Origin of the sequence: Dechloromonas denitrificans (assembly GCF_001551835.1) — a bacterium.
Lineage (GTDB): Bacteria > Pseudomonadota > Gammaproteobacteria > Burkholderiales > Rhodocyclaceae > Azonexus > Azonexus denitrificans.
The window spans coordinates 170,007-226,804 of record NZ_LODL01000040.1; the positions used below are offsets into that span (position 1 = coordinate 170,007).

The window sequence follows — 56,798 nt, forward strand, 5'->3', positions numbered from 1 at the left end:
CGTTTATGGGAATAGAGGCCGTCATCCAGCAGGTGATGATCCAGGATAAAACCTTCTATCGCGTCCGGGTCGGCCCCTACACCAAGCTCGATGAATTGAACAAAACGCGCGCCGAACTGGCGAAAGCCGGGATTGACGCCCAACTTGCCAAAAACAAGGAGTAACGCATGAAGTTTGCCCGTCGTATTTTCCTCAGCGCGGTGCTAGGCGCTGCCGTGACCGTTTCGATGTCCTCTTTCGCCCAGTCGGCCGGCAAGGATTACACGCCGATAAGCCCGGTCCAACCGACCGAGGATGGCGCGAAGATCGAAGTACTCGAATTCTTCAGCTACGGTTGCCCGCACTGCAGCGACTTCAATCCGATTCTCCACGCCTGGGCCGGCAAGTTGCCGGCTGACGTCGTCGTCAAGAAGGTGCCGGTGACCTTTGGTCGCGCCGCCTGGGGCAATGTCGCCAAGCTCTACTACACGCTGGAAATCACCGGCGATCTCAACCGCCTGGAAGCCGATGTCTTCAAGGCCATCCATCAGGAACGCGCCAACCTGTTCGATGAAAAGGCCCTGACCGAATGGGTCGTCAAGAAAGGCGTCGATCAGAAGAAATTCACCGAAACCTTCAGCTCCTTCGGCGTCATGAGCAAGGTCAAGCGCGCCGACCAGATGGCGCAGGCCTACAAGATCCAGGGCGTGCCGGCCCTGGCCGTCGAAGGCAAGTACCTGGTTGGTGGCAAGGACTTCAACGAAGCGCTGGCCATTACCGACAAGCTGATTGCCAAGGCACGCAGCGAGAAGTCCGGCAAGAAGTAATTGACGCAGAAGGTCTTCATCACGGGCGCCTCGTCGGGTATCGGCGAGGCGCTTGCCGTTTACTACGCCGCGCAGGGCGCAACGCTGGGGCTGGTGGCGCGCCGTCGCGACTTTCTGGACGGGCTGAACCAACGCCTCGGCGGGCGCCACGCCTGCTATGCGCTCGACGTCGCCGATGCGCCGGCCCTGCACGATGCGGCGACCGACTTCATCTTCCGTTTCGGGGCGCCCGACATCATCATCGCCAATGCCGGCGTTTCGGCCGGGACGCTGACCGAGTGCGAGGAGGATCTCGACATCTTCCGGCGGGTGATGGATACCAACGTGTTCGGCATGGCGGCGACTTTCGCGCCGTTCATTCCGGCCATGCGCGTCGCCGGCGGCGAGCGGCGCCTGGTCGGCATCGCCTCGGTCGCTGGCATTCGCGGCCTGCCCGGGGCGGAAGCCTATTCGGCTTCGAAGGCGGCGGCGATCGCCTATCTGGAAAGCCTGCGCCTCGAAATGCGCCCTTACGGCATCAAGGTGGTGACCATTGCCCCCGGCTACATCGAAACGCCGATGACTGCGGTCAACCCCTACAAAATGCCCTTTTTGCTGCCGGTCGACCAAGCGGCCGAACGCTTCGCGGCGGCCATTGCGCGCGGCACCACCTACACCGTCATCCCATGGCCGATGGGCGTCGTCGCCAAGTTGCTGCGCGCGCTGCCCAACTGGCTCTACGACCGCCTGTTCACAAGCGCCCCGCGCAAGCCGCGCGGCTTGTTAAAATAGCCCGATGCTAGACCTCAAGATCAATGGCGAAGTCCGCCAGTTTCCCGCAGCGCTGACCGTGACCGGCCTGATCGACCAGCTCGGTTACACCGGCAAGCGCATCGCCGTCGAACGCAACGGCGAAATCGTCCCGAAAAGCCAGCATGCGACCACGCAGCTCGCCGCCGGCGACCAACTCGAAATCGTCGTCGCCGTCGGCGGCGGCTGAACCGGAGCACACTCCATGCATCAACTGACCATCGCCGGCAAGGCGTACCGTTCCCGCTTGCTGGTCGGCACCGGCAAGTACAAGGATTTCGCCGAAACGCGCGCCGCCATCGACGCCTCGGGCGCCGAGATCGTCACCGTCGCCATCCGTCGCACCAATATCGGCCAGGACGCCAGCCAGCCCAACCTGCTCGACGCCATTCCGCCGTCGCAATTCACCATCCTGCCCAATACCGCCGGCTGCTACACCGCCGACGACGCGGTGCGCACGCTGCGCCTGGCACGCGAACTGCTCGACGGCCATCCGCTGTGCAAGCTGGAAGTGCTCGGCGACCCGACCAATCTCTTCCCGAACATGCCGGAAACCCTGAAGGCCGCCGAAACGCTGGTCAAGGAAGGTTTCCAGGTCATGGTCTACTGCGCCGACGACCCGATCCAGTGCAAGATGCTGGAAGAAATCGGCTGCGTCGCGGTGATGCCGCTCGCTTCGCTGATCGGTTCCGGCATGGGCATCGTCAACCCGTGGAACCTGCGCCTGATCATCGACAACGCCAAGGTGCCGATCATCGTCGACGCCGGCGTTGGCACCGCGTCGGACGCGACCATCGCGATGGAGCTGGGCTGCGACGGCGTGCTGATGAACACCGCCATCGCCCACGCCAAAAATCCCGTACTGATGGCCAGCGCCATGAAAAAGGGCATCGAAGCCGGCCGCGAGGCTTTCCTGGCCGGCCGCATGGCCCGCAAATACTACTCGGCCGACCCGTCGTCGCCGACTTCCGGACTGATCGGCTCATGAGCGATACCCCCCTGATTCAACCGAGCGCCACCGCTGGCGACGGCACCTATACCGAAGGCCGTGAAGGCTACGGTCACATCAAGAGTTTCGTCCGCCGGGCCGGCCGCATGTCGGAAGCGCAGGAGCGCTACTACGCCGACATGATGCCGAAGATCGGCCTGGTCTATGCGCCGCAGCCGGTGGACCTGAACGCCTTCTTTGGTCGCGATAACCCGAAAGTGCTGGAAATCGGCACCGGCATGGGCGAGACGACGGCGAAGATCGCCGCGGCGCATCCCGAGATCGATTACCTCGGCGTCGAAGTGCATGTGCCGGGCGTCGGCGCCTTGTGCAAGCAGATTGCCGAGCGCGAACTGAGCAATCTGCGCATCTGCCAGCACGATGCCGTCGAAGTGGTGCGCGACATGCTGCCGGAAGGCTCGCTTGACGGCGTCCATGTCTTCTTCCCCGATCCTTGGCACAAGGCCCGCCACAACAAGCGCCGGTTGATCCAGCCGCCGTTCGTCGCGCTGCTCGCGTCGCGCCTGAAGCCGGGCGGCTATTTCCACTGCGCTACCGATTGGGAAGAGTATGCCCACCAGATGCTGGAAGTGCTGGCCGGCGATCCGTCGCTGGTCAATAGCGCCGAAGGTTTTGCGCCGCGTCCGGAATACCGGCCGCTGACCAAGTTCGAAAACCGCGGCCTGCGTCTCGGCCACGGCGTCTGGGACGTCATTTTCCGGAAGCGCTGAGCTTCCGGAACATCGGAGTCAGGCCGGCCGCGCCTTGCGGCGCCGGCCGAACAGCCCGAGGCCGCCGAGTGCGGTAGCCAGCAACAGGCCGCTGCCCGGTTCATCAACCGCGTTGGCGGCGAGGCTGGCCGGCAGCTGGGTGGCGACCAGATAGTCCTGGTAGCCGGTGCTGCTGCCAACACCACCCGATTTGCCGCTGGTATAGAAGGTGAAGCTGTAATTGTTGCTGCCGAATTGGCCGTCGATCTGGTTCAGCATGCCGTTCGCCAGCGAGACCAGGTTCTGCGTCGTCTGGTTGGTGGTGCGGACCAGGCCGCTGCCATCCAGCTTCAGGTCGCCGTCGGCAACGATTTCCCAGAGGGCGAGCTGGAAGGCGGCTGCGGCGTTGGCGCCGCCATTGTTGAGCTTCAGGGTGCTGGCGTAGGACTCAGAATACAGCTCGCGGATGTAGTTGGCCTTGGTCGTGCCGAAAATGCCGTCGAGGCTGCTGGTCAGGTAGCTCTGCTTGGTGGTTGGCGACCATTCCCAGGGATCGACGCAGAAGGCGAGGGCGCCGATGGCATTGTCGATGCTGAGGGTTTGCAGGCCGGCCCAGTAGTTGGCGGCGCCGGACTGGATCGGCAGGATCAGGCTGGTGGTCGATTGGCCGTTGGTCAGGCCGCTTTCCATGAGCAGCACCGGGGTGGCGGAAGCCGTGGTGGCGACGAGGCAGGCAACGGCGCTGAGCAGGCTTTTGATCGGCAGTTTTTTCATTGATGCGCTCCCCGAGCAGGTTTGTATTTGTTGGGGCCGAGCATAAGGCCGCGCATAAATATGGCCTGTGAAATGCCTCACGGTCGTCGCCAGTTGGCCGGGCTGTTAAACTCTCGCCCCGACTTGCCCGGGAAAATTCCGCCCGGGTCCGCCGCCGGGCGCCAGCGCCGGGTGGTCAGCAACCTTTTTAAGAGTTCAGAATTATGTGGTTCAAGAATCTTCAGCTTTACCGTCTGCCGACGCCGTGGAACATCGACCTCGCCAAGTTCGAGGAACAACTGGCCCGCGCCCCCTTCGTCAAATGCCCGAGCAACCAGCCGATGTCGCGCGGCTGGGTGTCGCCGCGCCGTGACGGCGCGCTGGTCTTCTCGCTCGGCCGCCAGTGGATGATCGCGCTCAGCGTCGAACAGCGCCTGCTGCCGTCCTCGGTGGTCAATGAAGAGGTCAAGGAACGGGCCGAGGCGATGGAAGCGCAGCAGGGTTACGCGCCGGGCCGCAAGCAGTTGAAGGATCTGCGTGATCGCGTCACCGAGGAACTGATGCCGCGCGCCTTCACCCGCCGCCGCACCACCTACGTCTGGGTCGACCCGCAGAACGGCTGGTTCTGCGTCGATGCCGCCAGCCCGGCCAAGGCCGAGGAAGTGATCGAGCATCTGCGCCAGTGCCTCGACGAGTTCCCGCTGTCCATGGTCCATACCCAGGTTTCGCCGCAGAGCGCGATGGCCGACTGGCTGGCCGGCGGCGACGCCCCGGCCGGTTTCACCATCGACCGCGACTGCGAACTGAAGGCGGTCGGCGAGGAAAAGGCGGCGGTCCGCTACGTCCGTCACCCGCTCGACGGCGAGGAAATTGCCGGCGAGATCAAGGCCCACCTGGCCAGCGGCAAGCTGCCGACCAAGCTGGCGCTGACCTGGGACGACCGGATCTCCTTTGTGCTCGGCGAGAAGATGGAAATCAAGCGTCTCGCCTTCCTCGATCTGTTGAAGGACGAAGCCGAGAAGAGCGCCGAACGGGCCGACGAGCAGTTCGATGCCGATTTCGCGCTGATGACCGGCGAATTTGCCCGCTTCCTGCCGCAACTGATCGAAGCGCTCGGCGGCGAAGTCGTCGACACGCCGTGAAAGCCGGCGACGCCTGCCCCTGCGGCAGCGGCAGGCGTTATGCCGAGTGCTGCGGTCGACTGCATGAAAAGGGCGAAAATGCCCCGACCGCCGAGGCGCTGATGCGTTCGCGCTACAGCGCCTTCGTGCTCGGTTTGGCGGATTATCTGCTGGCGACCTGGCATGCCTCGACCCGGCCGGCCGAACTCGACCTCAGCGACGAGACCGGCACCAAGTGGCTGGGCCTCGATGTCAAACGGCACCAGCAGCAGGACGCGCAGCACGCCATCGTCGAATTCGTCGCCCGTTACCGGGTGGCGGGGCGCGGCCATCGTTTGCACGAAACCAGTCGCTTCGTCCGCGAGGACGGCCGCTGGTTCTATCTCGATGGCGACATCGACCCCGGCAGTTCCGCTGCCTGATTAGCGGGCCACTGGCCCACCTGAAGAAAAGAATTTCTCATGATCATCCTCAAGAACGTCACGCTGCGCCGGGTTTCCAAGGTGCTGCTCGACAAGGCCTCGGTCACCATCAATCCCGGTGAAAAGGTCGGCCTGGTCGGCCGCAACGGGGCCGGCAAGTCCACGCTGTTCGCGCTGCTCAACGGCACCTTGCATGAGGATGGCGGCGACTATTCGATTCCCAAGCAGTGGCGCATGGCGCAGGTGGCGCAGGACATGCCGGAAACGGCGCAGAGCGCCACCGACTTCGTCATCGACGGCGACACGACCTTGCTCGCCGCCCGCAACGAGGTGCATGACGCCGAAGCCAGCGATGACGGCATGCGCATGGCGGAAGCCTACATGGCGCTCAACGACGCCGGCGAGCACGATGCAGAAGCGCGCGCCCAGGCGCTGATCCTCGGTCTCGGCTTCAAGGTCTCGGAACTGCACAACCCGGTCGACAGCTTCTCCGGCGGCTGGCGCATGCGCCTGCAACTGGCGCGCGCCCTGATGTGCCCGTCCGACATCATGCTGCTCGACGAACCGACCAACCACCTCGACCTCGATGCCCTGGTCTGGCTCGAAGCCTGGTTGAAGCGCTACCCGGGCACGCTGATCATGATCAGCCACGACCGCGAATTCCTCGACGCCATCACCGGCGTCACGCTGCACATCGACAACGCCAAGCTGGTCCGCTACGGTGGCAACTACAGCAAGTTCGAAGACATGCGCGCCGAACAGATGCTGCTGCAACAGGCGGCGATGGCCAAGCAGGCCGACAAGATCGCCCACCTGCAGTCCTTCATCAACCGCTTCAAGGCCAAGGCCAGCAAGGCCAAGCAGGCGCAGAGCCGGGTCAAGGCGCTGGAACGGATGGAGAAGATCGCACCGGTGCTGGCCGATGCCGAATTCACTTTCGAGTTTCAGGAGCCGCAGAACCTGCCCAACCCGATGCTGTCGATGGTCGATGTCGCGATCGGCTATCCGCCGCCCGAAGACGCCCCGGCCGGCACGCCGCCGACCGTCATCGTGCGCGGCATCAACCGCTCGGTGCAGGCCGGCCAGCGTATCGGCATCCTCGGCGCCAACGGCCAGGGCAAGTCGACGCTGGTCAAGACCATCGCCCGCGACCTCAAGGCGGTGAGCGGTGAGGTCACCGAAGGCAAGGGGCTGAGCATCGGCTACTTCGCGCAGCAGGAGCTCGACGTGCTGCGGCCGCAGGACACGCCGCTCGAACACATGGTCCGTCTCGCCAAGGAAGCCATTGCCGCCGGGCGCAGCAACGTGCCGGGCCGCGAGCAGGAACTGCGCAATTTCCTCGGTACCTTCAATTTCGGTGGCGAGATGGTCAAGCAGGCGGTCGGCACCATGAGCGGCGGCGAGAAGGCGCGGCTGGTGCTGTGCATGCTGGTCTGGCAACGCCCCAACCTGTTGCTGATGGACGAGCCGACCAACCACCTCGACCTCAACACCCGCGAAGCGCTGGCCGTCGCCCTCAACGAGTTCGAAGGCACCGTGATGCTGGTCAGCCACGACCGCGCCCTGCTGCGTTCGGTCTGCGACGAGTTCTGGCTGGTTTCCAAGGGCGGCGTCGCGCCGTACGACGGCGACCTCGACGACTACCAGCAGTACCTGCTTGACGAAGCGAAGCGGGTTCGCGAAGAGGCGGCAGCGGCCCACAAGCTGGCCCGCTAGGGGAGCGCTGATATATTCAAAAATGTCATTCCCGCGCAGGCGGGAATCCAGAAAGATCAACGAACTGGACCCCCGCCTGCGACCGCAGGAAGTCCCTGTGGGACGCGGGGATGACGAATCTTTCAGCGTCTCCCTATCCGAATGGGCTGCTGGACCAGCCAAAGCGGAACCGATTGCCGGTTCCGTTTTTTTTCGCCTGATTATTGCCCTCTAGACAGCGTCGACCGCAGCATTTCGATGAAAGCCGTGGTTCTGGCCGGCACCAGTCGGCGGCCAGGCATTACCGACCAGATGGTGACACCGGGCAGTTGCCAGTCGGGCAGGATGCGCTTGAGCAGGCCGCGCTCGACCCAGGGGGTGGCAAAACGGTCGGCCAGGCCGACGATGCCCATGCCGTGCGTCGCCAGGTCGCGCTGCAGGCTGGGCGAATTAGCGGCCAGCGGGCCGTGCGGGGTGCCTTCCCAGAGCTCGGCGCCGCGGCTCAGGCGCCAGGGCAGGGCGTCACCGGTGCCGCCGATCATGCCGAGGCCGGCGTGCCGGGGCAGCTCGGCAGGGCTGACCGGTTCGCCATAGCGCTGCAGGTAGGCCGGGCTGGCGTAGAGGCCGTTTTGCAGTTCGCAGAGTTTGCGGGCGACCAGCGTGCTGTCGTCGGGCAGCCGGCTGGCGGCGCGGATGGCGAGATCGAAACGTTCGGCGATCAGGTCCACCCGGCGCGGCGACAGATCGAGTTCGAGGCGCACTTCCGGATAGCTGCTGGCGTATTCGAGCAGCAGCGGCGTCAGGTCCAGTTCGGCAAAATCCGGCAGTAGCGACACGCGCAGCACGCCGCGCGGCATGCCCTGGCGGTGTTGGGCCATGGCCGAGGCGGCTTCGGTTTCCTCGAGCAGGCGCTTGGCATGGTCGAGAATCCGTTCGCCGAATTCGGTAATCGTCAGCCGCCGCGTGCTGCGCGTCAGCAAGCGTTCGCCGAGTTTCGTCTCGAGTTGCGTGATGCGGCGCGACAGCGTCGATTTCGGCAGGCCGGTCCGTTCGGCGGCGCGGGCGAAGCTACCCGTCTCGATGATGTGGGCGAAGAGGATCAGATCGTTGGCATCGAGGCTCATGGCCATCCTTAATGTTCCATATTTGGAACAATGATACCCATTTCGACGGCTTCCGGACCACCGCTACGACCAATAGAATTCACTCCATGGTCTCGGCAACACCGACCCTGAACCCCACCCCGAACTGGAGAAAACGATCATGAAAATTCTGCAAATCAACGCCAGCGCCCGCTCTGCCGGTGCCAACTCGACCCGCCTGGCCGATGCCGTGACGGCCCGCCTGCTCGCCCAAAATCCGAACGCCAGCGTCGAGCTGCGCGATCTGGCCAGCCATCCGCACCCGGTGCTCGACGAACCGGCACTGGGCGCCTTGTTCACGCCGGTCGACCAGCGGACGCCGGAGCAGGCCGCCCGGGTGGCGCTCGACGACGCGCTGATCGCCCAGGTCCAGGCCGTCGATGCCATCGTCCTCGGCGTGCCGATGTACAACTTCGGCGTGCCGGTTCAGTTGAAGACCTGGATCGACGCCATTGCCCGGGCCGGCGTCACCTTCCGCTACACCGCCAACGGTCCGGAAGGCCTGCTCAAGGGCAAGAAGGTCTATGTCGCGCTGGCCCGTGGCGGTCTCTACCGCGACACCCCGGCCGATTCGCAGGTGCCTTACCTGAAGAGCGTGCTCGCCTTCCTCGGCCTGACCGACGTCGAGTTCATCTACGCCGAAGGCCTGGCGATGGGCGCCGATGCGGCGAGCAAGGCCTTTGCCGAAGCGGAGGCACATTTGGGTGCCTTGTTTGCCTAAACAGCCATCAGGGGCGCCGGCTGCCAAAGCCGGCGCCACCTTTCCGCAAACCGATCAGGAGCTGCATCATGACGACACTATCCTTCCGCACCGTTGAACGCCTCGTCCAGGGCATGCCGACTTCCGATGGCGCCGGTGTGCGCCTGACCCGCGTGCTGACTCAGAACCTGCAGCGTCGCCTCGACCCTTTCCTGATGCTCGACGCTTTCCGCAACGAGAATCCGGACGACTACATCGGCGGCTTTCCCGATCACCCGCATCGCGGCTTCGAGACGGTCACCTACATGATCGCCGGCCGCATGCGCCACCACGACAGCGTCGGCAACGAAGGCCTGCTCGGCCCGGGCGGCGCCCAGTGGATGACGACCGGCAGCGGCCTGATCCATTCCGAACTGCCCGAGCAGGAAGAGGGGCTGATGGAAGGTTTCCAGCTCTGGCTCAACCTGCCGGCCAAGAACAAGATGATCGCGCCGAGTTATCGCGACATTCCGCCGGCCGCCATTCCGGAATACCTCGGTGAGGACGGCGTCCGCGTCCGGGTCATTGCCGGGGCCAGTCACGGGGTGGAAGGTGCCGTCCAGCGCCCGGACACCGAGCCGCTCTATCTCGACGTGCACCTGCCGGCCGGCAGCCGCTTCGTGCAGCCGATTGCCGCTGGGCACAACGCCTTCACCTACACCTACCGGGGCAGCGTCAGCATCGGTGGGGTGGCGGTGCCGGATCGCCATATGGCCATTCTCACCAATAACGGCGCACCTGAACTCTGCATCGAAGCGACCGAAGACAGTCGCCTGCTGATCATTGCCGGGCAGCCGCTGAACGAACCGATCGCCCAGATCGGGCCGTTCGTGATGAACACCGGTGAGCAGTTGCATCAGGCAATGCGCGACTACCAGGCCGGCAAGTTCGAGGCAGCGGCGGTTCGCTCGTTGTGAACCAAGGTTCCGGCCGATGGTCGTAATGGGGTAATGCGCTTCAGTTAAGGCAATCCTTTTGGAATTTGTCGTTCCCGCGCAGGCGGGAATCCAGTCGGTGCGCGCCCCCTGGATTCCCGCTTATGCGGGAATGACGCTTAGCTGGACGGTGTTAATCGAAATGGGAAATTCTTCTCTAAACTGCAGCCACCCCTCTTAACAGCCGCGAAAGGCGCCCCCGATGGACATCTCCCAGCTCAGCGAATCCCTGCAGCGCGATGCCGTCTGGGTCGTCTTTCTCAACGTGCTGCTGCAGCAGATCGGCCTGCCGGTGCCGGCGGTGCCGACCCTGCTGCTGGCCGGCAGCCTGGCGGTCAGCTCCGGGCAGTGGGGCCAGGTGCTGGCGGCGGCCATCGTCGCCTCGGTGATCGCCGACTGGATCTGGTATCTGGCCGGGCGGGCCTACGGCTACCGCGTGCTGTCCGGCCTCTGCAAGCTGTCGATCAATCCCGGTTCCTGCGTCAGCCAGACCGAATCCCGCTTTGTTCGCTGGGGCCTCGGTTCGCTGGTCATCGCCAAGTTCATTCCCGGCTTCTCGACGGTGGCGCCGCCGATTGCCGGCTCCTTGCGGATGGCGCTGCCCGGCTTCCTGCTCGCTGCGGCGGCCGGCGCCGCCCTGTGGGCCGGGCTGGCGCTGGGCGCCGGCTGGGTGCTGCGCCAGGAAGTGCAGAGCGCCATTGCCCTGCTTGACCGCCATGCCGGCAATGCGCTGAGCGTGGTCGGCGGCCTGCTCGTCGTCTGGCTGGCCTGGAAACTGTGGCAGAAATACCGCTTCCGCCAGTTCTCGGCTGTGCCACACATCACGCCGGATGAACTGCTGGTGGCGATGGCTGGCGAGCAGCCGCCACTCGTTCTCGATCTGCGCGGCCACAGCATGGTGGCCGAAACCGGGCCGATCGTCGGCGCCACCGTCGCCGAACACGACCGTCTGCTCGATGCCGTCGGCGACTGGCCGCGCAACCGGCCCATCGTCACCCTCTGCGCCTGCCCGGAAGACGCGGGCGCCGTGCAGGCGGCACGCCGCCTGCTCAAGGAAGGCTATCTCTCGGTCCGCCCGCTGAAAGGCGGCTACGAAGCCTGGATAGCTGCGGTCGACCTCAATTCCTGAGCATTTTTGCTCAGGCGAGGCGGTCCGCCTAAATCATCTTCGACCAGACCCCCAGCATCATGCTGAGCGCCATGGCGCTGACCACCAGCAAGACGATCCAGGCCAGGATGCCGGCGCCGATCGCCATGTTGGCGATGTAATGCGCCTTCGCTTTGTCTTCGATGTGGAACAGCGGGCCAACCCCGTGCCGGATTAGCATGATCGAGGCAATCCATGCCACCGCGCCGACCGCGAGAACGAAGCCCAAGCTCGGCACCAGCAGCGACAGCGAGGCCAGCCACAGCGGTGCTGGCGCAATGGCGGCAAGCGCGTAGGCGCTGTCGTAGCCGGGGTCGTGGTCGCGGCTCATCGAAATGCGCTGCAGGAGCATGGCCATGTAGCCGACCATCAGAATCTGCGCGCCATAGAAAACGACGCCCGACACGACGAGCTGCATCGGCGTCAGGGCCGGAACCGAAAGCGGAAAGACGACGCCCGGGTGAACCAGTTCGGCGAAGGCATAGAGCACCGGTGGCAACAGCGCCATCGGCATCACCAGGCTCTTCAAGAACCAGCGCGCCGAGAAATGCGAGCGATCAATATCTTCCCAGCCCGTTTTTTCGGAAACGAGCATGCCGGGAATGTGAGACATCAACATGATCAACCTCCTTGACCCGCCGGAAACGCTGAGATCCACGCCGGAACTACGGCGATGGTCGGGTACAGCAGTTTAGACAGCAGGCGCGGGGCGAGTTCCGGGGGCGGCTGGGCGGGCTATTTGTGTGAACAGACCGAGCCGACGATTGGCTACTCGAAATCACAAACCCGCTGTTTTTTCCTGTTTGCCAATCCAGACAGTTATCGTGCAACGGGGGAACTAAAATTCCAAGCCGAGTCGAATACTTGCCAATTGGCTTTTGTTTCCGAGCAGGAAGCCCCTTGAGGAAAGACAAATTGCATGCCGAACAAACACATTAAAAATGCCATTCGTCTGGATTTCCCCCCGGAGGCTTTGGTGCATACCAACCTTTCCGGCGCGGCGTTTTCCGGTGAATGCTTGTGGGTTGCAGGCGATGAGGCCTGCAGCATCGACCGCCTGTGCCGCCTTGATCCAGCAGGAAGCGAATTGCTCCGCTTCGGCGATGGACTGAGCTTTCCGCTGTCGGAACTGCTGGACTTGCCCGGCGCTGTGGACGAGGAAGCCGACCTCGAAGGCATGGCCGTGGCTGACGGCTACCTTTGGGTAGTGGGCTCGCATGGGCTCAAGCGCAAGAATGCGAAGAGTGATCGGGACAACGCCGAAAACGCCAAGCGGCTGGCCAAGGTGACGCTCGACGGCAACCGCCGCCTGTTGGCCTGCCTGCCAATCGAAATGGATGACGCCGGTAAGCCCTGCCTTGTTCGAGAGACGAAAGATGGTCGCCTGGCACGACGGCTGAAAGGGGATGCCGAATCCAACCTGCTTACCGAGGCGTTGGCGGATGACCCTCATTTCGGGCCGTACATGGCCATACCCGGCAAAGATAATGGCTTCGATATCGAAGGGCTGGCGGTGGACGGCAAGCGCTTGCTGCTCGGGCTGCGTGGCCCGGTCTTGCGCGGTTGGTCTGCGCTGCTCGAAATTGCGCTCGAAACCAAGGGCGAAGAACTGCGGCTGGCGCCACTGGATGGTAGCGGCAGCCTGATCCGCAAGCATTTCCTGCAACTGGAAGGGCTCGGGATTCGGGATCTGCATTTTTCCGGTGATGACCTCTACATCCTGGCCGGGCCGACGATGGTGCTGGATGGTGATATCCGCGTCTTCAAATGGCCGAACGCCAAGTCCCTGCTCGCCACCAACCACGAACCGGTACGTTTCGAAGCCGCCCTGAACGAAATGCTATCCCTGCCCCACGGGCACGGCACCAATCGTGCAGAGGCACTTTGCCAATTGCCAACCGAGCTCGCCTCGCAAACGCCAAGCTGGCTGGTGCTTTACGACGCGCCCGGCCTTGACCGCAAGGATGGTGAATACACGGTTTTCGGCGATGTTCTTCATCAATGATTGAGCTTCGGCTCAACTTGGGAAGCAATAGGAAAACCGGGCTGCAGCGTTACAGACCCTTGATGTCAGCGATTTGCGTCCCACTGCTCCTTGGGGCGAGGTAGGTGACTAGAAGCTTCGGCTGACATCCAGGCGGTTACAGAAGTGCTTCTGTGTGATCTGAGAAGCAAAGCAGTCCTTAGGGGGGGCTACAAAACCCGGGGTGATTCACCTCGGGGTATTGTGGGGCATCAAAATCCGCTAAGGTTTGCGGCAGCCTCAGCTTCATCCAAGACGGAATCCAGCCCTGTATATAGGGCGTTAAGAACTTCATGGGACTGAAATACGCGGTTTCTTTTGTAGGTGTTGTTTGGACGAAGGATATCGAGTTCGACCAAGTCGTCGATCGCATCGTTTGCAGCAGGGAAGGTCACATCCAGTCGTTTAGACACCTCGGTTACCGTGACGACTGGTTGCCCGATTAATAAATCGACGACTTTCCAAATGGTGGCGTGCTTTCTTCTCTTTTTTGCAGCTAGCTGCTCATGCCATCCTATTTGAATGGATCGTAGATGCCCGAACAGTTGGACAGTGTGCTTTGCGGACGCAATTGAGCACTCCAGGAACAGCTTAATCCAAGGCTCCCAGTTCAATTTCATTTGAACACTTAGAAGGGCCGCGTAGTAATCCTGTTGACGTACTTTGAGGAAAGTCGCCAGATGAAGAGGGGGTTCTCCTGCCGCATAAAGCATTAGCGGAAGGAGAAGCCTGCCTGTTCGCCCATTGCCATCCAGGAAGGGGTGTATTGCCTCAAATTGGACGTGAGCGATTGGGGCTCTCATCAGAACGGAGACCTCTTTTACTCCCTCTGGTTCGTATTGGAGGAGTGAGACGAGGTCATCCAGCAATTGTGGTACTAGGTCTGCTGGTGGTGGAATGTAGTGTGCAGTCTCTAGCCGGGTACCAATATAGTTCTGTCGATCACGGGGGATTCCCGGTGTTGCACGTATTTGTCCTTTCATGAGTATGGAGTGGATCTGATTAATCAGTTCGTTGTTTAGAGCAGATTGCCCACGATCGGTAACCTCCTTGATGCCGTACATGAAGGCCCGAACGTAGGAAAGCGTCTCTTCTGCATCCTCGTCCTCAGGCAAGGAAGACGAGCTTGCTTCTATTTCATGAATGAGGAGGCCATCAAAACCGGTATGGGTACCTTCAATCTGGCTGCTGTCTACAGCCTCCCGTCTGTTAAGCATGTGGAATACGAGGCGTGCCATCTCGGGGTTTGCTTCGATCGTTGCCTTTAGGGCTTCCAGCTCTCGTCGCGCGAGTACAAAGAGTGCAGAACAGCTTGGTGCGGACACCGACGTTGGAACGGGTTCTGGAACAACAGCAAAGCAACCCGAGCGATCCGGTATCGCATGGCAGGTGTTTTGTAGACGGGGGTGAAGGTCAGACTTTCTCATGAAAGGAATAATAGCCTTTTACTTGCTAAGCGTAACTTTAGAAAGTATTAACATACCAAAGTTTGTTAAAGGATTTGAGCACCTCGGTTACTCGACCGGCCGCCAGGAAGCGGTCATTGACCATCACTAGAGGCTTAACGGCAGGTAAGTGGCAGATTGCCGCCTGATTCAGGACAATGTAGCTCCCTCTCTCACCCCGGAAAGCTACAATCTGGCTGGTCAGCGCCCCTTGCGCCCCGAGGGTTGTAGCTCCCTCTCTCACCCCGGAAAGCTACAATCGGAGATTTCCAGCACCGGCAGTTCCATCGGGTTGTAGCTCCCTCTCTCACCCCGGAAAGCTACAATCACCAGCTGAAAGAACTGATCGGTGAAAACCGTTGTAGCTCCCTCTCTCACCCCGGAAAGCTACAATCTGCCGCTTCGGCAGTTCGACGGCAGGCTTCGTTGTAGCTCCCTCTCTCACCCCGGAAAGCTACAATCGTCGACCCCAACGACAGCATTGTCCGCTACGTTGTAGCTCCCTCTCTCACCCCGGAAAGCTACAATCTGTCGACGTCTCGCCGACCCCTGTCACGGTGTTGTAGCTCCCTCTCTCACCCCGGAAAGCTACAATCCCGAAGAACAAGGGCCGCGAGTTCAATTCGGTTGTAGCTCCCTCTCTCACCCCGGAAAGCTACAATCTCTGGGCGATATGTTCCCACTGTGCAGACGGTTGTAGCTCCCTCTCTCACCCCGGAAAGCTACAATCCTTCCGTAAGTTATTCAGCAGGCGCAACTAGTTGTAGCTCCCTCTCTCACCCCGGAAAGCTACAATCCTGGCCAACTCGGTAGCGGCTTCCTTCGCCGTTGTAGCTCCCTCTCTCACCCCGGAAAGCTACAATCAAGCATCGAAACACCCTTCGAAAATATGAAGTTGTAGCTCCCTCTCTCACCCCGGAAAGCTACAATCCATCGGTGAGGTGTCAGTGATTAACGGCGAGTTGTAGCTCCCTCTCTCACCCCGGAAAGCTACAATCGTGAAAGAGGTGCTGATGCGGTCGGCCCGGGTTGTAGCTCCCTCTCTCACCCCGGAAAGCTACAATCGCCTACTGACTTCACCAGTCAAGGCCGAGCGTTGTAGCTCCCTCTCTCACCCCGGAAAGCTACAATCGCGGAGCGCCGCCGTTCTTTCCGCTCAGCTGTTGTAGCTCCCTCTCTCACCCCGGAAAGCTACAATCTAGGCGACGCGCATCCGTTGCACCTGAATGGTTGTAGCTCCCTCTCTCACCCCGGAAAGCTACAATCACGGCAAGGTGTCGAAGTCGGTGGTTGATCGTTGTAGCTCCCTCTCTCACCCCGGAAAGCTACAATCTGGTGTGCCGTAACCCATGGCGGCCTGAAGGTTGTAGCTCCCTCTCTCACCCCGGAAAGCTACAATCAAGAAGCCCTCCGACCTGGGCTACCTGAAGGTTGTAGCTCCCTCTCTCACCCCGGAAAGCTACAATCTCGCCGATGGGCCTGGCCGATAAGAAGTTCGTTGTAGCTCCCTCTCTCACCCCGGAAAGCTACAATCTCCATATCAAAGCAGCATCGTATAAATCGAGTTGTAGCTCCCTCTCTCACCCCGGAAAGCTACAATCGCCGACTGGCGGTCGGTGCCTGAACGATGGGTTGTAGCTCCCTCTCTCACCCCGGAAAGCTACAATCCGGGACGATAACGGGGTGCCAAAGTGGCAGGTTGTAGCTCCCTCTCTCACCCCGGAAAGCTACAATCCCGTTCAATGAGCTGATCAACCAGGTACGTGTTGTAGCTCCCTCTCTCACCCCGGAAAGCTACAATCGCCGCCGCTGCTCGAACTGAACTGGTTCAAGTTGTAGCTCCCTCTCTCACCCCGGAAAGCTACAATCCGGAAAAGAATGAATGCCGCTGCAAGGCAGGTTGTAGCTCCCTCTCTCACCCCGGAAAGCTACAATCACGGAGCGCCGCTGTTCTTTCGGCCCAGCTGTTGTAGCTCCCTCTCTCACCCCGGAAAGCTACAATCACGTCGCCGACCGCATCCTGGCCGCGCTCGGTTGTAGCTCCCTCTCTCACCCCGGAAAGCTACAATCTGACGCAATCGAAATTCCCGCCCGGCGTAAGCTGGGCGGGAATTTTTTTGTTTAAATCCGGGATCAAAACAGCAGCATCTGGTTGGCCGGAACCTTTTTTTCCTGAAAAAGGGGCATGCCGACCAGGAGGCGAATGCCGGCAAACTGCTTTTCCGTGACGGTCATACAGCGAATGGAGCCGGCGGGCGGCAGACTGTCGACCAGGCGCTTCAAATGTTTTTCGTGGTCGTCGTTGCCGTTCAGCAGTCGCGCATAGACGGACCACTGGATCATGTCGTAGCCGTCATTGAGCAGGAAGCGGCGAAATTGCACGTAGGCGCGCTTCTCGGTTTTGGTGACCATGGGCAGGTCGAAGAAGACGATGAGTCGCATGAAGCGTCGTGTCTCCAGTCCCATGCCTCAACATTCCAGCCTGTGGGCGTGCAAGCCGATCAAGGTGGGTAATTCCAGTTCGCTGTCGCCTTGCTCGAATAGTCGGGCGAGACTTTCGACTGCGTATTCGATGGCGGAAAGCGCGGCCATCTTGCCTTGCGGCATGCCGACATCAACGTTGAGCAAGGCGACCAACGCGGCTTTGTCTTGCGGGGCGAGATCGCCTTCTGTGGTGGCTGGGTGTTTCGCGACATGCAGGTCGACCAAGGGGCGGAAGGGTTCGATCAGGTCGTCGGCCAGATTGAAGGCATTTTGTTCGCTGGCGTGGAAGAGGCCGATAGGCGGGTGCATGCCGTGGGCGACCAGTCCGCGTGCGATGGCGCCGCGCAGCACGGCGTAGCCGTAGTCGAGCGCCGCATTGGCCCAGCGTTCTTCTGCGCGATAAAAACCTTGGCCGAAGAGTTGGGTGAAATAAAAGGCGGCGGCCTGACCTTCGAGGTTTTCCGTGTCGCCCGAGCGTACCCGTCGGACGTAGGAATCCATGCGGTCGACGCCATTTTTGGCACAAAAACGAAGAACGGCCGCCTGGTTTTCGATCTTGCGCCGGACGATATTGGCCCAGGCCTGCTTGGCCAGGGGACGGGGAATGTCCATCTGCTTGCGCATCAGACGGGTGGTGCGGGAATGCGCGAGAAATGGCAGGAAGACGCCGTTGGGTTGGTGGTTGTCGCCGGTGGCGTAGAGGCCGATGCCGTAGTCGGCGCAGGCCGAGAGCACCGGGTGGGTGAGCTGGATTTCACGGTGATTGAGGACAATGATGGCGATGTCCTCGAAGGGGACGAAGGCTGTCTGTTCCTGTTCGATGGCCAGGGAATAATGCTCCCGGCGCAGCTTGGCTGGCCGGGAAATCATCACGCTACGCCAGCCCACGACGCTTCTCCGGTGGGGCGGGGTAGATGTTGCCCAGGGTGTCGACGTGGAGTTTTTCGATTGAAACAGCCATTTTGACGCCGATGCTTTCGATGAAACCATCTTTGCCCACATTTACATTACGATCATGTGCCCAAAGATTTACTGCGCCAGTTGATCGATTGCAGCTGGAGTAATACCCAGAGTGGCTTTCTTTTTTTAGCTTGATGCGTAGGAGGTCGTTTGGATACAGCGAAAAACACCAATCAAAGCTGTCATCAATCAGCGTCCATTCATCTTCGTCCTTGAACGCGATAATCGCCCGATTCGGCAGCCCGGTCACACGGTGATGCACATAAACCGGCACCAGATGAAACTTGCCACCCTTGGTGAAAACATCCACCCGCAACATGGTGTCGTTCTTGGCAATGCCGCCGCGCACCGGGATGCCGGAGAGTTTGTCGATGACTTTGGTCACCGTACGAACGATCGGGCCGGTCGGGTTGCCTTCCTTGTCCGGCTTGCGTAGCGGATTGGTGGCCGGAAATGCCTTGTCGCCCTTGCCGCCGTGGGCTTCGAGGCGTTCGCGAATGGCCCCGTACAGCTTTGCGTTGCGGTGGGGGTCGGCGAGCAAGTCGATGTCTTTCAACGTCAGGCTGGTGAGTGCAACCTTCTGCGTAACGCTTCCGTTTTTCTTCAATTTTTCCGGTTGACCGTAGATGGTGTCCTTGTGCGCTGCGCCACCGTTGCGGCGTTGCGGTGCGCGGGAAACGAATAGCGGTTTCAGCACCTTGAGTTCCTCTTCGCTGTAGCTACCCAAACGCGCCATTTCCTCCCGCAACAATTCCGGCGAGTCGATCTTCAGGCGGGCTTCGAGTTCGTGCCGGAAGTAGGGCCACGGGTCGGGGAAGTGTTCGCGCAGTTGCTGGTGCATGGCCGGATTGACGATCTCGCCGGTTTCGATATCGACGAAGCCATCGCGCACCTGCTCTAGTTCGCGGGTACGCGAGTAATTGGAAAGGCGCTGAACCATGCTGTGGCTGCATGCGGCGACAACGGCGGCATCGAGGGCGTGGTGGCGGTCGCTGTCGGAACGAACCTTGAGCAGTCCCCAGCGGGCGCGCAGGAAATTGGTCAGTTGGCCGCTAACGACGACACAGCGTTTGGTCTCGCTGCCCTCTGCAAGTTTCAGGTGCTGTTCGACGTAGTTCTTGAAGAAGCGGCAAACATAGCGGGTGTCGTTCAGGTTGCGTTCGCGAAACTCCTCGGATTCCTTGGCACCGAAATCCTTGCGTAGCAGCCGGGTGCGCTTGGCCAGTCGATAGGCCTTGTTCGATTCAACGAACGAAACGAAGCGTTGCCAGCTTTCGCTGTTCTCGGCTCCGCCCAAATACTCGTAGGGGGTACGGTTGCCCTTGTCGCGGTTTTCGCGGGTCAGCACCAGAACCTTGTTGTTCTTGCTGTCGTCGAAACTGCGTGAGTAGGGCAGGGCGTGGTCGATTTCCGTCGAGCCATCGAGGAAGATTTCGGCGACATTGCCCGACGCGGTGAGCGGCCTTTGGCTGTAGGCGCATTGGCCGTTCTGTTCCCGGTACAGGCGCCATTTTTCGAACTCAAGACCTTTCGGCGGGTGGCCGAATAGCTCGCTGAATTGTTCCCTGTCACGCTGATTCCTGGCCTGGTATTCGTCCTGATCCTTCTTGATCTTGTTGCGCTCATCGAATGGCCGGGACAGGTCGCGGGCCATTTCGATATGAACCGCCGACGGCGAGCCATAGCGCCGGATGATGGCGTTGACCACCTTGCGTGCCTGATTCAGCGAGCGCAGAACGACGGGGTTGCGCGGAATGTCGGCATCCTCGGCGAAGATCATCCGACCATCGCCGTCTCGGCCGTCGTACAACGGTGGCAGATATTTGTGTTCGCCTTCGCCGACCTTGAGCAACTGGCTGTGGTGATAGCCGGCCTGAACGCAGGCCTCGTCGTAGCGCAGGCCTTGCTCCATGTGCGGCACGATGGCGCGCAAGGCTTTCAGCGACAGGGAGTGGAATTTGTCGAAACGGATGTTGAGCAGGGCTTCGGTCAGCGCCTGGGGATTGGGCAGGGCCAGCTTGGCGAGTTCGGCGCGGACTTCGTCGTCGTCCTTGTATACGCTCAACACCCAGGCGATTTTGTCGAAAATCTCTGGTTGACCGCAGAGGGCATCCCCTGCGAGTTTTTCCCACTCGTCGTTGAGGCCGCCCTTGGTGAGCGTTTGTCGTAGTTCATGCCAGGCCGGGATTTTGACCAATGTGGCCGATTCCGGGTCTTTGGCCTTGCCTTCAGCCTTTTGTGCCTCGGTCGGGTAGGCGAGGCCGGTGAATTTGAAACCGCCGGCTTCCAGCAGCCCGGCTTTGGCGAGCGCGCTACCAAGCTGTTTATAGGTCAAGTCGCCGGCCTGCCGATAGGGCAAGGGCAGGCAGAGTTGGCGCTCCTGCTCGGTGAGCTGGCGGGTAACGCCGTCGGTGACGATGCGCAGATTGTTCAGGCGCGTCAGCCAGACATGGCGTTCGGCGGTGAAGCTGGCTTTGGGGGCGCGGTATTCGCCTTTCTCGAAGGTGCAGGTACCGAGCATCTTGAGCAGGTCGGTGCCAGCCAGGGCCGGTTTTTGCTGCCAGAACAATCCGCTCTTTTTGTCGCCGTTGCCGAGGATGGCCGTTTCCAGTGCGCCGGGGGTATGCAGGTTGCCGTATTCCCTTTGCTGGGCGAAAAGTAACGCCAGTTCCTTGGCGAGCAGTTCCCGCGAAAGTGCTTTTTGGTATTCGCCTTGCTTGTTGCGCTGCGCCTGCGGGAATTCGGCCAGAACCATTTCAGCCGCACTGCGATAGCCTTTTTCATCCATCAGCTTGGCCGTACCGGCCAGCCCCTGTTTGACCTTACCCCCTTCGCTCTTGCTGTCGCCTTCGGCCTGCTTCGCTTCGGCGCGGCTGATCCAGTGAAAACCCCGGTGCTTGCACAGGTGGTAAATGACGCGTGCCCATTCTTCGTCGTTAAGTCGGCGGTCGAGGCCATCGACCCGTAGTTGCCAGAGAGATTTTGAGAAAGGCAGCTCAGGCTTGAACAGTTTGGTGTCGGCGATGAGGCCCTCGCTTTTCAGCTGGCGAGCTAGTTTCTTCAGTCGCCACGTCCGCCGGAACAAACGTCGCCGCATCAGGCGCGCATTCCGTCGGGCAAGATTCAGGGATTCGCCTTCCTTGGCGGTTTCGGCTTTATCAAATGCCCGCACCCCCAAGTCGAGGATGTGGGTTTCTCCGAAGGCGCACCAGCCAACCGAGGCGATGCCAATGTCCAATCCGATGGTATATGTCGCACTCATGATTTGCGGTTTGTTATTCAAAGTGCGTAGAATAACGCCATGTAGCTTTCCGGGGTGAGAGCCGTTGCTACAATAAGGTGCCCCTTCGGGGGCGACCGAATCCGGCCCGGCAGGGAAACCTGCCGGGCCTTCCTTATTCCGACCTCGGTATTCGTCACTAATCACGCAGTTGCATCTGATGCTGCCATCGCTGCCCGGCAGCAGAAGCGATATGCCCGCCTCGTACCGACTACCCTTGCCGCCAAGGCAAGCCGTGGTAGCGCCAGCCGCCCTTGAAGCCCCGATGGGCGTGTTCGTCAGGTTCGCCTTCGAAGCCTTCGAGGATGTTGTAGGCCTCAAGTCCGAGTTCGGTCGCACAGGTCGCGGCGGCGATTGAGCGAACGCCGCTGCGGCAGAGCATCAGTGCTTTCTTGCCGGCCGGAATGGCCAGGACCAGTCCATCGGCAAAGCCGGTGTTGACTGCCATGCCCGGCCATTGTTTCCAGGGCAGCGCCACGGCGCCGGGCACGAAGCCGACCCACTCGCGTTCGGCATCGGTACGCACATCGACCAATACTGCGTTACCGGCTTGCCACCATTGGTAGGCGAGTTGAGGCGAGATGTCTCCGGCGTAGCTGTTGGCGGGGCGAACGCCATGCAGTTCGCCGCCGCCGGCATCGTGGCGGTGGCCAGAGGCCAGGTTGGCCGGTACGGCTTCGTCGATTCGGCGGGGGCGAGGCAGGTTCAGGGAGTTCATCAGTTGGACGAATTCCGCTTTGGTTTTGCCGGCAATCCGGACGTTGCCCAGTTTTTCCGCGCCGATCGTCGTGTTGCTGCGGCCCTGGTAGTCATGCCCCGGCCAGACGGTCGTTGCGTCGGGCAGGGCAAACAGCACCCGGGTCAAGCTGTCGTAGAGCGCTTCCGGACTGCCGGACTGGAAATCGGTCCGGCCGCAGGCATTGATCAGCAGCGTGTCGCCAGTAAAGACATGGTGCCGCCAGAGATAGCAGGTGCTGCCGGCGGTGTGGCCAGGGGTGTGGAGGGCCTGGATTTGTTCGTGGCCGAAGGACAGCACGTCGCCATCGTTGATTTGCATGGCGGCGGTCGTAATGCCGCAGCCGGCCGGTGCTGCCGTGCGCGCCCCGGTGTGCTCGGCCAACAGCCAGGCGCTGGTGATATGGTCGGCGTGGCCATGCGTTTCGACCGCCCAGACCAGTTTGATGGCGTGCTCAGCGAGCACGGCGAGATCCCGTTCGAGTTGTTCGTCGACCGGGTCGATAATCAGGCCTTCGCGCGACACCTGATCAAACAGGATGTAGGTGTAGGTACTGGAGGCGGGATCAAAAAGCTGGATCAACTCGGGAGGCGAGCCCATTGTCCATCTCCTTTGCAAAGCGGCATTCCCCATCTCAAGCGAGAGAGGCGCACTCCAAGTTAGTGCGGATTTTTCGGCCGAGGTTCAGGCCGCGTGGCGGCTAACCGGTCTGCTCCGCGATATTCTGAAAGGCGATTTCGGTGCGGAACGTGTTGTAGCCGGTCTTGGCGTTGTAGCTGCATTCGCCGCTGCCGTGATCGACGCCGCCAAGCAGGGGGCAGGCGCCGAACAGCTCGGCCACCCAGTCGACAAAGGCACGGACCTTGGCCGACAGGTGGCGGTTCTGCATGTAGGCCACTGAGATCGGCATCGATGCCGGCGACAGCTGCGGCAAGACTTCGACCAGCGCCCCCGATTCGAGATGCGGCAGGACCATGAAGCGCGCTGTCTGGATCATGCCGAAGCCCTGCAAGGCACAGGCGACATAGGCTTCGATGTCGTTGACCGAGACGTTGCCGCGCATCGCGACCGGGACGGACTGACCGTCGACGATGAAGTCCCAGTCGAAGTTGCGGCCGGTGCGGTGGGAGAAATATTGCACGGCGACGTGGTGCTGCAGGTCGTCGATGCCCTGTGGCACGCCGTAGCGCTCGAGGTAGTCCGGCGTGGCGCAGCTGATCAGCTTGAGGGCGCCGATACGCCGGGCGACCAGCGTCGAATCCTGCAACTCGCCGACCCGGATCACGCAATCGACCGCCTCGCGGACCAGGTCGACCATGCGGTCGCCCATGCCGATGACCAGCTCGACTTCCGGATAGCGGGCGTGGAACTCGCTGAGCCGGGGAATCAGGATCAGGCGGCCGATCGGCGACGGCACGTCGATCCGTAGCCGGCCTTTCGGCCCGCGCGCCACGTCGCGGAAGGAAGATTCGGTTTCCTCGACCTCGCCGAGGATGCGGGCGCAGTGCTCGTAGTAGGCGGCGCCATCCGGCGTCAGGCTCAGCCGCCGCGTCGTACGGTTGAGCAGGCGCACCTGCAACAGCGCTTCGAGGTTCTGGATGATGGTCGTTACCGTGGCCCGCGGCAGGCCCAGATGCTCGGCGGCCTTGGTGAAGCTGTTGGCATCGACCACCCGGGTGAACACCTGCATGGCTTGAAAACGGTCCATCGTCGCCCTTCCTGAATCAATACGATTGTTTGCTGGTACTGAATAGTATTGTCGAAATTTGTGTATTTATCCAGCCGAAAACAACACAGAAAATGGCGCCATCCCAATTTACGGCAGGTCCACCTGCCCCGGATGCGATGCCAATCAGCCCTTCGACGACCCAGCAGAAGCCGCAAGACCTGAGCATTGCCGGCCCGGCCGGCCCGCTCGCCCTGCGCCTCTACCGGCCGGGCCGGGCGCCGGTCGGGCTGCCCGTCGTCCTCTATTTCCACGGTGGCGGCTTCGTCGGCGGTAGCCTGGACGATGCCGACGCCGCCGCCAGCTTCATCGCCGAACAGACGCCGGCCCTGGTTGTCGCCGTCGATTACGCGCTGGCCCCGGCCCGGCCTTTTCCGGCGGCGCCGGAAGACGCCCATGCCGCGGCGCTGTGGCTGGCCGAACATGCCGCCGAACTGGGCGGCGACGCGGCCCGGCTGGCGGTCGCCGGCGACGATGCCGGCGGCAACCTGGCCGCCGCCCTCACGCTGATCGCCCGCGACCGCAACGGCCCGGTCATCGCCGCCCAGGCGCTGGTCGGGCCGATGCTCGACCCGAGCATGAGCCGGCTCGGCGATGGCGCCCGCCTGAACTCCGACCTCAGCGCCGCGACCTGTGCCGACTGCTATCGCCAATACCTGCCGCAACCGCGCCAGCGCCTGCATCCCTACGCTTCGCCGCTGGTCTCGGTACGGCAGGCCGGCCTGCCGCCGGCGCTGATCGTCACCGCCGAATGCGACGTGCTGCACAACGAAGCCGAGAAATACGCCGCAGCGCTGATCGCCGCCGGCGTGCCGACCCAGGTCGTGCGCTTTGCCGGCGTCAACCACGCCAGCTTGGTCGCGCACCGGCCGGCCCTGGCCGAAATCGCCCATTTCCTGCGCCGCCGGCTATGGGATGGCGCGGCGCCGGCGCATCCGCTCAATTTGTAGGATCAGGCAAGGATTGGCGACGAACAGGCTGCCGCCCCGGACGCCGCTCCGCCTACCCTGGCTCCCGATAAAAACAGAACTCCGTCTTTCAAAACTTCCAGAGGATTCATCATGCCCCTACGCCAAAAACGCCTCGTTCTCGCCGCCGCCCTGGCTGGCCTGTTCACGCTCGGCGGCGGTCTCGCCGTCTATCACGGCCAGGCCGGCGCCGCCCCGGCCGCTGCCACGCCCGCCGCCGCGATGGTCGATGTCGCCGAAGTTGCCAGCCGCGCCGTCACCGAATGGCAGCAGTATTCCGGCCGCCTCGAAGCGGTCGAGCGGGTCGAGATCCACCCGCAGGTCTCCGGCATCCTGACCGCCGTGCATTTCAAGGATGGCAGCCTGGTCAAGAAGGGCGAGCTGCTGTTCACCATCGACCCGCGCCCCTTCGCCGCCGAAGTCGCCCGCGCCGAAGCCCAGTTGGCGGCGATGGATGCCCGCGTCGCCTACACCGCCAGCGACCTGGCGCGCGGCGAACGGCTGCTGGCCGAAAACGCCATCGCCCGCCGCGATTTTGACGAGAAGCAGAATGCCGCCCGCGAAGCCAAGGCCAACCTGCAGGCGGCCAAGGCGGCATTGAACGTCGCCCAGCTCAATCTCGAATACACCCGGATCACGGCACCGATTGCCGGCCGCGTCTCGCGCGCCGAAGTCACCGTCGGCAACCTGGTCGCGCCCGGCAACGGCCCGGCGCTGACCTCGCTGGTCTCGGCCGACCGCATCTACGCCGCCTTCGATGTCGATGAGCAAAGCTACCTGAAGGTGGTCAACGGCAGCCAGGGCAAGGCGCTGCCCATCCATCTCGGGTTGGCCGACGACGACGGCTATTCGCTGGAAGGCAAGCTGAGTTCGGTGGACAACCGCCTCGACAGCAGTTCCGGCACCATCCGCCTGCGCGCCCTGGTCGATAACCCGGACGGCAAGCTGCTGCCCGGCCTTTATGCCCGCATCCGGCTTGGCGGCGCCAGCCAGCGCGACGCGCTGCTGATCGACGAGAAGGCCGTCGGCACGGACCAGGCCAAGCGTTTCGTGCTGGTCGTCGGCGACGGCAACCAGACCGCCTATCGCGAAGTCCGGCTGGGCAGCGTGCAGGACGGCCTGCGCGTCGTCGAAAGCGGCCTCCAGGCGGGCGAACGCATCGTCGTCAACGGCCTGCAACGGGTCCGCCCCGGCGACCCGGTCACCCCCAATCTCGTCCCGATGGGCGGCGCCGCGCCGGCTGCGGCCAAGGGCTAAGGACTCCCTGCCATGAACATTTCAAAATTCTTCATCGACCGGCCGATCTTCGCCGGCGTGCTTTCCATCCTGCTGCTGCTGGCCGGCGTGCTGGCGCTGTTCCAGTTGCCGATATCGGAGTACCCGGAAGTCGTGCCGCCCTCGGTTGTGGTGCGTGCCCAGTATCCCGGCGCCAACCCCAAGGTGATCGCCGAAACCGTCGCCTCGCCGCTCGAAGAGTCGATCAACGGCGTCGAGAACATGCTCTACATGCAGTCGCAGGCCAACAGCGACGGCAACCTGACGGTGACGGTCAACTTCAAGCTCGGCGTCGATCCCGACAAGGCGCAGCAACTGGTCCAGAACCGCGTCGCCCAGGCCTTGCCGCGCTTGCCCGAGGATGTCCAGCGCCTCGGCGTGACGACGGTGAAAAGCTCGCCGACGCTGACCCTGGTGGTGCACCTGATCTCACCCGACGACAAGTACGACGCCACCTACCTGCGCAATTACGCGGTGCTCAACATCAAGGACCGGCTGGCCCGCCTGCAGGGGGTCGGTGAAGTCTCGGTCTGGGGCGCCGGCAATTACGCCATGCGCGTCTGGCTCGACCCGCAAAAGGTCGCCCAGCGCGGGTTGACCGCCAGCGAAGTGGTGCGCGCCATTCGCGAGCAGAACGTCCAGGTCGCCGCCGGCGTCATCGGCGCTTCGCCCAGCCAGCCGGACACGCCGATGCAGTTTTCGGTCAACGCCCAGGGCCGCCTGCAAAGCGAAGAAGAGTTCCGCGACATCGTGCTCAAGGCCTCGCCCGACGGCAGCGTCACCCGCCTGGCCGACGTCGCCCGCGTCCAGCTCGATGCCGCCGAATACGGCCTGCGCTCGCTGCTCAACAACAAGCCGGCGATCGGCATGGGCATCATGCAGTCGCCCGGCGCCAACGCCCTCGACGTTTCGGCCCAGGTGCGCGCCACCATGGCCGAACTGGAAAAGGATTTCCCGGCCTCGGTCGAATATCGCATCGAGTACGACCCGACGCAGTTCGTCCGGGCCAGCATCAAGGCCGTCGTCCATACCCTGCTCGAAGCCATCGCGCTGGTCGTGCTGGTCGTCATCGTCTTCCTGCAGACCTGGCGCGCCTCGATCATCCCGCTGCTCGCCGTGCCCGTCTCCATCGTCGGCACCTTCTCGCTGATGCTCGGTTTCGGCTATTCGATCAACGCCCTGTCGCTGTTCGGCATGGTGCTGGCGATCGGCATCGTCGTCGATGACGCCATCGTCGTCGTCGAAAACGTCGAGCGCAACATCGAGGCCGGGCTGACCCCGCGCGAAGCGACCTACCGGGCGATGCGCGAAGTCAGCGGGCCGATCATCGCCATCGCCCTGACCCTGGTCGCCGTCTTCGTGCCGCTCGCCTTCATGACCGGCCTGACCGGCCAGTTCTACAAGCAGTTCGCGATGACCATCGCCATCTCGACGGTGATCTCGGCCTTCAACTCGCTGACCCTGTCGCCGGCCCTCGCCGCCCTGCTGCTCAAGAGTCACGGTGCCGAGCCGGACTGGCTGACGCGGCAGATGAACCGCTTCTTCGGCCGTTTCTTCGCCGCCTTCAACCGCTTCTTCGGCCGCGCTTCCGAGAACTACGGCCGCGGCGTCAGCGGCGTGATCGGTCGCAAGGCGTCGGCGATGGGCATTTATGCCGTTTTGCTCGGGTTGACCGTCGGCATCTCCTATCTGGTGCCCGGCGGCTTCGTGCCGGCCCAGGACAAGCAGTACCTGATCAGCTTCACGCAATTGCCGAACGGCGCCTCGCTCGACCGCACCGAGGCGGTGATCCGCCAGATGGGCGAGGTCGCCCTGGCCCAGCCCGGCGTCGAAAGCACCATCGCCTTCCCCGGCCTGTCGATCAACGGCTTCACCAACAGTTCCAGCGCCGGCATCGTCTTCGTCACGCTGAAACCCTTCGCCGAGCGGCAAAGCCCGGAACTCTCGGCCGGTGCCATCGCCGGCGCGCTGAACCAGAAGTATTCGGCGATCCAGGAAGCCTTCATCGCCGTCTTCCCGCCGCCGCCGGTGATGGGGCTGGGCACGGTGGGCGGCTTCAAGCTGCAGATCGAGGATCGTGGCGCCATCGGCTATAGCGAACTCAACGCTGCCGCCAACGCCTTCATGGCAGCCGCTGCCAAGACGCCGGAACTGGGGCCGATGTTTTCCAGCTATCAGATCAATGTGCCCCAGCTCGACGTTGATCTCGACCGCGTCAAGGCTAAGCAGCAGGGGGTTTCGGTGACCGACGTCTTCGACACCATGCAGATCTACCTCGGTTCGCTCTACGTCAACGACTTCAACCGCTTCGGCCGCACCTATCAGGTTCGCGCCCAGGCCGATGCGCCGTTCCGCGCCCATCCGGAGGACATCCTGCAACTGAAGACGCGCAACAACCAGGGCGAAATGGTGCCGCTCTCCTCGTTGGTCAAGGTCCGCACCACCTTCGGCCCGGAAATGGTCGTCCGCTACAACGGCTACACCGCTGCCGACATCAACGGCGGCCCGGCCCCCGGCTACTCCTCGGCCCAGGCCGAGGCGGCGGTCGAGCGGATTGCCGCGGAAACCCTGCCGCGCGGCGTGCGTTTCGAATGGACCGACCTGACCTACCAGAAGATCCTGGCCGGCAACGCCGGCATCTGGGTCTTCCCGATCAGCCTGCTGCTCGTCTTCCTGGTGCTGGCGGCGCAGTACGAAAGCCTGACCCTGCCGCTGGCGGTGATCATGATCGTGCCGATGAGCATCCTGGCGGCGCTGACCGGCGTCTGGCTGACCGGCGGCGACAACAACATCTTCACCCAGATCGGGCTGATGGTGCTGGTCGGGCTGGCCTGCAAGAACGCCATCCTGATCGTCGAGTTCGCCCGCGAACTGGAAATCCAGGGGGCGACGCCGCTCCAGGCGGCGATCGACGCCAGCCGGCTGCGCCTGCGGCCGATCCTGATGACCTCGATCGCTTTCATCATGGGCGTCATCCCGCTCGTCACCTCGAGCGGCGCCGGCTCGGAAATGCGCCACGCGATGGGCATCGCCGTCTTCTTCGGCATGCTCGGCGTGACCCTGTTCGGCCTCTTCCTGACCCCGGTGTTCTATGTGCTGCTGCGCACGCTGGACAAGCGCCACAAGCTGCATACCGCCGCCCCGCATGAAGCGCCCATCGCCCCCGCCCATAGCGCGGCCTGAAGCCCAGGAGAAATGAACATGAATTACCTGCTCCCTTACCCGCCCTCAAGCAGCGCCATGGCCCAGGGCCACGTCATTCCCGCGAAAGCGGGAATCCAGGCTGCCGTTCCCCGGTACCAAAAAATCGCCATCTTCCCGCTGCTCGCTGCATTGCTGACGCTGGCCGGTTGCTCACTGGCCCCGACCTACCAGCCGCCCCAGGTCGACACGCCCGCCGCTTTCAAGGAAGCGCCAGCGAAAGGCCAATGGAAGACCGCCGAGCCGGCCGAGAACATCCCGCGCGGCGAATGGTGGAAGGCTTTTGCCGACCCGACGCTGGACGATCTGGAAAGCCGGGCCGCCGCCGCCAATCTCGACCTCAAGGCCGGCGCCGCCCGCCTGGCCCAGGCCCGTGCGCTACAGCAGAACGCCCGTTCGGCGCTCTTCCCGCAGATCGGCATCGGCGCCGGGCCGACCCGCCAGCGCCCGTCGCCGGCTTCGCAAAGGCTGGCCGCCGACGCCGAGACCAGCATCTCGACGCTGTGGCGGGCGCAAGGCACCGTCGCCTACGAGGCCGACCTGTTCGGCCGCATCAGCAGCGGCGTCGATGCCGCCAAGGCGACGACTGAGCAACGCGAAGCCCTGTTCCACTCGCTGCAACTGGCCATCCAGGCCGATGTCGCGCAGGCTTACTTCTCGCTGCGCGAACTCGATGCGTTGTCGGCGCTCTACGCCGATACCGTCAAGCTGCGCGAGCAGAGTACCCGGCTTTTCCAGCGCCGCTTCGACGAAGGCGACATCAGCGAGCTGGAGCTGGCGCGTTCGCGCACCGAACTCGCCTCGGCCCGTTCCGAAGCGCTCGGCATCGCCCGCCAGCGGGCGGTGGCCGAACACAGCCTAGCCATCCTGCTCGGCCAGGCACCGGCTGCCTTCGCGCTGCCGGCGCAGCCGCTCAATCGGGTCAGCTTGCAGGTGCCGGCCGGCCTGCCCTCGGCACTGCTCGAACGGCGGCCCGACATCGCCGCTGCCGAACGGGCGATGGCCGCCGCCAATGCCCGGATCGGCACTGCCCGCGCCGCCTTCTTCCCGCGCCTCAGCCTGACCGGCGCGCTCGGTTACGAGTCGAATGAGCTGGGCGACCTGTTCAAGTGGAGCAGTCGCGCCTTCGTCATGGGGCCGCTGGTCGGCACGCTGCTCTCGCTGCCGATCTTCGACGGCGGCGCCCGCCAGGCCGGCGTCGATCAGGCGCATGCGGTCTACGCCGAAGAGGCGGCCAATTACCAGCAAACGGTGCTGCGCGCCTTCAAGGAAGTCGAGGACAACCTTGCCCACCTGCGCCTGCTCGGCGATCAGACGCAGGCCCAGGACGACGCGGTGGGCTCGGCCCGGCGCGCCGCCCGGCTGTCGCAGATCCAGTATCGCGAAGGGTCGGTCAGCCACCTCAACGTCATCGACGCCGAGCGCAGCGTGCTGCAGCAAGAGCGCGTCGCGGTCCAGCTCGACGCCGAGCGGGCGCGGGCGACGGTAAACCTGATCCGCGCCATCGGCGGTGGCTGGGTTACGCCCGCCGCTTCCTGAAGGGGCAATAAAAAAGCGGAACGCCGTCGCCGGGGTTCCGCTTTGCGCTGGCGTCGTCCGGTTTAGCCGAACATGTCTTCGTACATCCGCCCGGCCCAGGCGAAGTCTTCGGTGACCAGTTCGTCGCGGCGCAGGTTGTCGTCGTCCTGGTCCTGGATGATGATCCCCTTGTCGTTGACGTGGTACTGGAAGCGCACTGCGACGTCCTCGCGCGGCTGGGTGTTGACCATCATGAAGCACAGGTTGTCGGGCAGCGCGTACTTTGGCTGGCGGCCCTGGCTGCGGTCGACGATGTATTTGGCAACGATTTTGGCGTGCGCGTTGGCGACGTGGCCGGCCTTCGGGTAGAAGTTGAAATTCGGCGAAACGACGCCGACCGCATCGCCGATCACGTACACGTCCGGGTCGTCCTTCATGTTCAGGAAGAAGGGATCGACGCCGGCCCAGCCGGTCGGCTTGCCTTCGGCGTTCTTGCCGATCAGGCCGGCCTTCCAGGCCATGTCGCCGGCCTGGTGCGGGGCCATCAGGATGCTGTGGTCGAACGTGAAGTCGCCGGCGGCGGTCTTGATCTTCTTGTTGAAGGGATCGACTTCCTTGATCACCGCCTTCGGGACATAGACGATCTGGTCCTTGTAGAGATTCTCGAAAGCTTCCTGGAAGCCGCCGGTGATCGGGCGCGGGCTGTCCTTGGGGTCGAGGATGATGACCTTGCCCTTGATCTTGCGCTCCTTGATCAGGCCGGCGATCAGACAGGCGCGCTCGTAGGGCGACGGCGGGCAGCGGTGCGGCGGCGGGGGCAGGGTCATCACCAGGTCGCCGCCGGTGAAATTCTGAATGCTTTGCTTCAACTGGAAATGCTCGGCATTCGGGATGTAGGCGGCCGGGAAATGGGCGCGGGTGTATTCCGCCGCCTTGCGGTCGTTGCCGAACCAGGCTTCATAGTTGTAGCGGATGCCGGCGCCGACGATCAGGTAGTCGTAGTCGATCCAGCCCTGGGCGGTGATGACCCGTTTTTTGTCGCGCTCGAAGGCGGTGACTTCGGTCTGGATGAAGTGGTAGCCGTATTTTTGCGCAACTTTCAGGTAGCTGAAGGTCAGGAAATTGGTGTCGACGACATCGACCAGCCACTTGTTGCTCATCGGGCAGGAGAAGAACACCGGGTTGCGTTCGAGGACGACGACGTCGAGCGTCGGGTCGAGCTTCTTCAGGTGCTTGGCGGCGCTGATGCCGCCCCAGCCGCCACCGCAGACGACGACGCGCTTGCCGTTTGCCTTGGGCAGCAGCGGGTCGGACTGCATGTTGATCAGGAAGGGTAGCGGGCTGGTCGGCTGGGCGAGGGCGGCGGTCGCGGTCAACGCGCTGCCGGCCGCCAGGAATTGTCGGCGGTTCAAAGTCATCTTGTCTCCATGAAGTTAGCCGTCCGACGGCGGAGTGCATCGGACTTACGGTGAAGCGGGGGAAAGCAAAGGCGGTAACGCAGACCGCCGGGCGCCGAGTTTACCTGTTCCCGGTTGCTTCGCCGGGCGCTTGTTGCGATCATCCGGGGGATACCTTGGAGGGGACGATGGATTCTGAAGTTGCGCCGCTGAACGAAGCGCCGTGGAAGCACTATTCCGTGCTGGTGGTCGATGACGAACCGGGCATGGTCAGTTTCCTGCAGCGCGCCCTGACCTCGCGCTGCGGCGTGGTCGATACGGCGGGCAGCGTCGAGCAGGCCGAACCCTTGCTGCGTCGTCGTCTCTACGACCTGATCGTGCTCGACATCGCGCTGCCCGGCCGTTCCGGCATCGACTGGCTGCACCAGTTGCGCGACGAAGGCTACGCCGGCGATGTCGTGCTGATGACTGCCTATGCCGACCTCGATACCGCGATCGACGCCTTGCGAGCCGGCGCCGCCGATTTCCTGCTCAAGCCCTTTTCGCTGGCCCAGGTGCTGAATGCGATCCAGCGCTGTTTCGAGCGCTCGCGGCTGCTTCGCGAAAACTTCGTGCTGCGCCGCGAAGTCAGCGAACGGGCGGCCGATGTCGAAGGCATCGTCGGCCAGTCTGATGTCATGCTCGCCGCCTGCGAGCGCCTCAAGCGCATCGCACCGACCCCGGCCACCGTGCTGCTGACCGGCGAATCCGGCACCGGCAAGGAAGTCGCGGCGCGCGCCCTGCACCGGATGAGCAACCGGGCGGCGGCCTCCTTCGTGCCGGTGAACTGCGCGGCGATTGCCTCGGAACTGATCGAGTCGGAGCTGTTCGGTCACGTCAAGGGCGCCTTCACCGGCGCCCAGCAGAGCCGCGAAGGCCTGTTCTACTACGCCCGCGGCGGTACGCTGTTTCTCGACGAAATCGGCGAATTGCCGGCGGCCGCCCAGGCCAAGCTGCTGCGTGTGCTGGAAGAGCGGCGGATCAGGCCGGTCGGTTCGGAGCAGGAAATCCCGGTCGATGTCCGGGTCATCGCCGCGACCAACCGCGACCTGAAAGCCGAGGTGGCTGCCCAGCGCTTCCGCCAGGATCTCTATTACCGGTTGCAGGTCGTCGAAGTGACACTGCCACCGCTGCGCGAGCGGCCGGACGACCTGCCGCTGCTGGTCGAGCATTTCATCAGCCAGTTGGCGCCTTACCTCGATGTGCCGCGCCTTGAACTGGATGGCCGCACCCTGAACCGGATGGCGGCCTACGACTGGCCGGGCAATGTCCGCGAACTGCGCAATTTCGTCGAACGCTCGTTGATTCTCGGCTGGTTCGACCTCGGGCCAGAACCGAAGGCGAGCGCCGTCGCCGCCGGCAGTACCGATGAAAGCCTGGAGTCGGTCGAGAAGCGCCACATCCTGGCCGTGCTCGGTGCCTGCGACGGCAACAAGTCGGAGGCCGGCCGCCGGCTGGGCGTCTCGCGCAAGACGCTGGACCGCAAATGCCAGGCCTGGGGCGTGGTCGACGTCCACTGATGGCGATGCAGCACAGCCCGCTCAACCCGCCGAGCCGGCGGTCGATCCGTGTCCGCCTGCTCTTGCTCGCCCTGCTGCCGCTCGGTATCGCGCTGCCGGCGATGGTCGCCGTGCTGGCCAGTTGGGGCGGCGATTATTTCGACCGCCTGCTGGTTACCAAGGTACGGGCCGACCTGGCGGTGGCGCACGGCTATTACGAGCGGGTGGCGGAGGGGATGGGGCGCTCGGTCGAAGGCCTGGCCGGATCGGCCCGGCTGGCGCGGGTGCTGACTTTGCCGGCGGTGCAGCGCGCGGCGGCGATGGACGACCTGCTCGATACGGCGCGCCTGGCGCAGCGCCTCGATTTTCTGCATTTTTTGCCGGTCGACCGCAGCATTCAACTGGCCGCCACCTGGCCGGTGCTCGATGCGGCGCTAGCCGGCGTGGCGCGCACCGAAACCGAGCTCTTCTCGGCCGAGCAGTTGCGGGCGATCGACCCACGGCTGGCCGAGCGGGCGCTGACGCCGCTGCTCGAAACCGCCAATGCCCAGATTGACCGGCGCCAGGTCGAGGAGCGCGGCCTGCTGATCCATACCGCCGCCCCGGTGCACGCCGCCGATGGCCGCCTGCTCGGGGTACTGGCCGGCGGCGCGCTGCTCAACAAGAATCTCGAATTCATCGACCGCCTGAACGAAATCGTCTATCCGGAAGGCGCCCTGCCGCTCGGTAGCGCCGGCACGGCGACGCTGTTCCTCGGCGATGTCCGGGTGGCGACCAATGTCCGGCTGTTCGAGGGCGGTCGCGCCATCGGCACGCGGGTCTCGGCCGCCGTGCATCAGGCCGTGCTCGACGAGGGACGCACCTGGCTGGATCGCGCCTTCGTCGTCCGCGACTGGTACGTCTCGGCCTACGAGCCGCTGCTCGACAGTCGTGGCCAGCGGATCGGCATGCTCTACGTCGGTTTCCTCGAAGGCCCGTTCGAAGCCGCCAAGCGCAGCGCGCTCGGCATCGTGGTCGGGCTGTTCGGGCTGGTCATGCTGGTTGCCGGCGTCTTTGCGGTGCTCTGGGCGCGCCGGGTCTTCAAGCCGATCGAGCGCATGCACGCCACCATGCATGCCATCGAACACGGCGACAGCGCGGCGCGGGTTGGCGAAGTCGAGAGCCAGGACGAACTCGGCGTCGTCGCCGCCCATTTCGACCGTCTGCTCGACCAGTTGCAGGCCCAGGCCAGTTCTCTGAAGCGCTGGGGCCAGTCGCTCGATGCCAAGGTCGCCGAACGGACGGCCGAACTGGAGCAGGCGGTGGCCGATCTGAAGGCGGCGCAATCGCAACTGGTGATGAGCGAGAAATTGGCCGCCATCGGCCAGTTGACCGCCGGCGTGGCGCACGAGATCAACAATCCGGTGGCGGTCATCCAGGGCAATCTCGATGTCCTGCGCGACATCCTCGGCCCGGCCGCCGAGCCGGTGGCGCCGGAGATCAAGCTGATCCACGAGCAGGTGCACCGCATCCGGCTGATCGTCGCCAAACTGCTGCAGTTTGCGCGGCCGCAGGATTACGTCGGCTACCTGGAACCGGTCTCGCCGGCCCAGCTGATCCAGGACAGCCTGCTGCTGGTCGGCCACCTGCTGAAGAAGGGCAATATCGCCATCGAGCAGCATTTCGACTCGACCCGCCATGTGCTGTGCAACCGCAACGAACTGCAGCAGGTGCTGATCAACCTGCTGGTCAACGCCATCCAGGCGATGCCCGAGGGCGGCGTACTGGTGCTGGCGGCGGAGGACTGGGACGAGGCCGACATGCCGGTCGGCCTCAAGCTGGTCGTCGCCGACACCGGCCCGGGCCTGACAGTGGCCGAGCGCGACAGTCTGTTCAAGCCCTTCTACACCGCCAAGAAGCCGGGCGGCACCGGGCTCGGCCTGTGGGTCAGCCTGTCGCTGATCGAGCGCTACGGCGGCCGGATCAGCGTGGACAGCGAGCCGGGCCGCGGTTCATGCTTCACGGTCTGGCTGCGCTTCGAGCCGCTGGCGCTGGAGCGCGTCGTTTAGCAAAACTTCACACAGCCGGTCATGATCGTCGACTAGGATGAAGGAACCTCATTCCTTGTGGAGAACATCATGGGACTTCTTGATTCGGTGGTCGGTGCGCTGGCCGGTGGCCAGTCGGGCGGCAACAACGCCCTGCTCGAAACGGTGCTGCAGTTGATCAACAACCCGCAAACCGGCGGCCTGGCCGGGCTGGTCCAGTCTTTCCAGCAGGGTGGGCTGGCGGAAATCGTCAATTCCTGGGTGTCGACCGGCGCCAACCTGCCGATTTCGCCCGAGCAGATCCAGCGCGTGCTCGGCAACTCGTCGCTGCAGGGGCTGGCAGCGCAACTCGGGGTCAGTCCGGAGCAGGCCTCCGGCAGCCTGGCCGACCTGCTGCCGCAGGTGGTCGACCAGCTGACGCCGAATGGCCAGGTGCCGCAGGGCGGTGATCTGATGGCGCAAGGCCTTGATCTGCTGAAGGGCAAGCTGTTCGGCTGATTGCCTTTGGTCATGCGGCGCTATGCCGCATTCCCGTTGCCGCTATATGCGGTTAGCATTGCATCCGTTCCTGCGGTAACGCGGGATCACCCTGATACCTCTTGTTTCCGGCCCCGTTCCTCCCAGGCGGGGCCTTTTTTTGCCGCCCGATTGCCGCTCGCGAAGCGGGGTGTGACAATCCCGGCCCCGAATCATTTTTGCCGAGCCCGCCATGACGCTGATTTCGTTGAGCCAGTTCGTCGCCTTTCTCGGCGCCGCCATGCTGCTGACCCTGGCCCCGGGGCCGGACAACATGCTGGTGCTGTCGCTCGGCGCGGCGCGCGGCCGGCGGGCCGGCATCGCTTTCGGGCTGGGCTGCGCCAGCGGCTGCCTGAGCCATACGCTGCTCGCGGCGCTCGGCGTCGGCGCACTGATCGCCGCCAGTCCGCCCGCTTTCGGCGCCCTCAAGCTGATCGGCGGCTTGTACCTGATCTGGCTCGGCTGGCAGGCCTGGCGCAGCCGGGGCGCGACGGAGATGGCGGGGGCGGGCGGTCACGAGTCGGCGGCGCGGCTGTTCGGCAAGGGTTGCCTGGCCAATGCGATCAACCCCAAGGTCATCACCTTCTTTCTCGCCTTCCTGCCGCAATTCGTCGATGCCGGACGGGCCGATGCGGCGGCCCAGATGCTGCAACTGGGCGTCATCTTCACGCTGCAGGCGGCTGTGCTCTTCGGCCTGCTCGGCTATTTTGCCGGTGCCGCCGGGCAGTTGCTGCAGCGCCGGCCGCGCATGGGTTTATGGCTGGACCGATTGGCCGGGACGATTTTCGTCGGGCTCGGCCTGCGCCTGATCGTCGACCGCTGAACTCAGCTTTCCAGGAAGCGTTCGAGCAGCACATTGAGGAAACGCCGGCCCTTCAGCGTCGGCGCGATTTTCTCCGGGCCGACTTCGAGCAGGCCTTCGCGTTCGGCTGCCTTCAGTTGCGGCACGATGCGCTGCAGTTGCTGCGCCGTGCGCGCCTCGAACTGCGACGGGTGGAAGCCGTCGGCCAGGCGCAGCGCATTCATCATGAATTCGAACGGCAACTCGCTGCCGGCGATTTCGCGCGATTCCTGCAGCGGCTGACCCTGCTGCACGTTGTCCAGGTAGGCGTTCGGGTGCTTCCAGCGCATCTGGCGCAGCACGCGGTCGTGTAGCGTCAGCTTGGAGTGGGCCCCGGCGCCGATACCGAGGTAGTCGCCGAAGTACCAGTAATTCAGGTTGTGGCGGCATTGCTTGCCGGCCCGGGCGAAGGCCGAGGTTTCGTAGTTGCTGAAACCGGCGGCGGCCAGCCGGGTCTCGATCGCCTCCTGCATGTCGGCACAGAGATCGCCTTCCGGCAGTTCGGGTGGGAAGGCGGCGAAGCGGGTGTTCGGCTCCAGCGTCAGCTGGTAGCAGGAGAGGTGCGAGGGCTGGAAGGACAGGGCGGTGTCGACGTCGCTCAGCGCCTGTTCCAGCGTCTGGCCGGGCAGGCCGTACATCAGGTCGAGATTGAAGGACTCGAAATGCTCGCCGGCCAGTTGCGCCGCCCGTTTGGCCTCGGCGGCGCCGTGAATGCGGCCGAGTGCCGTCAGGTGGTCGTCGTTGAAGCTCTGGATGCCGAGCGACAGGCGATTGACGCCGGCGGCGCGGAAGCCGGCGAACTTCTCGGCCTCGACCGTGCCCGGATTCGCTTCCAGCGTGATTTCGGCGTCCGGCGCCAGCATCGCCAGCGCCCGGAAGGCGGCGAGCAGTTCGTCGATGGCGGCCGGCGACAACAGGCTGGGCGTGCCGCCGCCGAAGAAGACGCTGACCACCGGCCGGCCCCAGATCAGCGGCAGCGCCGATTGCAGGTCGGCAATCAGCGCATCGACATACTGGCGCTCGGGGATCGCGCCATTCGCCTCATGCGAGTTGAAGTCGCAGTACGGGCACTTCTGGACGCACCACGGCACGTGCACATAGAGCGCCAGCGGCGGCGAGACCTTGAATTCGAGGATGCCGGCGGTCGACACCGGTTTTTGGGCAAAAATGGGAATGGTGCGGGCCATGGCGAGTCGACAGTACGAAGGTGCGGTGGGCGGTGATGAAAGATCGACGCCCGCGGCGGCGGGCGTCGGAATCCTTGGGGACTGCGCTTCGACCTACAGGCTGGGCAGGCGTTCGATCAGTTTTTGCATGGCCTGGCCGCGATGCGAGACGCGGTTCTTGGTCTCGGCATCGAGTTCGGCCGCCGTCTGCTTGAATTCCGGCACGAAGAACAGCGGGTCGTAGCCGAAGCCGCCTTCGCCGCGCAGTTCGGGGATGATCTCGCCGTGCCATTCGCCTTCGGCGATCAGCGGTTGCGGATCGTCGGCATGGCGGACCAGCACGATGACCGAGACGAAATGGGCGCGCCGGTCCGGGTGGTCGGCGAGGTCGGCGAACAACTTTTCGTTGTTGCGTGCATCCGACTTCGGTTCGCCGGCATAGCGCGCCGAGATGACGCCGGGGGCGCCACCGAGGGCGCTGACGCAGAGGCCGGAATCGTCGGCCAGGGCGGGCAGGCCGGACAGCTTTGAGGCATGACGGGCCTTGGCCAGTGCATTTTCGACGAAGGTGCAGTGCGGCTCTTCGGCTTCCGGGATGCCGAGCTGGCCTTGCGGGATGACTTCGAAGCCGAGCGGCGCCAGCAGCGCGTTCAGCTCCTTCATCTTCTTGGCGTTGTTGGAGGCGAGGACGAGTTTTTTCATCAGGCGAGGGCCGTTTGCTGGGCGGCGATCAGCTGGCGGATGCCGGCTTCGGCGAGGTCGGTCAGGGTGTTCATCTGGGCCCGGGTGAAGGGTTCGCCTTCGGCCGTGCCCTGCACTTCGACAATGCCGCCGGAACCGGTCATCACGACATTCATGTCGGTATCGCAGTTGGAGTCTTCCGGGTAGTCGAGGTCGAGGACCGGCGAGCCTTCGTAGATGCCGACCGAAATGGCGGCGACGTGGTCGCGCACCGGGTTGAGCGGCAGCTTGCCGTCGGCGACCAGCTTTTCGCAGGCTTCGTAGAGGGCGAGCCAGGCGCCGGTGATCGCGGCGCAGCGGGTGCCGCCGTCGGCCTGCAGGACGTCGCAGTCGAGCGTGATCTGGCGTTCGCCGAGGGCTTTCAGGTCGGTCACGGCGCGCAGGCTGCGGCCGATCAGGCGCTGGATTTCCTGGGTGCGGCCGGTCTGCTTGCCCTTGGCCGCTTCGCGGGCCGAACGGGTATGGGTCGCCCGGGGCAGCATGCCGTACTCGGCGGTGACCCAGCCCTGGCCCTTGCCGCGCAGGAAAGGCGGCAGGCTTTCTTCAACGCTGGCGGTGCACAGTACGCGGGTGTCGCCCATCTCGATCAGCACCGAGCCTTCGGCGTGGCGCGTGAAATTGCGGGTCAGGCGAACCTGGCGGAGTTGGTCGGGCTGGCGTTGGCTGGGACGCATGGTGTTCCTCACTTTTTCGGGTTGTACTTGTCGATGGCGCTGCGGATTTCCTCAATCGCCTTTTCAATTTCGTCGTCGGAGAGATCGCTCTTGTAGGCCGGATTGCGGCCGAACTCTTCGAGGCGGGTGGTCACTTCGCCATGCGCCATGCTTTGCGTCGAGATGGCGCTGCTCGCTTCTTCGACATAGCTTTCTTCCCAGCGCACGGCAACCACCGACAGGTTGTCGCCATGCACGCCGCCCTTGATCTCGGCTTGCGACAGCAGGTTGGGGACGCCTTGCAGCAGGTTGGCGCCCTTCAGGGCGACGGCCATCAACTCGCCGGTGGTGACGCCCCACAGGCCGTCGCTGCACAGCAGCAGGATGTCGCCATGTTCGAGTGGTGTCTTGCGCGAGAATTCGATTTCTGGCGGCGTCGGGCTGCCCAGGCAACTGTAGATCTTGTTGCGGTCCGGGTGATTGACGGCCTGCGCTTCGGTGATCAGCCCTTCCTCGATCAGCAGGCGGATGCGCGAGTGGTCACGGGTCTGGGCGATGACCTTGCCGCCGCGCATCAGGAACAGGCGGGAATCGCCGGCATGGGCCCAGTAGGCGACATTGTCCTGGACGATGCAGGCGACGCAGGTCGTCCGCGGCGTGTCCTTCAGCTTGTGGCGCGTCGTGTAGTCGAGGATGGCGTGGTGCGCATTGGACATGCCCTTCTGCAGGAAGCGGAAGGGGTCGGCGATCTCCGGCTTGGCCTCGCGTTGAAAGGCGTCGGCCAGCGTCTGCACGGCGATCTGCGCCGCGATTTCGCCATAGTGATGCCCGCCCATGCCGTCGGCGACCACCATCAGCAGCGCATCGCGCGAGTAGCAATAGGTCGTCCGGTCCTCGTTGTTGGCCCGGCCGCCGATGCGGCTGTCCTGATAAATGGTGAATCTCATTTATTCGGTTTCCTGATTTTGTCGACAAAACGCCCCAGCCAGTGCTGATTGGCTTTGGGGGTGGGCGGCGTGACGGTTTCGACCAGCGCTTTCTGCAAGGCAAAAACGCTTTGCGGCCGATAAAGATGGTTCAAGTTGAGGCACCAGTCGATGATTTCCAGCAGGCGGTCGGAGAATTGACCGTCCCAGCGCATCATGGCCGGCGTCAGGGTGTCCTTCTTCAGGCGGTCATCGGCCGCCTGCGGCGCGTTGCCGGCCAGGCAGGCGTACATCGAGGCGCCGACGCTGTAGATGTCGCTCCACGGCCCGAGATCCTTGCGCGTGCCGTAGTGTTCCGGCGAGGCAAAGCCCGGCGTGTACATCGGCTTGAGGATCGGCTGGTCGGTGGCCAGGGTTTGCCGGGCGGCGCCGAAGTCGATCAGCACCGGCGTGTTGTCCGAGCGCAGGTAAATATTCGAGGGCTTCAGGTCGAGGTGCAGCAGCTTGTGCGAATGCACCTCGCGCAGACCGTTCAGCATGCGGGTGAAAACGCCGCGGATGAAGCGTTCGGAAATATGGCCCTGGTGCTTCTGGATGAACTCCTGCAGCGTCCGGCCGTGCTCGTACTCCATCACCATGTAGACAGTGTCGTTGGCGCGGAAAAAATTCAGCACGCGGATGACGTTCGGGTGAGACAGCTTGGCCAGCGCCCGGCCTTCCTCGAAAAAACACTTCATGCCGTAGCGAAAGGCGCCCTGGTGTTCGCTCGTGATTACCGGCCGGGTCGAGCCATTGACGCGCAAGGCCAGGCTGTTCGGCAGGTATTCCTTGATCGCGACCTGGGTGCCGGCGGCATCGGTCGCCAGATACACAATAGAAAAGCCGCCGAGCGAAAGCTGGCGGTCGATTGTGTACTCTTCGAGCGGGTGGCCGTTTGGTAAGGGCTGATTGGCTTGTTGCGCCATGGATCTCGCGGTTATGATGCAATTTCAGGCATTTTCGGGCGTGTTGTCCGGCCTGTAAAGCTGGAGACTCCCCGATAATGATTTGTAGTATGACCGGTTATGCAGTCAAAACGCGTGATATCGAACGCGGAACCCTGCAACTTGAACTTAAAAGCGTCAATTCGCGCTACCTCGATTTTCATTTTCGCGTCAGCGAAGAGTTGCGCGCGCTGGAAATGCCGCTGCGCGAACTGCTGGCCGCCCGCCTGTCGCGCGGCAAGGTGGAATGTCGCCTTTCCTTCAATGCCGGTTCGGCCCGGGGCGATCAGCTTGAGCTGAACGGCGAGTTGCTGGGCAGCCTGAAAGTGCTCAATCAGCGCGTTCGGGACGAAATGCCGGAAGCCCGCCCGCTTTCGGTCAACGATGTGCTGCGCTGGCCGGGCATGTTCGGCGACCAGTCGATCGACTTTGCTGCCCTCGGTCCGCAGGTCATGGCCCTGGCCCGCGAGGTGCTGGACGAGTTCACCGCCAGCCGGGCGCGTGAAGGCGAAAAACTGGCCGCCATGATCGTCGACCGCGTCAATGCCATCCGTGCCGTGGTCGCCCGCGTTGCGCCACGCATTCCGGAAGCGCAGGCGTTATTCACCGACAAGCTGCGTCAGCGTTTGCAGGAGGCCCTCGGCAACGCCAGCGACGACCGCATCCTGCAGGAAGTCGCGGTGTTCGCGACGCGGATCGATGTCGCCGAGGAACTGACCCGCCTGAACGCCCACCTCGATGAAGTCGAGCGTGTGCTGAAACACGGCGGCGCCTGCGGCAAGCGCCTTGATTTCCTGATGCAGGAACTGAACCGCGAAGCCAATACCCTCGGTTCGAAATCGGCGGTTACCGAGGTTTCGCAGGCCTCGATGGAACTGAAGCTGCTGATCGAACAGATGCGCGAACAAATTCAGAATCTGGAATAACTGTTCGTGCCGGCGATTGGCGCAAACTTGCGCCGTCGCCTTTGCCGCCTTACCAAATGCGCCCGGCAGCTCATGCCGGATGGTTGATTCTCTCGGCATCTTCCGGCACCTCGTTTTGCGTTAGACTGCACTATCGGTACCGGCTAAGTCTGCCCGGTAATCCGACTGGGACCTGATCGTTCAGGGGGGGGGCGGCATGACGACTGAAGATTCAAACGATTCTGCGGTATCGCCGCGCACGCTGGCCTTCCGGCTGTTTGCCGGCTGGCTGGTGGTCGTCCTCTGTGCCCTCGGTGTGGCCGGCGCTTATCTGAAAAACAGTCTGGAGCATCATGAGGCGCGGGCCCGTCTGGCGGCGGACAATCTTTCCCAGGTCCTCGAGCGCGATATCGCCGCCTCACTGGAAAAGGTCGATCTGCTGCTCCGCTCGGTTGTCGATGAATACGAACGCCGGCTGGTCGGCGGCGCCTTCGATCCGGCGGAAATGGATGATTTCCTGGCCCGTCTGCGCGACCGGCAGCCATCGATGCAGGTGCTGCGCATTTCAGATGCGCAGGGCCTGACGGCGGGTGGGGCGCAGGTGGCCGATCGCGAATACTTCCAGCAGTTGCGTGACAATCCGGCGGCCGGCGTGGTCGTTTCCAAACCGATGGTTGGCCGGATCAGCGGCAAATGGGCCATCGTCCTCGCCCGCCGCCTGGTCGATGGCCAGGGGGCCTTTGCCGGTGTCGCCTATGCCAGTCTGAGTCTGGAATATTTCGAAAAGCAGCTTTCGTCGCTGCAACTCGGTCCGCAGGGTTCGGTCTCTTGGCGCGATGCCGACCTCGGCGTCGTGGTCCGCTTACCGAAGCGCCTGGATGTCGCCAATTACGGGGCGACCCAGGTTTCCGAGGATTACCGCCGGGCCCTGCTGGAGAGTCCGCAGCAGGGGAGCTATGTTTCGGGCGAAACGGCAATCGACGGCGTGCAGCGTCTGCATGCCTATCGTTTCAATCCGGCCTATCGGTTCTACGTCAATGTCGGCGTCGCCAAGGAGGACTACCGGGCGCCCTGGCTGGGCCAGCTGTGGGCGACACTGACCCTGTTGCTGGCCTTCATCCTGCTCAGTGCGCTTGGCGTCAGCCTGCTGCACCGCTACGCGAGTCGCCTGGCTGGGCGCGAGCGCATGCTGCGGACCATTTTCGATACGACCGATGGCGCAATTTTCCTGCTCGATGCGGCCGGGCGGATCACACACGCCAATGAGCGGATGGCAACGATGCTGCTCTGTCCCTTGCCGCAGTTGATCGGCCGTGCCTATCTCGACTTCGTTCATGGCTCGCAGCGCGCCGCGGCCGAGCAGCGCATGCAGCAAGTGGTCAAGGGCGAAATTCCCTTCGTTCGCCTCGAGCGCGAGTATCAGCGGACCGACGGTTCGGTGTTCTGGGGTTTTCTCTGCGGCCGGCAATTGCGCGACGAGCACGACCGGCTGGTCGGCATGGTGGCGCTGATTGCCGATGTCAGCGAGGAAAAGAGCAATGCCGATGAACTGGCCCGTTACCGCCGCCATCTCGAGGATCTGGTGCGCGAGCGGACGGTCGAACTGGAAGGGGCGAAGAGCTCGGCCGAGGCGGCCAGTCGTTCGAAAAGTACCTTCCTGGCCAACATGAGCCACGAAATCAGGACGCCGATGAATGCCATCATCGGTTTCACCAACCTGCTGCTGCGCGAAGTCACGGTGCCGGGGCAGCAGGAGCGGCTGAAGAAAATCGCCCATTCGGCCGAGCATCTGCTGTCCATCCTCAATGACGTACTTGATATTTCAAAAATCGAATCGGGCAAGCTGCAACTGGAGTCGGCGCCATTCCGGATGCTCGATCTGGTCGAGGGAATGGTGGCGCTGCATGGCGAACGGGCCGAGGCCAAGGGCTTGTCATTCCGGCTGGCGCTTTCCGCCTTGCCGCCGGTGCTGGTTGGCGACCGGACGCGTCTGGCACAGGCGCTGCTCAACTACCTGAGCAATGCCATCAAATTTACCGAGCGGGGGACCATCAGCTTGCGGGCCAGTATTCTTGAAGAGGATCAGGATACGCTGCTCGCCCGCTTCGAGGTCCAGGATACCGGCATTGGTATCGAAGCCGAGGCCTTGCCCCGCCTGTTCGGTGCCTTCGAGCAGGCCGACAATACGACGACGCGAAAATTCGGCGGGACCGGTTTGGGCCTGGCGATCACCCGCCGCCTGGCCGAGCTGATGGGCGGCAGTGTCGGGGTCGACAGTACGCCGGGCGTTGGCAGTGCGTTCTGGCTGACGGTGCGGTTGGGCAAGACCGCTGCGGTCGACGCTGAAAAAAGGCCGATTTCGACGGTGGCGCAGGGGGCGGAGGCGATCCTCCGCGAGCAATGCGCCGGCGCTCGCCTGTTGCTGGTCGAGGACGACCGCGTCAACCAGGAGGTGGCGCTCGAATTGCTGCGCGAACTGGCTGGCCTGCAGGTCGATCTGGCCGAAAACGGGGCGGTGGCGCTGGCGATGGTCGCCGCCACGCACTACGACCTGATCCTGATGGATTTGCTGATGCCGGAGATGGATGGCATCGAGGCGGCCCGGCGCATCCGGCAATTGCCGGCCTACGCGGCAACGCCCATTCTGGCGCTGACCGCCAATGCCTTCGATGAAGACCGTGCGCGCTGCCTGGCAGCCGGCATGAACGACCACATCCCGAAACCGGTCGACCCGGCCTACCTTTTCGGTAAACTGCTGCGCTGGCTGCCGCGAACCGCGGCCGGCACCCAAACCACTCAGGAATAAAGCATGGCCGGAAATCTCTATGTTGTCGCCGCCCCGTCGGGGGCCGGCAAGACCACGCTGGTGCGCATGCTGCTCGACAGCGCAGCGGGCGTGCATCTCTCCATTTCCCACACCACCCGCAGCCCGCGCCCGGGCGAGCAGGATGGCCGCGAGTATCATTTCGTCGATGCGGCCGAATTCCGCGCCATGATCGAGCGCCACGAGTTTCTCGAATGGGCCGAGGTGCATGGCAACTTTTACGGTACTTCGAAAACCTGGATCGCCGAGCAGTTGGCGGCCGGCAACGATGTCCTGCTCGAAATCGACTGGCAGGGCGCGCAGCAGGTGCGCAAGCTGTTCCCCGGGGCGATCGGCATCTTTATCTTGCCGCCCTCGATGGAGGAGCTGGAGCGCCGGCTGACCGGGCGCGGCACCGATGCGGCCGACGTCATTGCCCGTCGTCTGGCCGCGGCGCAGGCCGAGATGCGCCATGTCGGGGAATTCGACTATGTTATTATTAACAACGAACTGGAAGTGGCGCTGACCGACCTCTGTGCGGTAGTCCGCGCTTCCCGACTGCGGTTTGCTGCGCAAAGTGCGCGACATTCTGCTCTTTTTGCCCGAATGATCTGATTTTCCGAGGTTTTACATGGCTCGCGTTACTATTGATGACTGCCTGAAAAGAATTCCCAATCGTTTTGAAGCAACCCTGGCTGCTGCCCATCGCGCCCGTCAACTGGCCAACGGCGCCACGCCGCTGGTTGATCCGGGCAAGGACAAGCCGACCGTGATCGCCCTGCGCGAACTGGGGACCGGCAAGATCGGCATCGAAGTGCTCAATCGCGGCCAAGGCTGAGGCTGGGGCGGTGAAAGCTGATGGAGCCAGCACCGTCATCTCCGCCGCCTGCCATTGAAGAACCCGCCTACCGGGTTTTTCTCGATAGTCTCGACTATCTTTCTCCCGAACAAGTAGCACTGGTCAAGAAGGCATACGCCTTCTCGGCCCACGCCCATGCGCATCAGAAGCGCATGTCGGGTGAACCCTACATCACGCATCCGCTTGCCGTCGCCGGCGCCGTCGTCGAATGGCGGATGGATGCCGATGCCATCATGGCGGCCCTGCTCCATGATGTATTGGAAGATACCGGCACCACCAAGCGCGAACTGGCCGACCTTTTCGGCCGGGAAGTCGCCGAACTGGTGGATGGCCTGTCCAAGCTCGACAAGATGGAATTCGCTTCCTACCAGGAGGCGCAGGCCGAAAACTTCCGCAAGATGCTGATGGCGATGGCGCGCGATCTGCGCGTCGTGCTCATCAAGCTGGCCGACCGTCAGCACAATCTGCAGACCATGTCGGCAATGCGGCCGGACAAGCGGCGGCGCATCGCGACGGAGACCCTGGAAATCTACGCGCCGATCGCGCTGCGTCTGGGTCTGAACAAGCTCTACCGCGAACTGCAGGACCTCTCCTTTCGGCTGATTCATCCGCACCGCGCCGAAGTGCTGGCCCGCGCCATGCGCGCGGCGCGCGGCAATCGCAAGGAGTTGCTGACCCGGATTCTCGATGGTATCAAGGACAAGCTGGCCCACGCCGGCCTGCGCGCCGATGTCTTCGGGCGTGAGAAGAGCCTCTATTCGACCTTCCGCAAGATGAAGGATAAGCATTTGTCCTTCTCGCAGGTGCTCGATATCTACGGTTTCCGCGTTGTCGTCGACAACGTGCCGACCTGTTACCTGGCGCTCGGCGCGCTGCACAGCCTGTTCAAGCCGGTGCCCGGCAAGTTCAAGGATTACATCGCGATCCCCAAGGCGAATGGCTACCAGTCGTTGCATACGACGCTGATCGGCCCCTACGGAACGCCGGTCGAAGTTCAGATCCGCAGCCAGGAAATGCACCACGTCGCCCAGGAGGGCGTCGCCGCGCACTGGCTCTATAAGGACACCGAAGAGAGCGGTGCCGACCTGCAGATCAAGACCCACAAGTGGCTGCAGTCGCTGCTCGAAATGCAGAGCGGCGATTCCTCCGAGTTCTTCGAGAACGTCAAGATCGACCTCTTCCCGGACGAGGTGTACATCTTCACGCCGAAGGGCAAGATCATGGCCATGCCGCGCGGCGCGACGGTAGTCGATTTCGCCTACGCGGTGCATACCGACGTCGGCCATCATTGTTCTGCCGCACGCATCAATCACGATCTGTCGCCATTGCGCACCGAACTGCGCAACGGCGACATGGTGGAAATCATCACCTCGCCGCAGGCCAGCCCGAATCCGATCTGGCTGACTTACGTCAAGACCGGCCGGGCGCGAAGCAAAATCCGCCATTTCCTGCGCACCATGCAGAACGAAGAGTCGGCTCGGCTCGGCGAGCGCCTGCTCCGCCAGGAACTGCTGTCGCTTGGCGTGGTGCCGATTTCGATCCCGACCGATGCCTGGGAGCAACTGGTCAAGTCGGGCGGCCAGCGGAGTATTGAAGAGGTATATACCGACATCGGCCTCGGCAAGCGCCTGCCCTCGGTGGTCGCACGCCGCCTGCTGGCGCGCGAGGACATGAGCGGCGACAGCCCGGGCAACATGGCGCTGGCCATCCACGGCACCGAGGGCATGGCCATCCAGTTGGCCCGCTGTTGCCAGCCGATTCCCGGCGACCCGATCATCGGTTCGATCAAGAAGGGCAGCGGTCTGGTCATCCACACTCATGACTGCCCGACCATCCGCAAGTCGCGCACCGCCGAGCCGCAGAAGTGGATCGACGTCGAGTGGGAGCCGGAAGAGGGCAAGCTGTTCGACATCCGGATCAAGGTCGAGGTCAAGAATACGCGCGGCGTGCTGGCCCAGGTCGCCTCGGCCATCGCCGAAGCCGGTTCGAATATCGAACACGTCTCGATGGATGCCGACCCGGAACGCCTGTTCACGCTGCTCCGCTTCACCATCCAGGTCGCCCACCGCAACCACCTGGCGGCCGTCATGCGCGGCATGCGCCATATTCCCGAAGTGACCCGCATCGTTCGCGAAAGGGGAGGCGAGGCTTGAGGATTCTCGTGCTGGGCGCCGGCGTCGTCGGTACGGCAAGTGCGTGGTATCTGGCCCAGGCCGGGCATGAAGTCACCGTGGTGGATCGCCAGCCGGTGGCCGGTAATGAAACCAGCTTTGCCAACGGCGGGCAGATCTCCGTATCGCATGCCGAACCGTGGGCCAACCCGCATATTCTGCCGCGCCTGCTGAAGTGGCTGGGGCGCGAGGATGCGCCCTTGCTCTGGCGCTGGCGGGCCGACCCGGCCCAGTTGAGCTGGGGGCTGCGCTTCCTGTTCGAATGCCTGCCCGGGGCGACCCGCCACAACATGGCTGCTATCGTCGCCCTGTCGCTCTATAGCCGGCGGCAATTGCGCAAGCTGCGACAGAACCTGGACCTGCAGTACGATCAACTGCAGCGCGGCATCCTGCATGTGTATACCGAGCCCAGGGAGTTTGCGGCGGCGATCGAAGCAGCGCGCCTCATGCGCGAGTTCGGGCTGGATCGGGACACGGTCGACGTCGACAAATGCCTCGAAATCGAGCCGGCTCTGGCCGGTGCCCGGCATCTGCTGGTTGGCGGCGACTACACGGCTTCCGACGAGTCGGGTGATGCCCACAAGTTCACCCGGGCGCTGGCCGAGCGGGCGCAGGCGGCAGGCGTCGATTTTCGCCTCAATTTGACGGTCGACCGCATCGCTCCCGGTGGTCGGAAGATTGCCGGCGTCCTGGTTCGTGGTCCGCAGGGTTCGGAATTGCTGACCGCCGATGCCTACGTCGTCGCCCTCGGCAGCTATTCGCCGCAGCTGGTCAAGCCGCTCGGCATCTGCCTGCCGGTCTATCCGGCCAAAGGGTATTCGGCCACCCTGACCCTGGCCGAGAATTCTCTGGCGCCGACGGTCAGCCTGACCGACGACGAGCGCAAACTGGTGTTCACGCGCCTGGGCAATCGCCTGCGGGTGGCCGGGACCGCCGAGTTCAACGGCTATAACCTCGACCTCAATCCGGTCCGTTGCCAGGCCTTGCTACAGCGTGTCCATCAGTTGTTCCCCAGCCTGGAAGTCGAGTCCGAGCCGGAGTTCTGGTGCGGTTTGCGGCCGGCGACGCCGTCCAACGTGCCCTACATCGGCCGGACCCGTTACGGCAACCTCTGGCTCAACACAGGCCATGGCACGCTGGGCTGGACCATGGCCTGCGGCTCGGGGGCGGCGCTGGCCGATCTGATCAGCGGCCGCCTGCCGGAGCCGGACTTTCCTTTCCGGCGATGCTGATCGACAGCCACTGTCATCTCGATGCGGCCGAGTTCGATGCCGATCGCGATGCAGTGCACCCCGCCGCGCTGGCGGCCGGCGTCGAGCGTATCGTCGTGCCGGGGGTTGCGGTCGACGGCTTCGCAAAGCTGAAAACCACCGTTGCCCGTTATCCCGGCTGTTTTGCCGCCTACGGCATCCACCCGCTGTACGTGATGCAGGCGGTGGACGCCGACCTGGAGGTGCTGCGCCGCTGGCTGGAGATGGAAAAGCCGGTCGCGGTCGGCGAGATCGGGCTCGATTTCTACGTCGGCGGGATTGATCAGGCGCGCCAGGAGTTGTTCTTCGTCGAACAACTGAAGCTGGCCCGTGCCTTCGACTTGCCGGTCATCCTGCATGTCCGGCGGGCGGTCGATCAGGTGCTCAAGCAGTTGCGCCGCATCCGCGTCGCCGGCGGCATCGCCCACGCCTTCAACGGCAGCCGGCAGCAGGCGGACGAATTCATCAAGCTCGGTTTCAAGCTGGGCTTCGGCGGCGCCATGACCTATGCCGGCTCGACCCGGATCCGGGCGCTGGCCGCCACCTTGCCGCTCGACAGCATCGTGCTGGAAACCGATGCGCCGGACATGGCGCCGGCCTGGCTCAATGGCGGGCGCAACTCGCCGGTCGAGCTGCCGCGCATCGCCGCGGTCCTCGCCGAATTGCGCGGCCTCCCGGTGCCGGAAATTGCCGAGCGAACGACCGCCAACGCGCAGGCTGCGTTGCCGCGAATTTGATCCAGCGCAAGATTGCCCCTAATAAATTTGTGGGCTTTTGAAAGTCTTGATCTGCGCTAAAAACGTTAAATGCTTATCGGCGTAGATTGCCCCGGCTGACATCAAACTGACTGGGCGTTGCATGGACATGAAGGCTGCCACCGGTATCAATATCTCCAGCGTCATTCTCGGGGTCGCCCCGGCCGACGCGGCGGGCGTTGGTGAGCGGCTGGCTGCCCTCGCGGGGGTCGAGGTCCATGCGCTGGTGGAAGATGGACGGATGATCGTCACCATCGAATCCGCCTCCGACGGCGCCACGGTCGATACCTTTGAGGTGATTCGCCAGATGCCGGGGGTACTTTCGGCCTCGCTGGTCTATCACCACTTCGAATCGGATCCAGACGAGGAGGCGTGAGATGGTCGAACTAAAACTTACCCGGCGTGATTTCATCAAGAGCAATGCAGTCGCGGCCGCGGCCAGCGTCGCCGGGATCAGTCTGCCGGCGGTCGCTGCACCGCCGGGCAAGGATGACGGCGTGCGCTGGGACAAGGGGGTCTGTCGCTACTGCGGCACCGGTTGCGGCGTGCTGGTTGGCGTCAAGGACGGCCGCGTCGTCGCCACCCAGGGCGACCCGGAGGCGCCGGTCAATCGCGGCCTGAACTGCATCAAGGGCTATTTCCTGTCGAAGATCATGTATGGCAAGGATCGCCTGCAGACGCCGATGTTGCGCATGAAGGACGGCAAGTACGACAAGAATGGCGACTTCAAGCCGATCACCTGGACCCAGGCCTTCGACATCATGGAAGAGAAGTGCAAGGCGGCACTCAAGGAAGGCGGGCCGAAGAATATCGCGATGTTCGGTTCCGGCCAGTGGACGGTCTGGGAAGGCTACGCCGCCGCCAAGCTGATGAAGGCCGGCTTTCGTACCAATAACCTCGATCCCAATGCCCGCCACTGCATGGCTTCGGCCGTCGCCGGCTTCATGCGCACCTTCGGCATCGACGAGCCGATGGGCTGTTACGACGACGCCGAGCACGCCGATGTCTTCGCGCTGTGGGGCTCGAACATGGCCGAGATGCACCCGATCCTCTGGTCGCGCATCACCGATCGCCGGCTGACCGCCAAGCACGTCAAGGTCCATGTGCTGTCCACCTTCAGCCATCGCTCCTGCGAACTGGCCGACAACACGCTGATCTTCAAGCCGCAGTCCGATCTGGCCATCCTCAACTACATCTGTAACCACATCATCCAGACTGGCGCGGTCAACAAGGATTTTGTGGCAAAACACGTCAAGTTCGCCAAGGGCGTGACCGATATCGGCTACGGCCTGCGCCCCAATCACCCGCTGGAAAAGGTCGCCATGAACAACGGCTACCCGGGTGAGGAAGGCAAGCCGAAAGGCAACCCGAACAACTCGACGCCGATGACTTTCGACGAGTTCGCCGCCTTCGTGTCCGAATACACGCTGGACAAGGCGCACGAGATTTCCGGCGTGCCCAAGGAAAACCTCGAAGCGCTGGCCAAGGCCTACGCCGATCCGAAGATCAAGGTCGTTTCCTACTGGACCATGGGCTTCAACCAGCACACCCGTGGCACCTGGGTGAACAACATGATCTACAACGTGCACCTGCTGGTCGGCAAGATTTCCGAGCCGGGCAACGGGCCGTTCTCGCTGACCGGCCAGCCGTCGGCCTGCGGCACGGCGCGCGAAGTGGGCACCTTCGCCCACCGCCTGCCGGCCGACATGGTGGTGATGAATCCCAAGCACCGCGAACTGTCGGAAAAGCTCTGGAAGCTGCCGGCCGGCACCATTCCAGACTGGATCGGCCTGCACGCCGTGGCCCAGAGCCGTGCCCTGAAGGACGGCAAGCTCGGCTTCTACTGGACCTCGACGACCAATAACATGCAGGCCGGGCCGAACGTCAACGACGAGATCTACCCGGGCTGGCGCAATCCCAAGGCTTTTGTGGTCGTCTCCGATGTCTACCCGACCGTCTCGGCCATGGCCTCCGACCTCATCCTGCCTTGCGCCATGTGGATGGAGAAGGAAGGCATGTACGGCAACGCCGAACGGCGCGGCCAGATGTGGCGCCAGCAGGTCAAGGCGCCGGGCGAAGGCAAGTCCGATCTCTGGCAGTACCTCGAATTCTCCAAGCGCTTCAAGATCGAGGAAGTCTGGCCGGCCGAGTTGCTCGACAAGAACCCGGAGTACAAGGGCAAGACCATGTACGACGTGCTGTTCGCCAACGGCCAGGTCAACAAGTTCGGGCTGGACGAGGTCGCCAAGGTCAACGCCCACGGCATCAAGGGCTACATGAACGACGAGTCCAAGGCCTTCGGCTTCTATGTGCAGAAAGGCCTGTTCGAGGAATACGCCTCGTTCGGTCGTGGCAAGGCACACGATCTGGCCAACTTCGACGTCTATCACAAGGCGCGCGGCCTGCGCTGGCCGGTGGTCGATGGCAAGGAAACGCTGTGGCGCTTCCGCGAAGGCTACGACACCTATGTGCCGAAGGGCGAGGGCGTCCGTTTCTACGGTTATCCGGACGGCAAGGCCATCGCTTTTGCATTGCCTTACCAGCCCGCCGCCGAAATGCCGGATGCCGAATACGACCTCTGGCTATGTACCGGCCGCGTGCTGGAACACTGGCACACCGGCTCGATGACGCGTCGCGTCCCGGAACTCTACAAGGCGATGCCGGATGCCGTCATCTATATGCATCCGGACGATGCCAAGAAACGCGGCCTGCTTCGCAACGACGTGGTCAAGGTAGCGACCCGGCGCGGCGAAATCCAGTTGCGGGTGGAAACCCGGGGCCGCAACAAGCCGCCGCTCGGCTTGGTCTTCGTGCCGTTTTTCGACGAACACCGACTGGTCAATAAACTGACGCTGGACGCGACTTGCCCGATCTCGAAAGAGACGGACTACAAGAAATGCGCCTGCAAGGTGGTCAAGGCCTGAACCATGCGTAACGATTAAGGCAATCAGGGAGTGCCGTGACAAGGGTGGGGCGACAGCCCCACCCGGCGGCTGCCCCGACACGATATGAACCCAAAGAACAGCACTCCACCCAAGAGCGGCGCCGCACGCCGCCAGTTTCTCTTCGACTCGGCCCGCATGGTCTGCGGCGTCGGCCTGCTCGGGCTTGGCCTCGGCTTTTACGCCAAGCAGGCGAAAGCGCTGCCAGCCCTTGCCTTGCGGCCGCCCGGCGCCCTGCCGGAAGATGATTTCCTCGGCGCCTGCATCCGCTGCGGTCTGTGTGTCCGCGACTGCCCCTACAACACGCTGGAGCTCGCCAAGCCGGAAACGCCCGTCGCCACCGGTACGCCATTCTTCACGGCGCGCAACATTCCGTGCGAAATGTGCGAGGACATTCCCTGCGTCAAGGCCTGCCCGACCAAGGCGCTCGATCACGCGCTGACCGATATCAATCAGGCGAAGATGGGTGTCGCCGTACTGATCGACCACGAAACCTGCCTCAATTTCCTCGGCCTGCGCTGCGATGTCTGCTATCGCGTCTGTCCGGTGATCGACAAGGCGATCACGCTGGAAATGCTGCCCAACGAGCGTACCGGTCGTCATGCCATGTTCCTGCCGACCGTCCATTCGGAGCATTGCACCGGCTGCGGCAAGTGCGAAAAATCCTGCGTCCTGGAAGAGGCCGCCATCCGCGTCTTGCCGCCCAAGCTGGCCAAGGGCGAACTCGGTCATCACTACCGGGTCGGCTGGGACGAACAGAAGAAGGCCGGGCGTTCGCTGATCGATGAATCGAAAATGCTCGACCTGCCCGATCGCATGCCGGACGGCGCCGTCCTGCCCGGCCACTACGACCCGGCCAGCGGCCATACCGCGCCGGCCCGCGGTCTGCCGGGCAGCGAGGCAGGGGCCATTCCGAGCTTGCCGCCCGGCCTGGGGGGCAAGCCATGAGCCAGGTTGCTCACAAGAAACGTATCGGTGCCGAAGCCGTGGAAAGCAAGGGCTGGCTGCGTGCCCATAAATGGTTGATCCTGCGTCGCCTGTCGCAGTTCGGCATTCTCGGACTCTTCCTGCTCGGGCCGCTGGCCGGGCTCTGGATCGTCAAAGGCAACCTCAATTACAGCCATACGCTCGGCGTGCTGCCGCTGACCGATCCCTATGTCGCGCTGCAGGCCCTGTTCGCCGGGCACGTGCCGGAGAAACTGGGACTGATCGGCTTGGCTATCGCACTGATCTTCTACCTGCTGGTCGGCGGCCGGGTCTATTGCAGCTGGGTCTGCCCGGTCAATGTGGTGACCGATGCCGCCGGCTGGCTGCGCGACCGCTTGGGTATCAAGGGGGCAAGCAGCATTTCGCGGAATACCCGCTACTGGATACTCGGCATGACCTTGCTTGGCTCGGCGTTGAGTGGCGTCGTGCTGTGGGAGTTGGTCAATCCGGTGTCGATGTTGCACCGGGGCCTGATTTTTGGCATGGGGGCGGCGTGGACCGTGGTGGTTGCCGTTTTCCTGCTCGACCTGTTCGTGATGAATCGTGGCTGGTGCGGTCGACTGTGCCCGGTCGGCGCTTTTTACAGCCTGGTCGGGCGCTGGAGTCCGCTGCGCATATCGGCGCCGCTACGGACGGCCTGCAACGATTGCATGGACTGCTTCGAAGTTTGTCCGGAGCCGCAGGTCATCCGGCCGGCCCTGAAAGGCGAGGGGAAGGGCGTCGGACCGGTGATCCTGGCGCCGTCGTGCACCAACTGCGGGCGCTGCATCGATGTCTGCTCGAAAGAAGTTTTTACCTACGGTCTGCGTTTCAATAACCCGGCTTCGACTGCAACGCTCGTCAAGGTGCAGCCGGAGACCAAATGATTAGCCAGTTTTAGAGGAGGAGCGCCCATCATGAAACAAACGCTGAAGACGACATTCGCCGTGCTTGCTGCCGCCGCCTGTTGGGCGCTGGCTGCGCCCGGTTTCGCCCAGGAGGCGCCGAAGCCGATGCGCGGGGCGGATGTGCCTGCGGTCGACCAGGCGCCGGAGGCCAAAAAATACCTTGGCGGCAAGCCCGGCGGACAAACCAAGGTGGCCCGCACCTTCAGCAGCCAGCCGCCGGTCATTCCGCATGCCGTCGAGAATTTCGACGAAATCACGCTGGAAGAGAATCAGTGCCTGTCCTGTCACGGCCCCGATGTCTATAAGAAGAAAAATGCGCCGAAGGTCGGCGACAGCCATTTCCGCGACCGTGACGGCAAGGTCCTGCCGGAAGCCTCGGCCGCCCGCCACAACTGCGTGCAATGCCATGTGCCGCAGGTCGATGCGCCGCCGCTGGTCGATAACGACTTCAAGGGCGACCTCGTTGCCGCCAAGCCGGCCGGCAAGAAAAAGAACTGACCCGGCGCGCCGGCAACAAAAAGGGGAGCCGCGGCTCCCCTTTGCTTTGAGTGCCCGCTCGGGCCTCAGGCGGCGACGAGCAGTACGCCGCGCATCTTTTGCAGCGCCTTGACTTCGATCTGGCGGATACGCTCGGCTGAAACATCGAACTCGGCGGCCAGTTCATGCAAGGTCGCGGCTTCGCCATCGTGCAGCCAGCGGGCCTCGACGATGCGACGACTGCGCGGGTCGAGGGCCGACAGTGCTTCGTGCAGACCTTCGTCCTGCTGGCGGGCGATCGCCTTGTTTTCGATGACGCGGGTCGGCTCGTAGCGCGAGTCGGCCAAGTAGTCGATCGGCGCGAACGCATCGTCGCTGTCGTCCGGGCTGCCTTCCAGCGCCAGGTCGCGGCCGGTCAGGCGGGTTTCCATCTCGACCACTTCCTCCGGCTTGACACCGAGGCGGCTGGCGACTTCTGCTGCCTGCGGGCCGGACAGCGTATCGACGCCTTCGTAGTCGTTCTTCAGGCTGCGCAGGTTGAAGAACAGCTTGCGCTGGGCCTTGGTGGTCGCCACTTTGACCAGGCGCCAGTTCTTCAGGATGTATTCGTGGATTTCGGCCTTGATCCAGTGCATCGCGAACGAAACGAGGCGCACGCCGCGCGTCGAGTCGTAGCGTTTGACTGCCTTCATCAGGCCGATGTTGCCTTCCTGAATCAGGTCGGCGTGCGGTAGGCCGTAGCCGAGATAGCCGCGGGCAATCGAGATGACCAGACGGAGATGCGACAGCACGAGCTGGCGGGCCGCTTCCACATCGCCATCATTGTGGAAACGCTGAGCCAGCCGGGTCTCTTCCGCCTCGGAAAGCATCGGGTAACGGTTCGCGGCCTGGATATAGGCATCGATGTTGCCGACGGCTGAGGGAATGGGAAGCGCCATTGCTTGGGTCATAGCGTAAGATTTCTCCTTCAACGATTACAAATACATTCTAGCACTCGCTGTCTCAGAGTGCTAACTGCCTGAAAAGTTTCCGATGTCTCCTGTCTATCGCGGTCGTTTCGCCCCTTCACCGACCGGGCCGCTGCACTTCGGCTCACTGGTCGCCGCAGTCG

50 protein-coding genes and 1 CRISPR repeat array (2 of these 51 cut by a window edge) are annotated in these 56,798 nt (G+C 63.4%); of the genes, 34 read left to right on the top strand and 16 right to left on the bottom strand.

Annotation, left to right across the window (positions count from 1 at the left end):
* The 6 genes in view from AT959_RS19525 to trmB are tightly spaced (at most 15 nt apart) and all read left to right on the top strand, a layout consistent with a single transcriptional unit that may run on beyond the window.
* Positions 1–164 carry the end of an SPOR domain-containing protein gene (locus AT959_RS19525; protein ID WP_066887172.1) on the top strand. Its footprint begins 487 nt before the window's first position, so only the last 164 of its 651 coding nucleotides appear in the window; the start codon falls outside the window, past its left edge; its stop codon occupies positions 162–164.
* Between the two features lie 3 nt (positions 165–167).
* Positions 168–806 (top strand): thiol:disulfide interchange protein DsbA/DsbL, encoded by a 639-nt coding sequence (locus AT959_RS19530; RefSeq protein WP_066887174.1) that lies wholly within the window; start codon positions 168–170, stop codon positions 804–806.
* Positions 807–1,577 carry an SDR family oxidoreductase gene (locus tag AT959_RS19535; protein WP_066887176.1) on the top strand — a complete coding sequence of 257 codons (771 nt, stop codon included), beginning with the start codon at positions 807–809 and terminating at the stop codon, positions 1,575–1,577.
* Positions 1,578–1,581: 4 nt separating this feature from the next.
* Positions 1,582–1,785 (top strand): sulfur carrier protein ThiS, encoded by a 204-nt coding sequence (thiS, locus tag AT959_RS19540; RefSeq protein ID WP_066887179.1) that lies wholly within the window; start codon positions 1,582–1,584, stop codon positions 1,783–1,785.
* 15 nt (positions 1,786–1,800) lie between these two features.
* Complete coding sequence (locus AT959_RS19545; protein ID WP_066887182.1) at positions 1,801–2,583, top strand: thiazole synthase; 783 nt, start codon at positions 1,801–1,803, stop codon at positions 2,581–2,583.
* Positions 2,580–3,314: a tRNA (guanosine(46)-N7)-methyltransferase TrmB gene (gene trmB / locus AT959_RS19550; RefSeq protein ID WP_066887185.1), complete on the top strand. Its 735-nt coding sequence runs from the start codon at positions 2,580–2,582 to the stop codon at positions 3,312–3,314. Before AT959_RS19545 ends, trmB begins: the two co-directional genes overlap by 4 nt.
* Before the next feature lie 18 nt (positions 3,315–3,332).
* On the opposite strand, the gene AT959_RS19555 is transcribed toward trmB, so the two are convergent.
* Positions 3,333–4,067: a hypothetical protein gene (locus AT959_RS19555; RefSeq protein WP_066887188.1), complete on the bottom strand. Its 735-nt coding sequence runs from the start codon at positions 4,065–4,067 to the stop codon at positions 3,333–3,335.
* Positions 4,068–4,270: 203 nt separating this feature from the next.
* Here AT959_RS19555 and AT959_RS19560 point away from each other — a divergent pair, with 203 nt between their 5' ends.
* Genes AT959_RS19560 through AT959_RS19570 form a run of 3 tightly spaced genes read left to right on the top strand, consistent with a single transcriptional unit; the run spans position 4,271 to position 7,305 of the window.
* Entirely contained in the window at positions 4,271–5,188 is a 918-nt protein-coding gene (locus tag AT959_RS19560) for a recombination-associated protein RdgC (protein WP_066887191.1), read from the top strand.
* Positions 5,185–5,589, top strand: coding sequence for a YchJ family protein (locus tag AT959_RS19565; RefSeq protein ID WP_066887194.1), 405 nt, complete (start codon positions 5,185–5,187; stop codon positions 5,587–5,589). Before AT959_RS19560 ends, AT959_RS19565 begins: the two co-directional genes overlap by 4 nt.
* Positions 5,590–5,628: 39 nt before the next feature.
* Entirely contained in the window at positions 5,629–7,305 is a 1,677-nt protein-coding gene (locus AT959_RS19570; protein WP_066887197.1) for an ABC-F family ATP-binding cassette domain-containing protein, read from the top strand.
* Positions 7,306–7,505: 200 nt separating this feature from the next.
* On the opposite strand, the gene AT959_RS19575 is transcribed toward AT959_RS19570, so the two are convergent.
* Positions 7,506–8,408 (bottom strand): LysR family transcriptional regulator, encoded by a 903-nt coding sequence (locus tag AT959_RS19575; protein WP_066887529.1) that lies wholly within the window; start codon positions 8,406–8,408, stop codon positions 7,506–7,508.
* 139 nt (positions 8,409–8,547) lie between these two features.
* Between AT959_RS19575 and AT959_RS19580 the strand changes: the two genes are divergently transcribed.
* From AT959_RS19580 to AT959_RS19590, 3 genes are all read left to right on the top strand, one after another.
* Positions 8,548–9,147, top strand: a complete 600-nt coding sequence (locus AT959_RS19580) for an FMN-dependent NADH-azoreductase (RefSeq protein WP_066887200.1) — start codon at positions 8,548–8,550, stop codon at positions 9,145–9,147.
* A 68-nt stretch (positions 9,148–9,215) separates the two neighbouring features.
* Positions 9,216–10,082 carry a pirin family protein gene (locus AT959_RS19585; RefSeq protein WP_066887203.1) on the top strand — a complete coding sequence of 289 codons (867 nt, stop codon included), beginning with the start codon at positions 9,216–9,218 and terminating at the stop codon, positions 10,080–10,082.
* 220 nt (positions 10,083–10,302) lie between these two features.
* The gene (locus AT959_RS19590; RefSeq protein WP_066887206.1) at positions 10,303–11,229 is read left to right on the top strand and encodes a VTT domain-containing protein; all 927 of its coding nucleotides are present in this window, start codon (positions 10,303–10,305) and stop codon (positions 11,227–11,229) included.
* Positions 11,230–11,257: 28 nt separating this feature from the next.
* Here AT959_RS19590 and AT959_RS19595 read toward each other — a convergent pair whose 3' ends face one another.
* Positions 11,258–11,866, bottom strand: coding sequence for a YIP1 family protein (locus AT959_RS19595; RefSeq protein ID WP_066887209.1), 609 nt, complete (start codon positions 11,864–11,866; stop codon positions 11,258–11,260).
* 300 nt (positions 11,867–12,166) lie between these two features.
* On the opposite strand from AT959_RS19595, the gene AT959_RS19600 reads away from it, so the two are divergent.
* Positions 12,167–13,252 (top strand): DUF3616 domain-containing protein, encoded by a 1,086-nt coding sequence (locus tag AT959_RS19600; RefSeq protein WP_066887212.1) that lies wholly within the window; start codon positions 12,167–12,169, stop codon positions 13,250–13,252.
* Positions 13,253–13,482: 230 nt separating this feature from the next.
* Here the strand turns inward: AT959_RS19600 and AT959_RS19605 are convergent, their stop codons facing one another.
* The 6 genes from AT959_RS19605 to AT959_RS19630 form a co-directional block, all read right to left on the bottom strand.
* Positions 13,483–14,697, bottom strand: a complete 1,215-nt coding sequence (locus AT959_RS19605; RefSeq protein WP_083518519.1) for a Fic family protein — start codon at positions 14,695–14,697, stop codon at positions 13,483–13,485.
* A gap of 175 nt (positions 14,698–14,872) precedes the next feature.
* A CRISPR array of direct repeats spans positions 14,873–16,785; the repeat unit is 37 nt; unit sequence GTTGTAGCTCCCTCTCTCACCCCGGAAAGCTACAATC.
* 63 nt (positions 16,786–16,848) lie between these two features.
* Positions 16,849–17,157 carry a CRISPR-associated endonuclease Cas2 gene (gene cas2 / locus AT959_RS19610; protein WP_066887217.1) on the bottom strand — a complete coding sequence of 103 codons (309 nt, stop codon included), beginning with the start codon at positions 17,155–17,157 and terminating at the stop codon, positions 16,849–16,851.
* A gap of 27 nt (positions 17,158–17,184) precedes the next feature.
* Positions 17,185–18,087: a type II CRISPR-associated endonuclease Cas1 gene (gene cas1, locus AT959_RS19615; protein ID WP_205629973.1), complete on the bottom strand. Its 903-nt coding sequence runs from the start codon at positions 18,085–18,087 to the stop codon at positions 17,185–17,187.
* Entirely contained in the window at positions 18,074–21,421 is a 3,348-nt protein-coding gene (gene cas9 / locus AT959_RS19620) for a type II CRISPR RNA-guided endonuclease Cas9 (protein WP_066887219.1), read from the bottom strand. Before cas9 ends, cas1 begins: the two co-directional genes overlap by 14 nt.
* Before the next feature lie 229 nt (positions 21,422–21,650).
* On the bottom strand, positions 21,651–22,775 hold the full coding sequence (locus AT959_RS19625; protein ID WP_066887222.1) for an MBL fold metallo-hydrolase: 1,125 nt from the start codon (positions 22,773–22,775) through the stop codon (positions 21,651–21,653).
* A 100-nt stretch (positions 22,776–22,875) separates the two neighbouring features.
* Positions 22,876–23,883 carry a LysR family transcriptional regulator gene (locus AT959_RS19630; protein ID WP_066887225.1) on the bottom strand — a complete coding sequence of 336 codons (1,008 nt, stop codon included), beginning with the start codon at positions 23,881–23,883 and terminating at the stop codon, positions 22,876–22,878.
* A 137-nt stretch (positions 23,884–24,020) separates the two neighbouring features.
* Between AT959_RS19630 and AT959_RS19635 the strand changes: the two genes are divergently transcribed.
* From AT959_RS19635 to AT959_RS19650, 4 genes are all read left to right on the top strand, one after another.
* Positions 24,021–24,851: an alpha/beta hydrolase gene (locus AT959_RS19635; RefSeq protein ID WP_066887228.1), complete on the top strand. Its 831-nt coding sequence runs from the start codon at positions 24,021–24,023 to the stop codon at positions 24,849–24,851.
* 111 nt (positions 24,852–24,962) lie between these two features.
* Positions 24,963–26,126, top strand: coding sequence for an efflux RND transporter periplasmic adaptor subunit (locus AT959_RS19640; protein WP_066887231.1), 1,164 nt, complete (start codon positions 24,963–24,965; stop codon positions 26,124–26,126).
* Between the two features lie 12 nt (positions 26,127–26,138).
* Entirely contained in the window at positions 26,139–29,327 is a 3,189-nt protein-coding gene (locus tag AT959_RS19645; protein ID WP_066887234.1) for an efflux RND transporter permease subunit, read from the top strand.
* Positions 29,328–29,345: 18 nt separating this feature from the next.
* Positions 29,346–30,884, top strand: coding sequence for an efflux transporter outer membrane subunit (locus tag AT959_RS19650; protein WP_083518531.1), 1,539 nt, complete (start codon positions 29,346–29,348; stop codon positions 30,882–30,884).
* A gap of 62 nt (positions 30,885–30,946) precedes the next feature.
* Here AT959_RS19650 and AT959_RS19655 read toward each other — a convergent pair whose 3' ends face one another.
* A complete protein-coding gene (locus tag AT959_RS19655; protein WP_083518521.1) occupies positions 30,947–32,281 on the bottom strand; it encodes an FAD-dependent oxidoreductase in 1,335 nt (444 codons plus the stop codon).
* A 167-nt stretch (positions 32,282–32,448) separates the two neighbouring features.
* On the opposite strand from AT959_RS19655, the gene AT959_RS19660 reads away from it, so the two are divergent.
* From AT959_RS19660 to AT959_RS19675, 4 genes are all read left to right on the top strand, one after another.
* Positions 32,449–33,819, top strand: coding sequence for a sigma-54-dependent transcriptional regulator (locus tag AT959_RS19660; protein ID WP_066887237.1), 1,371 nt, complete (start codon positions 32,449–32,451; stop codon positions 33,817–33,819).
* Entirely contained in the window at positions 33,786–35,846 is a 2,061-nt protein-coding gene (locus tag AT959_RS19665) for a sensor histidine kinase (protein WP_240481897.1), read from the top strand. The genes AT959_RS19660 and AT959_RS19665 overlap by 34 nt, the downstream gene beginning before the upstream one ends.
* 69 nt (positions 35,847–35,915) lie before the next feature.
* Complete coding sequence (locus AT959_RS19670; RefSeq protein ID WP_066887240.1) at positions 35,916–36,323, top strand: YidB family protein; 408 nt, start codon at positions 35,916–35,918, stop codon at positions 36,321–36,323.
* Between the two features lie 211 nt (positions 36,324–36,534).
* Positions 36,535–37,164 carry a LysE family translocator gene (locus AT959_RS19675; RefSeq protein ID WP_066887243.1) on the top strand — a complete coding sequence of 210 codons (630 nt, stop codon included), beginning with the start codon at positions 36,535–36,537 and terminating at the stop codon, positions 37,162–37,164.
* A 2-nt stretch (positions 37,165–37,166) separates the two neighbouring features.
* Here AT959_RS19675 and hemW read toward each other — a convergent pair whose 3' ends face one another.
* From hemW to AT959_RS19700, 5 genes are all read right to left on the bottom strand, one after another.
* Positions 37,167–38,369, bottom strand: coding sequence for a radical SAM family heme chaperone HemW (hemW, locus tag AT959_RS19680; RefSeq protein WP_066887246.1), 1,203 nt, complete (start codon positions 38,367–38,369; stop codon positions 37,167–37,169).
* A 93-nt stretch (positions 38,370–38,462) separates the two neighbouring features.
* Positions 38,463–39,053: an RdgB/HAM1 family non-canonical purine NTP pyrophosphatase gene (gene rdgB, locus AT959_RS19685; protein WP_066887249.1), complete on the bottom strand. Its 591-nt coding sequence runs from the start codon at positions 39,051–39,053 to the stop codon at positions 38,463–38,465.
* On the bottom strand, positions 39,050–39,763 hold the full coding sequence (gene rph, locus AT959_RS19690; protein ID WP_066887252.1) for a ribonuclease PH: 714 nt from the start codon (positions 39,761–39,763) through the stop codon (positions 39,050–39,052). Before rph ends, rdgB begins: the two co-directional genes overlap by 4 nt.
* An 8-nt stretch (positions 39,764–39,771) precedes the next feature.
* Positions 39,772–40,689 (bottom strand): PP2C family protein-serine/threonine phosphatase, encoded by a 918-nt coding sequence (locus AT959_RS19695; protein WP_066887255.1) that lies wholly within the window; start codon positions 40,687–40,689, stop codon positions 39,772–39,774.
* Positions 40,686–41,633, bottom strand: a complete 948-nt coding sequence (locus tag AT959_RS19700; RefSeq protein ID WP_066887258.1) for a serine/threonine protein kinase — start codon at positions 41,631–41,633, stop codon at positions 40,686–40,688. The genes AT959_RS19695 and AT959_RS19700 overlap by 4 nt, the downstream gene beginning before the upstream one ends.
* Positions 41,634–41,710: 77 nt before the next feature.
* Between AT959_RS19700 and AT959_RS19705 the strand changes: the two genes are divergently transcribed.
* The 12 genes from AT959_RS19705 (at position 41,711) to AT959_RS19760 (ending at position 55,708) form a co-directional block, all read left to right on the top strand.
* Positions 41,711–42,577: a YicC/YloC family endoribonuclease gene (locus AT959_RS19705; protein WP_066887260.1), complete on the top strand. Its 867-nt coding sequence runs from the start codon at positions 41,711–41,713 to the stop codon at positions 42,575–42,577.
* A 196-nt stretch (positions 42,578–42,773) separates the two neighbouring features.
* A complete protein-coding gene (locus tag AT959_RS19710; protein ID WP_066887263.1) occupies positions 42,774–45,362 on the top strand; it encodes an ATP-binding protein in 2,589 nt (862 codons plus the stop codon).
* Between the two features lie 3 nt (positions 45,363–45,365).
* The gene (gene gmk, locus AT959_RS19715; protein ID WP_066887266.1) at positions 45,366–45,974 is read left to right on the top strand and encodes a guanylate kinase; all 609 of its coding nucleotides are present in this window, start codon (positions 45,366–45,368) and stop codon (positions 45,972–45,974) included.
* 16 nt (positions 45,975–45,990) lie between these two features.
* Positions 45,991–46,197 carry a DNA-directed RNA polymerase subunit omega gene (gene rpoZ, locus AT959_RS19720; RefSeq protein WP_066887269.1) on the top strand — a complete coding sequence of 69 codons (207 nt, stop codon included), beginning with the start codon at positions 45,991–45,993 and terminating at the stop codon, positions 46,195–46,197.
* Positions 46,198–46,217: 20 nt separating this feature from the next.
* Positions 46,218–48,371 carry a RelA/SpoT family protein gene (locus tag AT959_RS19725; protein WP_066887273.1) on the top strand — a complete coding sequence of 718 codons (2,154 nt, stop codon included), beginning with the start codon at positions 46,218–46,220 and terminating at the stop codon, positions 48,369–48,371.
* Positions 48,368–49,621: a D-amino acid dehydrogenase gene (locus AT959_RS19730; RefSeq protein WP_066887276.1), complete on the top strand. Its 1,254-nt coding sequence runs from the start codon at positions 48,368–48,370 to the stop codon at positions 49,619–49,621. The genes AT959_RS19725 and AT959_RS19730 overlap by 4 nt, the downstream gene beginning before the upstream one ends.
* Positions 49,615–50,376: a TatD family hydrolase gene (locus AT959_RS19735; protein ID WP_066887279.1), complete on the top strand. Its 762-nt coding sequence runs from the start codon at positions 49,615–49,617 to the stop codon at positions 50,374–50,376. Before AT959_RS19730 ends, AT959_RS19735 begins: the two co-directional genes overlap by 7 nt.
* 121 nt (positions 50,377–50,497) lie before the next feature.
* On the top strand, positions 50,498–50,770 hold the full coding sequence (locus AT959_RS19740) for a chaperone NapD (protein WP_240481898.1): 273 nt from the start codon (positions 50,498–50,500) through the stop codon (positions 50,768–50,770).
* Position 50,771: 1 nt separating this feature from the next.
* Positions 50,772–53,318: a nitrate reductase catalytic subunit NapA gene (gene napA / locus AT959_RS19745; protein WP_066887282.1), complete on the top strand. Its 2,547-nt coding sequence runs from the start codon at positions 50,772–50,774 to the stop codon at positions 53,316–53,318.
* 84 nt (positions 53,319–53,402) lie between these two features.
* The gene (gene napG, locus AT959_RS19750; RefSeq protein ID WP_066887285.1) at positions 53,403–54,284 is read left to right on the top strand and encodes a ferredoxin-type protein NapG; all 882 of its coding nucleotides are present in this window, start codon (positions 53,403–53,405) and stop codon (positions 54,282–54,284) included.
* Positions 54,281–55,189 carry a quinol dehydrogenase ferredoxin subunit NapH gene (napH, locus tag AT959_RS19755; protein ID WP_066887288.1) on the top strand — a complete coding sequence of 303 codons (909 nt, stop codon included), beginning with the start codon at positions 54,281–54,283 and terminating at the stop codon, positions 55,187–55,189. The genes napG and napH overlap by 4 nt, the downstream gene beginning before the upstream one ends.
* Before the next feature lie 30 nt (positions 55,190–55,219).
* Complete coding sequence (locus AT959_RS19760) at positions 55,220–55,708, top strand: nitrate reductase cytochrome c-type subunit (RefSeq protein WP_066887292.1); 489 nt, start codon at positions 55,220–55,222, stop codon at positions 55,706–55,708.
* A 65-nt stretch (positions 55,709–55,773) separates the two neighbouring features.
* Here AT959_RS19760 and rpoH read toward each other — a convergent pair whose 3' ends face one another.
* Positions 55,774–56,637, bottom strand: a complete 864-nt coding sequence (gene rpoH, locus AT959_RS19765) for an RNA polymerase sigma factor RpoH (protein WP_066887296.1) — start codon at positions 56,635–56,637, stop codon at positions 55,774–55,776.
* An 82-nt stretch (positions 56,638–56,719) separates the two neighbouring features.
* Between rpoH and gluQRS the strand changes: the two genes are divergently transcribed.
* Positions 56,720–56,798, top strand: partial view of a tRNA glutamyl-Q(34) synthetase GluQRS gene (gluQRS, locus tag AT959_RS19770; protein WP_066887298.1) — the 5' portion only. Its footprint extends 833 nt past the window's final position; 79 of the gene's 912 nt are visible here — the first part of the coding sequence; its start codon is at positions 56,720–56,722; its stop codon lies beyond the right edge, outside the window.

Coding starts and splice junctions, on each gene's coding strand:
- AT959_RS19530 (WP_066887174.1), top strand. CDS start 168: ATGAAGTTTGCCCGTCGTATTTTCCTCAGCGCGGTGCTAGGCGCTGCC.
- thiS (WP_066887179.1), top strand. CDS start 1,582: ATGCTAGACCTCAAGATCAATGGCGAAGTCCGCCAGTTTCCCGCAGCG.
- AT959_RS19545 (WP_066887182.1), top strand. CDS start 1,801: ATGCATCAACTGACCATCGCCGGCAAGGCGTACCGTTCCCGCTTGCTG.
- trmB (WP_066887185.1), top strand. CDS start 2,580: ATGAGCGATACCCCCCTGATTCAACCGAGCGCCACCGCTGGCGACGGC.
- AT959_RS19555 (WP_066887188.1), bottom strand. CDS start 4,067: ATGAAAAAACTGCCGATCAAAAGCCTGCTCAGCGCCGTTGCCTGCCTC.
- AT959_RS19560 (WP_066887191.1), top strand. CDS start 4,271: ATGTGGTTCAAGAATCTTCAGCTTTACCGTCTGCCGACGCCGTGGAAC.
- AT959_RS19570 (WP_066887197.1), top strand. CDS start 5,629: ATGATCATCCTCAAGAACGTCACGCTGCGCCGGGTTTCCAAGGTGCTG.
- AT959_RS19575 (WP_066887529.1), bottom strand. CDS start 8,408: ATGAGCCTCGATGCCAACGATCTGATCCTCTTCGCCCACATCATCGAG.
- AT959_RS19580 (WP_066887200.1), top strand. CDS start 8,548: ATGAAAATTCTGCAAATCAACGCCAGCGCCCGCTCTGCCGGTGCCAAC.
- AT959_RS19585 (WP_066887203.1), top strand. CDS start 9,216: ATGACGACACTATCCTTCCGCACCGTTGAACGCCTCGTCCAGGGCATG.
- AT959_RS19590 (WP_066887206.1), top strand. CDS start 10,303: ATGGACATCTCCCAGCTCAGCGAATCCCTGCAGCGCGATGCCGTCTGG.
- AT959_RS19595 (WP_066887209.1), bottom strand. CDS start 11,866: ATGTTGATGTCTCACATTCCCGGCATGCTCGTTTCCGAAAAAACGGGC.
- AT959_RS19600 (WP_066887212.1), top strand. CDS start 12,167: ATGCCGAACAAACACATTAAAAATGCCATTCGTCTGGATTTCCCCCCG.
- AT959_RS19605 (WP_083518519.1), bottom strand. CDS start 14,697: ATGAGAAAGTCTGACCTTCACCCCCGTCTACAAAACACCTGCCATGCG.
- cas2 (WP_066887217.1), bottom strand. CDS start 17,157: ATGCGACTCATCGTCTTCTTCGACCTGCCCATGGTCACCAAAACCGAG.
- cas9 (WP_066887219.1), bottom strand. CDS start 21,421: ATGAGTGCGACATATACCATCGGATTGGACATTGGCATCGCCTCGGTT.
- AT959_RS19625 (WP_066887222.1), bottom strand. CDS start 22,775: ATGGGCTCGCCTCCCGAGTTGATCCAGCTTTTTGATCCCGCCTCCAGT.
- AT959_RS19630 (WP_066887225.1), bottom strand. CDS start 23,883: ATGGACCGTTTTCAAGCCATGCAGGTGTTCACCCGGGTGGTCGATGCC.
- AT959_RS19635 (WP_066887228.1), top strand. CDS start 24,021: ATGCCAATCAGCCCTTCGACGACCCAGCAGAAGCCGCAAGACCTGAGC.
- AT959_RS19640 (WP_066887231.1), top strand. CDS start 24,963: ATGCCCCTACGCCAAAAACGCCTCGTTCTCGCCGCCGCCCTGGCTGGC.
- AT959_RS19645 (WP_066887234.1), top strand. CDS start 26,139: ATGAACATTTCAAAATTCTTCATCGACCGGCCGATCTTCGCCGGCGTG.
- AT959_RS19650 (WP_083518531.1), top strand. CDS start 29,346: ATGAATTACCTGCTCCCTTACCCGCCCTCAAGCAGCGCCATGGCCCAG.
- AT959_RS19655 (WP_083518521.1), bottom strand. CDS start 32,281: ATGACTTTGAACCGCCGACAATTCCTGGCGGCCGGCAGCGCGTTGACC.
- AT959_RS19660 (WP_066887237.1), top strand. CDS start 32,449: ATGGATTCTGAAGTTGCGCCGCTGAACGAAGCGCCGTGGAAGCACTAT.
- AT959_RS19665 (WP_240481897.1), top strand. CDS start 33,786: ATGCCAGGCCTGGGGCGTGGTCGACGTCCACTGATGGCGATGCAGCAC.
- AT959_RS19670 (WP_066887240.1), top strand. CDS start 35,916: ATGGGACTTCTTGATTCGGTGGTCGGTGCGCTGGCCGGTGGCCAGTCG.
- AT959_RS19675 (WP_066887243.1), top strand. CDS start 36,535: ATGACGCTGATTTCGTTGAGCCAGTTCGTCGCCTTTCTCGGCGCCGCC.
- hemW (WP_066887246.1), bottom strand. CDS start 38,369: ATGGCCCGCACCATTCCCATTTTTGCCCAAAAACCGGTGTCGACCGCC.
- rph (WP_066887252.1), bottom strand. CDS start 39,763: ATGCGTCCCAGCCAACGCCAGCCCGACCAACTCCGCCAGGTTCGCCTG.
- AT959_RS19695 (WP_066887255.1), bottom strand. CDS start 40,689: ATGAGATTCACCATTTATCAGGACAGCCGCATCGGCGGCCGGGCCAAC.
- AT959_RS19700 (WP_066887258.1), bottom strand. CDS start 41,633: ATGGCGCAACAAGCCAATCAGCCCTTACCAAACGGCCACCCGCTCGAA.
- AT959_RS19705 (WP_066887260.1), top strand. CDS start 41,711: ATGATTTGTAGTATGACCGGTTATGCAGTCAAAACGCGTGATATCGAA.
- AT959_RS19710 (WP_066887263.1), top strand. CDS start 42,774: ATGACGACTGAAGATTCAAACGATTCTGCGGTATCGCCGCGCACGCTG.
- gmk (WP_066887266.1), top strand. CDS start 45,366: ATGGCCGGAAATCTCTATGTTGTCGCCGCCCCGTCGGGGGCCGGCAAG.
- rpoZ (WP_066887269.1), top strand. CDS start 45,991: ATGGCTCGCGTTACTATTGATGACTGCCTGAAAAGAATTCCCAATCGT.
- AT959_RS19725 (WP_066887273.1), top strand. CDS start 46,218: ATGGAGCCAGCACCGTCATCTCCGCCGCCTGCCATTGAAGAACCCGCC.
- AT959_RS19735 (WP_066887279.1), top strand. CDS start 49,615: ATGCTGATCGACAGCCACTGTCATCTCGATGCGGCCGAGTTCGATGCC.
- AT959_RS19740 (WP_240481898.1), top strand. CDS start 50,498: ATGGACATGAAGGCTGCCACCGGTATCAATATCTCCAGCGTCATTCTC.
- napA (WP_066887282.1), top strand. CDS start 50,772: ATGGTCGAACTAAAACTTACCCGGCGTGATTTCATCAAGAGCAATGCA.
- napG (WP_066887285.1), top strand. CDS start 53,403: ATGAACCCAAAGAACAGCACTCCACCCAAGAGCGGCGCCGCACGCCGC.
- napH (WP_066887288.1), top strand. CDS start 54,281: ATGAGCCAGGTTGCTCACAAGAAACGTATCGGTGCCGAAGCCGTGGAA.
- AT959_RS19760 (WP_066887292.1), top strand. CDS start 55,220: ATGAAACAAACGCTGAAGACGACATTCGCCGTGCTTGCTGCCGCCGCC.
- rpoH (WP_066887296.1), bottom strand. CDS start 56,637: ATGACCCAAGCAATGGCGCTTCCCATTCCCTCAGCCGTCGGCAACATC.